Below are 42541 nucleotides of genomic sequence, written 5' to 3' on the forward strand. Positions count from 1 at the left end.
TGGGTTTTGTTTTGTTGTAACTGGGTGTGATATCCCATCCGCCGGCAAGCGCGGGGGGCGCCCCCTCCCGTCCGGGAGGCCGACCCCTGCCTGGTCGAGCGGGGGCGCTCAGCCCAGCGTGGCCAGCTCGGTGACCAGCACGTTCGACAGCACCTGGCCGTCGAGCTGGACCTCGCGCAGGTACCACTTCTGCTGCGGCGTGCGCGGCTGGTTGAACTGCCACACCCCGCGCGGGCTGTCGATCTGGCCGATCTTGCCGAGCGCCAGGTTGACCTGCTGCGGGTTGGGCGTGCCGCCGGCGACCCGGATCGCCTGGTCGAGCACCTGCGCGGCGTCGTACGAGGCCATCGCGTAGGTGGTGGGCGAGGTGCCGTGCTTCTTGCGGTACGCGGAGGCGAACCGCCGGTTGGCCGTGTTGTTCAGGTCGGCCGAGTAGTTGAGGGCGGTCTCGATGCCCGTCGCGTCCTCGGCCTTGACATCTTCGAGCACCGTGCCCTCGGTGAGGAAGCCCGGGGCGTAGACCTTGCCCTTGAACCCCTCGGCGCGCAGCTGCTTGATGAACTCGACGGCCGCCGGCCCGGCGAAGTGGCAGAACACGGCGTCGGGGTTGCGGTCCAGCGCCTTGCGGATGTCGGCCCGGTACGCGGACTTCGACGGGTTGGTGAAGACGCCCGTCCAGGTGACCGGGTCCTTGATGCGCTGGTCGGTCTCGCCGAACTCCTGCCTGAAGCCGCGCACCACGTCCTGGCTGCCGACGTTCTCCGGCACGATGATCGCCAGCCGTGCCGACGGGGCGAGCTGCTCCCGCAGGTAGCGGCCCAGCGCCCGGCCCGCCTCGTCCAGCACGTACGACGTCCGCCAGATGTAGACGACGCTCTGGAGGCTGGTCGGCGAGGCGTTGGAGCCGATCAGCGGCACCCGGGCCTGCTCGACGGTGTCCCGGATGGCGAGCATGACGTTCGAGTCGACCACGCCGGTGAGGGCGTGCACGCCCTGCTTCAGCAGCCCCTCGACGGCGGCCTTTCCGGTCTTGACGCTCTCGCCCTCGTCGGCGGTGAGCAGGGTGACGGGGTGCCCGCCCAGGCTGTTGGCGTTGAGGTCGAGGAAGAGCTGGAAGCCCTGGGTGATCTCGGCGCCGATCGCCTTGAGGCCGCCGCTGGTGGGCGCGACGAGGCCGATCTTGATCGGGCTCCGCCTGCTCGTCGGTTCACCCTCGGCGGCGTCGGTGCCGCAGCCCGCGGCGAACCCCGCCGTCCCGAGCGCGGCCAGCATCTGGAGTGCCCGCCTGCGGTTCATCTGCGACACCGAGTTCCTTCCGGGGGAGCGTTGCAGGGCGGATCACGCCCCCCCGGCGTTCTACCGGCTTCGCGACGCTGCGTCAATGCTTAGCGATCTTCCAGCAGAGATCGAAAAGCAGCCGTGACCTGGGGCCATGCCGCCGACTCCGGATCGATGAGCCCGAAATGCTCGCATTCCGGCAGCTCGACGAGGCGGACTTCGCCGCCCGCCGCCCGGTCGGCCGCGACGAACGCCCGACTCATCGCCACCGGCACCTGCTCGTCCCGCTCACCATGAACGACTACTGTCCGTATCGAAATGGGAACCGATGATCGTGGATCGGCGGCGGCGTACCGGTCGGGGACCTCCGCCGGGCCGCCACCCAGCAGCGCCGCCACCGCCCCCGCGTCCAGGTCCCGCCGGTACGCCTCGGCGAGGTCCGCCACCGGCGCCAGCGCCAGCACGCCCCCGACGGCTCCCGGTGCGGTCGCCGCCACGTACAACGCCAGGTGCCCGCCGGCCGAGTGGCCCACCAGCAGCGGCGGCCCCGCGGCGACGTCCCCGGGCAGCGCCTCGGCCGCCAGCCGGGGCAGCTCCGTCACGCCGGTCAGCACGTCGGTCAGCGTCCCCGGCCAGCCGCCGCCCGGCTGCCCCGTCCTGCGGTACTCCACCTGCGCCACGGGGTGGCCCAGGGCGGCCAGCGCGGCGGCCAGCGGGCCGGTGTGCCGCCGGTCGTACTCGGCCCGCCAGAAGCCGCCGTGCACCACCACGACCAGCCGCCGGGCCGGGCCCGACCCGCCGGGCCGGCGCAGGTCGGCGACCTGGTCCGGGTGGTCGCCGTAGGCGACGGTCACGTCGGGCGGCGGGGCGGGACGGCTGAGCACGGCGCGCGGGTCGGCGGGCACGGCGCGCGGGTCGGCGGGCATGGCGCGACCGTAGCGCGGATCACCCGCCGATCCGGCGTCGGGGATCGGTCCCGGGGCGCACGGTCGCCTGCGGCTGGGTAAAGATGGATCCCATGACCGAAGCGCACTCCACTGGACAGAACGACGAGGCGGGCCAGGAAGGCGCCGGCCGCTCCGGCACTGTGGTGGTGGTCGGCCCGGACGGCCGGCCGGTCGGCACCGTGCAGACCGACGAGGCCGCCGGCGAGGACCCCACCCGCCTGGTCGAGCAGCCGGCCAAGGTGATGCGGATCGGCAGCATGATCAAGCAGCTGCTGGAGGAGGTCAAGGCCGCCCCGCTCGACGACGCGAGCCGGCACCGGATGCGCGAGATCCACGAGCGGTCGATCGTCGAGCTCAAGGAGGGCCTCGCCCCCGAGCTGCGGGACGAGCTGGAACGGATCTCGCTGCCCTTCACCGAGGAGAAGGCACCCAGCGAGGGCGAGCTGCGCATCGCGCACGCCCAGCTCGTCGGCTGGCTGGAGGGCCTCTTCCACGGCATCCAGGCGGCCCTGGTCGCCCAGCAGATGGCCGCCCGGGTCCAGCTGGAGCAGATGCGCTCCGGCCGGCCCGCGCTGCCCAGCGGCCCCGGCGGCATGATGCCGGGCATGCCCGGCATGGGCCAGCCGCAGGGCAACGAGGGGCACAGCACCGGCCAGTACCTCTGACCCGCGCCGGCCGGGACCCCGGCCGGCCGCTCAGTCCACCCCGAAGACCTTCTCCAGGTACGCGGCCACGCCGTCCGTCGAGTTCGCCGAGGTCACCTCGTCGGCGATCGCCAGGACGGCGTGGTGCGCGTTGGCCACCGCCACGCCCCGCCCGGCCCAGGTCAGCATCGGCACGTCGTTGGGCATGTCGCCGAAGGCCAGCACGTCCCGGGCGTCGATCCCCAGCCGCGCGCAGTACCACGCCAGCCCCGCCGCCTTGGTCACGCCAGCCGCGGAGATCTCCACCAGCCCCGAGTACGACGAGTGGGTCGCCTCGGCCAGCCCCTCCAACGCCCCCGCGACCAGCGCGACGAAGGCGTCCGGATCCTGGTCGGCCGCCCGGGCCAGGAGCTTCACCGCCGGCGCCGACAGCAGCTCCTCGGGGGTCTCGACCGCCCGGATCGCGTCGTGGTCGGCGTCCCAGCGCAGCGGGTAGTGCGCCTCGTGCCGCATCTGCCGGCTGTCGACGATCTCCACCGCGAAGCTGACGTCGGGCACCTCGGCGCGCAGCCGCCGGGCCACCTCCGCGAGCAGCTCCGGGGCGAGCGGGTCGGCCCGCAGCACCTCGTCGGCGACCGGGTCGTAGACCACCGCGCCGTTGGCGCAGATCGCCGGCAGGGGCTCGGCGAGCTGGTCGTACACGAGCTTCAGCCAGCGGATCGGACGGCCGGTGACCAGCACGACCGGCGTGCCCCGCGCGGAGATCCGCGCCAGCACGTCGGCGGTGTGCGGGCTGAGCGAGCGGTCGTCCCGTAGCAGGGTGCCGTCGATGTCGGTGGCGATCAGCCGAGGTGCCTCTCCCATCAGCGGGACAGTAGCCGATCGAGATACACCGCCACCCCGTCGTCGTCGTTGCGCAGCGTCACCTCGTCCGCGGCGGCCCGGACGGTCGGGTGCGCGTTGGAGACGGCCACCCGGGCCCAGCCGGCCCACGCGAACATCGGCAGGTCGTTGGGCATGTCGCCGAAGACCAGCACCTCGGCCGGGTCGACGCCGAGCCGCTGCGCCACGACGGTGAGCCCGGTCGACTTGTCCACCCCCGGCGGGCAGATCTCGACGAAGCCCAGCCCGGCCTGGGTGAGCGTGGCGACCTCCGGCGGGACGATCTGGCGGGCGACGGCGAGCAGTTCGTCGACGTGGTGGTCGGCGGTCCGGACGAACGCCTTGATCACGTCGCAGGAGAGGCACTCGGCGCGGCTGCGCGCCTCGAACGCGTCCTGGTAGGGCCAGCTCGGGTGGTAGTCGCCCCAGAGCGGCGCGTCGTGCTCGTCCGACGCCTCGACCATCACCGTCAGCGGCCCGACCGCCGCCTCCAGGTCGGCCAGCAGCGCGGCCAGCACGTCGGCGGGAAGGCGCTCGTCGCGCAGCACCACCGGCCCGGCGGGGTCGCTCTGGTCGACCACGCGTCCGCCGCCGGCCATCACCAGGAAGTCCGCCGCACGGATGTCGTTGCGGGTCAGCTCGGCGAGCCGGGGCCCGCGGCCGGTCGCGCCGACCACCGGGATCCCGGCGGCCCGCACCCGGTCGAGCACCCCGTGGGTGTACGCGGAGACGGTCTCGTCGCTGCGGACGAGCGTCCCGTCGAGGTCGGTGGCGATCAGCTTGGGCAGGCCCGGGCGGGTCATCGTTCCTCCTTCGCCCGCCGCCGCCGCGACCAGCCGTTTCGGTCGTCGGTGCCTCGACACTGAGTGACGGCGGGCAGCAACCGTACCTCGCGCGGCAGGCCGCAACCATTGCCTTTCGGCGAATGCGGTGCCAACGGACGACGGCCCGGCGGTGTCCCCGCCCGGGGCCGTCGCGGCGGGCCGTACGGTGGGCGGATGGAAAAGCGGGACTGGCCGGCGGCGGAGATCATCGGCACCGAGCGGCTGGTGCTCGAACCCCTCCGCGTCGACCACGCCGAGGAGCTCGCCCCGCTCCTGGACGACCCGGCCCTGCACGAGTACATCGGCGGCAGCCCGGCCGGCCTCGACGAGCTGCGGGAGCGCTACCGCCGGCAGTCGACCGGACGGTCCCCGGACGGCCGGGACGGCTGGCTCAACTGGGTCGTCCGGCACCGGGACACCGGCGACGCGATCGGCACCGTGCAGGCCACCGTACGGCTCGACGGCGACCGGCCGGTCGCCGAGCTGGCCTGGGTGGTCGTGGCGCCCCACCAGGGCCGCGGCTACGCGGGCGAGGCCGCCGCCGGCATGGTCGGCTGGCTGGCGGAGCAGGGCGTCGGCGCGCTGGTCGCGCACGTGCACCCCGACCACCGGGCCTCCGCCCGGGTGGCCGAGCGGCTCGGTCTGCGGGCCACCGACGAGCTGGTGGACGGCGAGGTCCGCTGGGCGGCCCCCTGACCGGCGGCGAGCGCTGGCGGGCATCCCCGCTCCGTGCGCCGTGGCCTCTGGCGGCCGGTCAGTCCCGGGGCTCGGGGCGGGCGAACGGGATGGCCGGCCCGACGGTCAGGTCGGCCGGTGCGGGCAGCGCACCGTCCTCCTCGACCCGCGCCGCCCGGCCGCGCAGGCGCCAGCCGCCCGGCTCCGCCTCGTCGCCCTCGTCCCCCTCGTCGGCCGCCTCCCCGTCCGTGGCCTCCCCGGCCGCCGGGGTCGCGCCGGCCGGGGCCAGCTTCAGCGCCGCCGCGAGGAGCGCGCAGGCGACGAACGCCGCCACCAGGCCCCGGCCGTACTCGACCCGGAAGCCGTCGTCGGTGGAGTAGAAGAAGACGCGCTGGCCCGCCTCGTCCATGGAGGCGGCGGTCGCGGCCAGCAGCGCCAGCAGCGCCACGGCGAGGGCGAGGCCGGCGACCCGGGCGTTGCGCCGCACCGCCGCGGTGCCGCGCAGCGCCAGCGCCGCCGCGCAGACCAGTGCCATCAGCCCGACCAGGTAGCCGACCCCGAAGCCGCCGATGTCGGACACCCCGCCGGGCACCCGGACCGGCGTGTTCCCCTGCGGGCCGGCGTTGGGGATGGTCATCACCTGCCACTCGCCGAGCAGCGAGGCCAGGGCGGCCACCGCGCCCAGCGCCGCGAGCAGCAGCGGGAGCCGACGGTCTCGGCGCAGGCCGGCGAGCATACGCCCGAACCGCCCCGGCGGAGCCGCCTCCGCCCCGCCCCACTCCACGACGGCGGTGCCGTCGGACCGGTTGTCCTGGCGAGGAATGGGGAGATCCTGGGACATCGGCCACCCTTCCGCGTTTCGCGGGCCTGGGTCGAATCATGACACAGCACGCACCCGGGGACGCGGAGCGTGAACGGTCGCCGGGCGGTGCCCTTTCGGATAGCGTCGGGTAATGCCTATCCGTACCGCTTCCGCACGTTGGCAGGGCAACCTCACCGAGGGGTCCGGCACGGTCCGCACCGGCAAGGGCGGGCTGGAGGGGAACTACTCCTTCAAGTCGCGTTTCGAGGAGGGTGAGGGCACCAACCCCGAGGAGCTGATCGGCGCCGCGCACGCCGGCTGCTTCTCGATGGCGTTCTCCAAGGCCCTCGCCGAGGCCGGCTCGCCGCCCACCTCGGTGGAGACCACCGCCAAGGTCCACCTCGACAAGACCGACGCCGGGATGACCGTCACCCGGATCGAGCTCGACACGGTCGGCGACGTGCCGGGCATCGACGAGGCGCAGTTCACCAAGCTCGCCGAGACCGCCAAGGAGAACTGCCCGATCTCCCGGCTGCTCTCCCCGGGCGCGCAGATCACCCTGACCGCCCGCCTCGCCTCCTGACCCGCCCGCGCACGCCTCCACGGGGAGCGACGCTCCCGGTGGAGGCGCGCCGATCTTGACCGGGCCGCGCGGGCCGCGCCCGCGGGGCAGAATGGGCGGGTGCCGGTGGAGATGAGCCGCGAGCGCTTCGAGGAGCTGGTCGGCGAAGCGCTCGACGAGGTGCCCGAGGAACTGCTCGCCCTGATGAGCAACGTGGTGATCCTGGTCGAGGACGACCCGCCCCCCGGCGAGGACCTGCTCGGTCTCTACGAGGGCCACGCGCTGACCGACCGGGGCTGGGACTACTCCGGCGTGCTGCCGGACCGCATCCTCATCTACCGCAACCCGATCCTGCGCATCTGCGACGACGACGAGGACGTGGTGGACGAGGTCGCGGTGACGGTGGTGCACGAGATCGCCCACCACTTCGGCATCGACGACGAGCGGCTGCACGAGCTGGGCTGGGGTTAGGCGGCCGTACGCCGGCCGGGTCCCGCGTCGGCCTCCGGGATCCGGCGCCCGGGGGGCGCGACGACCGGCGTACGGACCGGGCCGGTCGGCCGGTGGCCGGCGGTTGCGGCGGTCGCCTACGGTCGGTCCAGGCATCGCAATTTCAGGAGGCACTTCCATGCGTAGCGAGCTCTTCTCCGCGGAGAACCTGGAGAAGGAGTCCGCGCAGCCCGGCATGCGGCTGCAGAACTCCAAGATGTTGAAGATCGAACTCAACGGCGAGGCGATGGCCCGGGTGGGGTCGATGGTCGCCTACCAGGGGCAGGTGCAGTTCCAGGCGCTCGGCTCGGGCGGGCTCGGCAAGTTCCTCAAGCAGAAGCTGACCGGCGAGGGCGTCCCGCTGATGAAGGTCACCGGCCGGGGTGACGTCTTCCTCGCCGACTTCGCCAAGGACGTGCACATCATCGACCTGGAGCCGGGCGACGCGCTCTCCATCAACGGCTCCAGCGTGCTGGCCTTCGACTCCACCCTCCAGTACGACATCCGCATGGTCGGCGGGGCCGGCATGGCCTCCTCGTCGGGCCTGTTCAACTGTGTCTTCAGCGGCCACGGCCGGATCGCCATCACCACCAAGGGCGCGCCCGTGGTGCTCAACGTGGACGCCCCCACCTACGTCGACCCGCAGGCGGCGGTCTGCTGGTCGGCCAACCTCCAGACCGGCTACCACCGCGCGGAGCAGCTCGGCCTCGGCACGCTGCTCGGCCGGCGCACCGGCGAGGCGTTCACGATGAGCTTCGCCGGCCAGGGCTTCGTCGTCGTCCAGCCCTCCGAGGAGCCGCCGATCATGGGCAGCGGCACCCAGGAGCAGCAGGGCGGCCTCCTCGGCGGCCTGCTCAGCTGACGCGCGCCCGGCTCGGCCTGACGCGCGCCCGGCTCGGCCTGACGCGCGCCCGGCTCAGCCCGACGTGCGTCCGGCACAAGCCGACGCGCGTCCGGCCCGGCTGACCCGCGCCCCGCGCGTTCCGCCCCCGCCCGCGCCGGCCCGGTCCCGCCGGATCCGCCGCGACGCGGGGGCGTCGTCGTCAGCCGAGGTCGCCGGCGCGCAGGCGGGCCAGCCAGGCGGCGGCGTCGGCGTAGTCGGCGTCCGACAGGCCGGGCGGGGCGGGGACCGGCCGGTCGCCCGCCGCCGGGGTCCAGCGGTGCCGGGGGTACGAGCCCAGGAACCGCACGTCGGCGCAGACCCGGCGCAGCCCCTGCAACGCCTCCCCGAGCCGTACGTCCGCCACGTGCCCGGCGCAGTCGAGGAAGAAGACGTACCGGCCGAGCGCCTCCCCGGTGGGCCGCGACTCGATCCGGCTCATGTTGACGCCCCGGACGGCCAGCTCCATCAGCACCGCCAGCAGGGCGCCCACCCGGTCGTGGGCGATGTAGACCGCCAGCGAGGTCACGTCGTCGCCGGTCGGCGGCGGGGGCGGGCCGGGGCGGGACACCAGCGCGAAGCGGGTCACCGCGTCCGGATGGTCGGCGATCTTGTCCGCGAGGAGGGTGAGCCGGTGCCGGGCCGCCCCGATCGGGGCGCAGATCGCCGCGTCGTGCTCGCCCGACGCGGCGCCGGCCGCGGCCGCCCCGTTGGAGAGCACGTCGACCACCACCGCGTCGGGCAGGTGCGCGCGCAGCCAGCCCCGGCACTGGGTGGACGCCTGCGGATGGGCGGCGACGCTGCGCACCTCGGCCAGCGCCGTGCCGGGACGGGCGGCGAGCACGAACTCGACGGGCAGGATCACCTCGCGGGTGATGACCAGGGGTTCCCCCTCGGCCAGCTCGTCCAGGGTCACCCCGACCGCCCCGCCGATCGAGTTCTCCAGCGGCACCAGGGCGGCGTCGGCCTCCCCGGCCCGTACGGCGTCCAACGCCTCGGGCACGCTGCGCGCCGGGGCGCGGCTGCCCCGCTCGGCGGCGGGGATGGTGTTCAGCGCCTGCTCGGCGAAGGTGCCCTCGGGACCGAGGTAGACGAAGCGCGTCGGCGGTGTTCCCGGCATGGCGACAGCCTACGCACCCGGTACGCCGACCGACCCGCCGTCGCAGACCAGCGTCCGGATGCCGGGCGGCCCGGCGGCGCGGACCTCGGCGGTGCAGACGTCCGTGCCGGCGGTGACCAGTCGCGGGGCGCCCGGCCGGCCCTCCGTGACCACGTGGAGATCCTCGTGCCCGGTCACGTCCAGCACGGTGTAGTGCCAGTCGCCGGCGCAGAGCGGGCCCGTCCGCACCCGGACCCGCGCGTCCCGGGGGAGCACGCCGCCCCGGCCGCGGACGAGGTCGATCACCCGCCTGCCCGAGGGGCCGTCCGGGCAGCGCACGGCGACGAGACCGGGGTCGGCGGTCGGGGCGCCCGCGCCGGGCAGGCCGGTGGCGGGCGGCGGGGTCGGTGCCAGGGTGGGCGTGCCGGTCGGGGCAGGCGCCGCGGTGCGGGTCGGCGGGGCCGTCGGAGCGGCCCGCAGCTCGGGCGGGGTGCCGCAGCCGGCCAGCGGCAACGCGGCCAGCAGCGCGGCGGCCACCAGCCGGCCGCGCCGGGCGGGGATGCCGGCCGGGCGGTCGGGGGCGGCGTGGCGCGAGGGGGTGGGCGGCACGGGCCGATCCTCGGGACATCGGGAAGCGTCACTGCGGCCGGGAGGCCGAGCCCATCCTAGGAGGAACCGGCGACCGGGTGAAGGTCAGGCGAGCACCCGGTGCCCGGCCCGCTCCAGCGCGGTGGTCGCCTCGCCGAGGCGCACCGCCGGGACCAGCAGGTAGTCGGTGTCGTACGTGGAGAAGACGACCACGCTGACACGCGCCGCGGCGAGCGGGTCCACCAGCGTGGCGAGGGTGCCGCTCACGGCCAGGTCGAGCGGCCCGGCGACCCGCAGGCAGCGCCAGGCCGTCTCGACGGCGACCCGTTCGGGCACCCGGTCGGCGGGGCAGATCAGCGAGATCCCGTCGGCGGTCCAGCTCACCGTGACGACGTCACCGTCGCTCAGCCCGCCCGCCAGGTCGGGCGGCAGGGCGGAGCCGGCGGCCATCCGGCACACGGCGTACTCCCCCGGCAGCAGAGCGATATCGAGCATGAGGGCACCTTACGGCCTCGGCGACGACCCGCCCCAGATTCGCCGGGTGCGGCGAACGCCACATCCCGCCGCAGGTCAGACCTCGGAGAAGAACGTGAGGGAACCGGCGACCGAACCGTGGGTGAGCACCGGCGTGGAGATGGCGTCCACGGTCGCGTCCGCCGCGCCGGCCGACGCGGCCTGGACCCGGAGCAGCCCGCGGGCGAGGCGCCCGCTGGAGAGGGCCAGCAGCGGCGGGATCTTGTCGAGCTCCTGCTCGGTCAGCTCGCGCGGGTTGGCGGTGAAGTCGAGCAGCCGAAGCCCGCCACCGAGCAGCGGCAGCCCGATGACGTCCTCGGGCGCGCCGAGGCAGAGCAGCTCGCAGCCGGCGGCGGAGACGGCGACGACCCTCGTCCCGGCGTCGATCAGCAGGCACGGCTCGTCGGCGTGGGAGACGGTCGACGACCACTGCCCGAAGTTGTCGGACCCCTGCTCTGTCGATGTCCCCGCCGCTGGCACGAACACTTCAGAGAGCGAGAGTTCGACGTGGGCCACCGCGCCTCCTATGTACACCGACGGTCTGTCCACGCTAGCCGTTCGTCGCGGAAGTCGCCTAGCGCGCTGCGGTCACCCGGGCCGCCGGTGGTGACGGGGCCCTGGCCGGGCGGCCGGCGACGGCGCGACCGACAGGCACCCGACCGGCGCCCGGTCCGCGTGGCGTCGCCGGTGACGTTACCGCCGGCCGGCCGGCTTGTCAGCGGCCGTTCGGCCGTCCTCGTACCACCGGTAGTCGGCGGCCGGCCGGTAGGCCCCGTTCATCCAGGTGCCCGGGTGCTGCGCGACCCGGGACAGCTTCTCGGCCGTGGCCGGGCTGATCCGGCTGCCCCCGGCGACGAGCAGGCGGTCCAGCTCGCGGTGGGTGGCCATGAGGCAGTCCTTCGGCAGGCCGTAGACGCTGATGACGCCGGAGCCGACGAACGTCAGCACCGGCGTCACCGGGATCGGCAGACCCACCGCGTCGGAGAGCGCCTTGCTGGCGCGCTTGGCGTCGCGGCGGGCCTCCGCCACGTAGGGCGGTCGCTTGCCGTTGATCTGAACCACGTCGCCGGCGACCAGCACCCGGGCCCGGCCGTGGTCGGCGACGGTCACGGCGAAGAGGCCGCTCGGCCCGATGGCGAGGAAGCCCGCGCGTTCGTCGCGCTCGTGGTCGAGCAGGAGGTCGGAGACGTCCGTGCGGGGCCACTCGATGACGTGCCAGGCGGGCCCGAGGTGGTCGAGCTGGCCGAGCGCCCGTGCGCCGGCCGCCTCCAGTCGGCGTGCGCCCCGTTCCGCCCGCCGGCGGCGGGCCCATTCCAACGGGGACGGACGAACCGGCGCGAGCACCCCCGGCGACTCCACCCGGGGGTGTGGCACCGCCGCGGGCGGCAGTGCCCGGGCGGACGGTACGGCTCGACGAGCGGGAAAGACAGTCATCGCGACCTCCGGCAAAAGGTCCCTCGAAGTTATGTCCTCACTACCCTACGTTGCCAGTCCCCCGTGTCGGCAAGTTGGAACGCCGGAGTGAGTGCGGATGAATGCCATATTCATCCACCCCTGTTTTATCGGATGCCGCCAAACCCTGCCCTACGCTGCGATGGTGACCCACTACGTGGACAGCGAGGTCGGTCGGCTCGGCACGGTGCTGCTGCACCGGCCCGGCCCGGAGCTGGCCCGGCTCACCCCGCGCAACAACGACTCGTTGCTCTTCGACGCCATCCCCTGGGTCGGCCGCGCGCAGGAGGAACACGACGCCTTCGCCGCCGCCCTGCGCGAGCGCGGGGTCGAGGTGCTCTACCTCGCCACCATGCTGGCCGAGACGCTCGCCGTGGCCGACGCGCGGGCCGAGCTGACCGAGGAGGTGCTGCGCTCGCCCCGCCTCGGCGACTCGCTGCGCGCCCGGGTCGCGGACCACCTCGCGTACCTCGACCCGGTCGCGCTCGCCGACGTGCTGATCGCCGGGCTGGCCCACGAGGAGCTGCGGGTCAGCCGGGAACGGCCGGGCGGCCTGGTCTACACGCTCATGGACCGGCACGACTTCGTCATCGACCCGCTGCCCAACCTGCTCTTCACCCGCGACTCGTCCTTGTGGATCGGCGACCGGGTCGGGGTGACCAGCCTGGCGATGCCGGCCCGGCGGCGGGAGACCACGCTCACCGACGCGATCTACCGGCACCACCCGCGCTTCGCCGGCACCGAGTTCGTCTACCACCCCGGGCTGGAGCACCTGGAGGGCGGCGACGTGCTGCTGCTCGCGCCGGGGGTGCTGGCCGTCGGGGTCGGCGAGCGGACCACCCCGGCCGGTGCGGAGCGCCTCGCCCGCCAGGTCTTCGCCGCCGGGCTCGCGCACACCATCCTCGTCGTGCCGATCGCCCAGGAACGCGCGACCATGCACCTGGACACCGTCTGCACGATGGTCGACGTCGACGCCGTGCTGATGTACCCGAACATCGCCCACAGCCTGTCGGCGTACACGGTCATCGCCGGGGCGGACGGCGAGGACCCGCGGGTCGACGGGCCGGCGCCGTTCCTGCGGGCCGCCGCCGACGCGATGGACCTGGCCCAGCTCCGGGTGATCGACACCGGCCTGGACCCGGTCACGGCCGAGCGCGAGCAGTGGGACGACGGCAACAACACCCTCGCCCTCGCGCCCCGGCTCTGCGTGGGCTACGAGCGCAACACCGAGACCAACGCGCAGCTCGAACGGGCCGGCATCGAGGTCATCCCGATCGCCGGCTCCGAGCTGGGCTCGGGCCGGGGCGGGCCGCGCTGCATGTCCTGCCCCCTGGTCCGCGAACCGCTCGCCGGGCGGGACGGGCCGCCTTCCTGACGCCACCGGTGCTGCCTCGGGCGTCGCCCGGGCCGCGCCCCACCCCCGCCGGGTGGGCGGGGGTGGGGCGGCGTGGCTCAGCGCAGGGTGAGCTGGCGGCCGAGCAGGCCGTGGCGGGCGCGCCGGCCGGCGGCGTCCAGCGGGGCGGTGTCGGCGAGCGCCTCGGCGTACCGCTTCGCGAAGTCGGCGACGGGCTGCTCCCAGTCGGCGGCGGGGACGTCCTCCGGCAGGTCCCAGACCGGCACCAGCCGGCCGTGCGCCCGGAACATGCCGGCGAACCGGGTGGCCTCGCCGAGGGTCAGCGTGCCCGCCAGGCTCAGCCGGGCCAGCGCGTCCAGCGCGGCGTCCTCGTCGTCGGGCAGCACCCAGCGCACGTGCGCCTTCTCCGGCACCTGGCACCAGTACGCGGCCCGGGCGGCGGCGAGCCGGACGGTCGGGTAGATCGCGGCGTTCGCCCGCTCCAGGGACGCCTGCACGTTGGGGTCGTCACCCGCCCCCGGGTCGAGCCAGAACTCGAACCCGTCGTGCATGCTGATCTCCAGCGGGCCGTCGACCAGGACGTCCTGGAGGCGGGGGCCCGGCCCCGGCAGCGGCGGGACGGACACCGGGGCGCCCGGCTCGGTCCGCAACGCGCAGAGCAGCGCCTCGGCCAGGTCCCGGGAGACGTCGCCGGACTGCTGGTGGCGCTGGAGCCCGATCAGGACCCGCCCGTCCGGCTTCGCCACCGCCGGGGCCGCCATCGGCAGCACGGTGGCCAGGACGACCTCGCGCTCGCCGAACTCCTCGGCCAGGGCGGGGGCGAGCCGCAGCGGCGCGGAGGCCGCCGGCACCAGCTCGCGCAGGGCGATCCACTCCGGCTCGTCGGTCAGCCCCTCGAACGGTCGGGGCACGAAGATGTCGCGCACCTTCTCCCGCTTCGGGGTGGCTTCGGCGGCCCGCTGGCTCTTTCGACGCTTGCTCACGGCGAGACAGCCTAGAGGCCCGGGCCGCCCGGTGGGGGCGGGACCCGCCTGTCGCGGCCGGTCAGCCGGCCACGGCCAGGTCCGACCGGGTGACGTCGGCCGGGTCGAACTCGGCCCAGACGCTCTGGCCGAGGCCGTCGCGCTCGACGCCCCAGCGGTCGGCCAGCCCGGCGACGATGTGCAGGCCCCGGCCGTCGGCGGCGTCCGTGCCGGCCGTCCGCATCCGCGGGTCGCCGGCCGCGGCCCCGCCGTCGGTGACCCGGAGCTGCACCTGCTGGCCCTCGGCCGAGGTGCGCAGCCGCCAGGCCACCCGGACCACTCCGCCGGGCAGCGGGTCGGCGTGCCGGACCGCGTTGCCGACCAGTTCGGCCAGGACCGCGACGAGGTCGGCCAACAGCGGCGGGGGTACGACGCCGGTCAGCTCGTCGGCGAGCCGGTGCCGCGCCAGCCGCGCTCCCGTGGCGTGGTGGGGAACCACCACGCACCATGCCCGTTCGGCAGCTCCCGTCGACACCCTCGCCCCTTCGCGCCCCGCTACCCGTCGCCGGTCACCCGCGGGGCAGCCGCACCTCTGCGACCGTACCGCCACCGGCCCTCGGCCGGAGGAATACCCAGCCATTCTGCTGTTCAACGATCCGGCGGACGAGATAGAGGCCGAGGCCGGCCCCCGGGTAGCGCCGGCGGTCGCCCGACTCCCCCTGCCAGAACCGGTCGAACGCCCGCTCCACGTGCTCCGGCCGGATGCCGATGCCCCGGTCGCTGACCCGCAGGCAGACGGTCGCCCCGTCCGCCTCCGCGCTGATCTCGATGGGGGAGTCGGGCGCGGAGTACTTGCCGGCGTTCGTGCACAGCTCCGTCAGCACGGTGGCCAGGCTCGGCCGGTGGCCGAGCGCCCTGGGCAGGCCGGGCGGGAGGTCGAGGACGAGCCGGTGCCGCAGCTCCGCCGGCAGGTCGACCACCGTCGCGCGCAGCGCGCCCGCGAGGTCGTACGGGGCGGGTGGCTCGTCGCCCGGCCCCGCCTCGGCGGCCGAGGAGAGCAGCCGGTCGACCAGCCGGGCCAGCTCGTTGGCGCGCTGCCCGATGACCCGTGCGGCCTGCCTCCGGTCGGTCTCGGTCAGCGACTCCCAGTGGTCGGTCAGCGTGTCGGCGTAGCCCTTGATCACGGTCACCGGCGTACGCAGCTCGTGGCTGGTCACCGCGACGAAGAGGTCCCGGTCGTGGTCGCGCCGCTGCTGGTCGGTGACGTCGCGGAACGTGACCACGTGCTGGGTGCCGGGCCCGGGCAGCTCCCCCGAGGTGATCCTGAGCCAGCGGCCGTCCGGCAGCCGGTGGTCGAGCACCTGCCCGGACGGTGGCAGGGGGAAGGGCAGCGGCCGGTTGAGCGCCTCGGCCGGGGAACGGCCGGTGACCTGTGCGGCGGCCGGGTTCCAGAGCCGCACGTTGCCGTCCCGGTCGACCACGGCCAGCCCGTCGGCCAGGGCCGCCACGACCGGGCCGTCGCCGTGCACGGGCAGGCCGCTCTGGTCGCCGTAGAGGTGCGCGATGCAGGAGGCGGTGTAGCTCATCACGTCCTGCGAGGTGGTGCCCGGCGCGTCGGTCCCGCCCGGGTCGAACGCGTGCAGGCTGCCGACGGTCAGGCCGCCGATCTCCGCGCGGGAGACCAGCATCCGCAGCAGGCCGCGGCCGGCCAGCTCACCGGCGAGCTTGCCGGCGAGCTGGTCCGTGCGGACCTGGCGCGCCCGGGGGCCGGAGAGGAGGCAGCCGACCGTCGGGTCGTCGGGCGGGACGGGCCGGCCGATGGTCCACTCGGCGGCGCCGGTGGCGGCGATCACCCGCCCTCCGGCCGGCGCGAACTCGACGAACGCCATGCCGGCCGCGTCGAGCGCCGACTGGACCACCCGGAGCAACCGGGTGAGGACGGGGACGCCGGCGTCGCCGGAGTTGACGGACTCGATCACCGCGGTGTGGCCGGCGATGAAGGCGGAGAGATCGGTGCGCTCCGGCATGCCCCGAGTGTGCCCCGGCGACCGCCTTCCGGACACCCCGGCCCGACGGGATCCCGCCCACCGGTCGTCCGCGCCGCCATGCTCACCCGCCGGTCGCCCGCGCCGCGATGCCCGCCCACTCGGCGCGCGGCGCCGCGCGGAACGGTCGTCCGGCAGCCCGCCGTCAGCGGCCCAGCCGGGCCAGCGTCTGCGCCGGCCGGTCGGTGATGACGCCGTCCACCCCGGCGGCCAGGACGAGGTCCAGGTCGTCAGGCTTGTTCACGGTCCACACGTAGACCTGGTTGCCCGCCGCCCGCAGCGCGGGAACGAGTTGCGGGCGGGCCCGCACCAGGGCGACGCCGGGGCCGGCGATCCGCGCGCCGAACGGCAGCCGCCCCAGCCGCAGCCAGCGCGGCAGCACCTCCAGCAGCAGCACCGTGGGCAGCGCCGGAGCCAGCTCCCGCGCCCGGCGTACGGCCAGTGGCGAGAACGACATGACGGTGACCTGGACGGGGTCGTCCGGTTTCGGCTCGGTCAGGCCGTACCGGCGCAGCAGCGCGACGAGCTTGCGCTCGACGTCCCCGCCGTACCGGGAGGGGTGCTTCGTCTCGATCAGGAGCCGGACGGGCCGCCCGGCGGCGAGCACCGCGTCGAGCAGCCGTTCCAGGGTGAGCAGCCGGGTACGCGAGTCGTCCAGCACCTCGTCGCCGTCGGCCGGCACGCAGCCGGGGTGCCAGGAGCCGAAGTCCAGCGCCTCCAGCTCGGCGAGGGTACGCGTGCTGACCAGGCCGTGACCGTTGCTGGTGCGGTCGAGCCGGCGGTCGTGCACGCAGACCAGGTGCCCGTCCCGGGTCAGCCGGACGTCGCACTCCAGCCCGTCGGCGCCCTCGTCGAGGGCGCGCAGGTAGGCGGCCAGGGTGTGCTCGGGCAGGTCGTACGAGGAGCCGCGGTGCGCGAAGACCAGGGGGTCGCCCATGTCGCCCGCCCTACAGGACCCGGCCCGGCTGCCCGTTCTCGCCGACGACGGGTCGCCCGACGGCGATCCACTCGCCCATCCCGCCCTCGACGTTGCGCACCTGGTCCCAGCCGTTGCGCATCAGGTAGGCGACGACCTGGGCGGAGCGCCCGCCGGAGCGGCAGATGACGGCGACGTCCCGGTCGGCGGGCACCTCGGCGATCCGGGCCGGCAGCTCCATCATCGGCAGGTGATGGGCGCCGGGGGCGTGGCCGGCCGCCCACTCGTCGTCCTCCCGGACGTCGAGCAGGTAGGTGTCGTCGGCGATCTCGGTCACGGTCACGGTGGGAACCTGGGGTCCGAACACGGGCCAAGCGTAGATCCTCGTGCGGCCGGCCGCCGGAGGGCCGTCCGGGACGTCACAGTGGCGTGACCCACCGGGGGTTGGCGCGGGCCCACTCGGGCACGCGGGTGCCGCGTACCGCCTCGAACAGCCCGTTCCCGCCGTCGTCGAGGACGACGTACGACACCTGGTCGATCAGCTGCGGGTGCGACGGGACCTGCACGCCGCGCAGCGCGTCGGCCGGCAGGTCGCGCAGGGCGAGGACGAGGTCCTCCAGCGGTACGCCGTTGGTGTCCACCGTCAGCGAGCCGCCCACCGCCCGGATCACCTGGTCGAGCTTCACGGGATTGCTGCGCAGCGACGTCTCGCTCGTGCGCTCCAGCACGGCGCGGAGCAACTGCTGCTGGTGCCGCTGCCGGTCGTAGTCGCCGCCCGGCAGGTCGTAGCGCTGGCGGACGTAGTCCAGCGCCTCGCCGCCGTCCATCTGCTGGCAGCCGGGCTGGAAGACCCGGTCGGTGTGGATCGAGCGGACCTCGGTGTCCACGCACATCCGTACGCCGCCGAGCAGGTCGATGACCTTGCGGAAGCCGGAGAAGTCGATCAGGGCCGCGCCGTCGAAGCGGATCCCGGTCAGCCGGGCCAGGGTGGCCGAGAGCAGCCGGGTGCCCGGCTGGCCGCCCCCGCCGTGCTCGTACGCCGCATTGATCTTGTCCTGGCCGCCGCCGAAGCCGTTGCCGGGCGGGATGGTGACCAGCAGGTCGCGGGGGACGGAGACGAGGTACGCCTCCCGGCCGCCGGCCGGCACGTGCACGATGAGGATGGTGTCCGACCGCCGGTCCGCCGCGCTGCCGCTCTGCCACCGGTCGGTCCCCACCAGCAGGTAGTTGAGCGGCCCGTCGGGGTCGGTCCGGGCGCGGCGGGCGGTGGGGTCGAGCAGTTGCTCCCGGGCGACGCTGCGGTCGTACCGGTCGGTCAGCGCCCGCAGGCCGACCACGGCGAGCCCGGTCAGCAGCACCAGGGCCAGGCCGAGGCCGAGTAGGACGCGGGGCCAGCGGGCACGGCGCGGCCGGGCGGCCCGGGCGTCGGCCCCGGTCCGTGCCCGACCGTCGCGTGCCGATCTGGACGTGGCTCCTCCCCGCGGGCCCGTACGTGAATCCTTCTCACGTCAGGCTAGGGGCGGATCGGCCGGCCCGGGCCGGTTCGCGGGGATTGCCGCGGGCCGGGTGCGCTCGCGTCCACCACCGGTGCGGCGTGTCCGCTACTCGCGGCTGGAGATCACCGTGGGGTTGGCGAAGACGAACTCGGCGAGTTTGTCCTGCTTGACCGCCTGGAACATCTCCATCGTCTGCGGGCTCAGCGTCTCCCGGACGCCGTCGCCGTGGAAGGTGCCGCCGTTGGTCTTGAGCATGACCAGGTCGTTGCCGGTGACGCCGCGCATCGTGAAGATGAAGTCGGCGATCGGCACGCCGCCGGTGTCGAGGATGAACGCCTTGCCGGCCGCCTTGATCAACTGGTTGAGCTTGAGCGGGTTGGTCAGCGTGCCGTCCTGGGTGGCCTTCTTGGCCATCGCCTTGATGAGCTGCTGCTGGTTCTGCTGCCGGTCGTAGTCGCCGTTCTTGAGGGACTTGCGCTGCCGGGAGTAGTCCAGCGCCGCCCAGCCCTCCATCTCCCGGCAGCCCTTCTTGTGCAGCACGGGCGTCATCTTCTTGCCGGTCTTCTTGGCGTCCGCGTTCCACATCGGCTTGCCGTCGACGTACGACATGTGGATCGACTTGACCTCCTGCTTGACGCAGATGCGCACCGTGCCGAGGGTGTCGATGACGTTCTTGAAGCCGCCGAAGTTGATGATCGCGGCGCCGTCGAAGCTGACGCCGGTCATCTTCTTGATCGTCTTGGCCATCAGCTGGGCGCCGCCCTCCCAGCCGCCCCCGTTGCGGGCGCCGAACTGGAACGCGGCGTTGATCTTGTCGGTCCCGTGGCCCGGGATCTCCGCCTCGGTGTCCCGGGGGATCGAGATCAGGTAGGCCTGGTCGTGCGTGGCCGGGATGTGCAGCACGATGATGCTGTCCGCCCGGACGTCGTCGGCCGCCCACCGCTCCCGGGCGTCCACGCCGAGCAGCAGCATGTCGATCGGACCGTCCAGCGTGGCGCCGCCCTCGGCGTCCGACTTGCCCGCGTCGCCGAGCAGGTTGCGCTGGGCGATGTTGCCGGTGGCCTCGCTGATCAACGCCTTGCTGCCGACGATGGCGACGCCCGCGAGCATCATCAGCACGGCGCCGAAGACCAGGACGAGTCGGGCCCAGAGCGGGTCCTTGCGGCGCGACCGCTTCTTCGCGGGCCCGCCGCCCGTCTTTCCGCCCTTCCCCGGCTGGGTCGGGATGGTCGGTGCGACCCGTGCGGGACCGCGGGTGGACTCCAGCGCCGGAGGGCGACGGCTGGTCTGAACCGGCATGCGTGCTCCAGCTCGCGTGGTGAGGGGGCGGGATCACTTTACGGACGCTTTTTCGTCCTGGATAGTTCGTCCGGCCGCCAATTGCCGTTGTCCCGGCCGTCATCCAGGGAAACTGACCGAACGTACAAATCGATACGACCAGTCGGCGGTTGGCTCACAGGAAACCAAAAGCCGGCCCCCGACCCGGGGCGACGACTGTCGATCGGGGCGGGGGCCGGCGTGCGCTGCCGGTGCTCAGTTTCCCTTGTTGTCGTCGGCCTTCTGGTTGGCCTTGACCCACGCGGTCATGGTGTCGGCGGACATCGCCTTGTACATGGCCAGCGCCTTCTCCTTGTCGGAGACCACCACCGACTCCCCGTTGATGGTCTGGCTGCCGACGTGCGGGCTGGTGACGAAGGTGAGGTTCTCGCCCCGCAGGTTGCGGAACTGCACCGCCATGTCCATCAGCGAGAAGCCCTGGTCGACGGTGACCGCGGCGGTGACCGACTTGAGGAAGTCGTTGAGCTTCTTCGGGTTGGTCAGCGTGCCGGTGCTCGCCGCCTTGTCCATCAACGCGCGCAGGAACTCCTGCTGGTGGCGCATCCGGGCGAAGTCGCCGTCCGGGAACTGCTTGCGCTGCCGGATCCAGTCCAGGGCCTCGGCGCCGTTCATGTGGTTGGTGCCCTTGGTGAACGTCCGGTACGGCTTGTGGATCGAGGTGATCGTCCGCTCGACCTTCAGGTCGACGCCGCCGAGGGCGTCCGTGACCTGCTTGAATCCGGCGAAGTCGATCGCCATCACGTGGTCGAGCCGCACGTCGGTGAAGCACTCCACCGTCCGGACGGCCAGCGGCAGCCCGCCGAACGCGAACGCGGCGTTGATCTTGCCCCGCTGGCCGGACCCGCACTCGGCGTTGGCGCTCTCGGGGATCGGCACGTAGAGGTCGCGGGGAATGGAGACCAGGTAGGCCTGCTGGTGGTCGGACGGGATGTGCATCACGATGATCGTGTCGGCCCGCCACTTGCTGGACTTGTCCACCGGGGCGTCCGGGTCCCGGGAGTCGCTGCCGACCAGCAGGATGTTCAGCGCGCCGTCCACCGCCTTGGCGGGCCGCCCCCCGGTGATCTCGGAGAACGGGTCGGTGCGGGCCAGGTCGTCGTTGAGGCTCCGGGCGTAGAACCAGGCGCCCGCGCCGCCGAGCAGCGCGAGCACCAGCACGGCCACGCCCGCCACCAGGGCGATCCGGCCCCACCTGGGCCGCGCGCCGCGCCGCCCCGGACGGTCGGGACCGCCGGGGCCGCCGAACCGACCGGGACCGTCCGGACCCGACGGGCCACCCGGCCCGCCGGCCCGGGGCTCGTCGGCCGGGGGGTACCAGCGGGCCTCGTCCGACCGGGCGCGGCCGGCGGCGTCCCGGCCGGAGCCGGGCACCGACGCGCGCCCGGCGCTGCGGTGCAGGTACGGGAGCGGAACACCGGCGGGCATGGTCGCTGACATGTAACTCAGGGTACGTACGTCAGGCCACTGTCGCCTCCAGGCGGAGCCGGCGTTTGCCGGCGCCGCCCGGGCGGGCGGCTACCCTAGCCGCTCGCGGAAGTACTCGATCGTGCGTCGGAGACCGTCTTCGGGCGCGACTGTCGGCTCGTAGCCGAGCAGTTCGCGGGCCAGGGTCAGGTCGGGGCGGCGCATCTCCGGGTCGTCGGCGCTGCGGGTGATGTAGGTCACCTCGGAGCTGCTGCCGCAGAGCGACACGATCGTCTCGGCAAGCTCCCGCATGCTCATCTCGTGCTCGGTGCCGCAGTTGATCGGCCCCGTCTCCCGGGAGTCGAGCAGCAGCAGGATGCCCCGCACCAGGTCGGCCACGTAGCAGATCGAGCGGGTCTGGTTGCCGGTGCCGTGCACGGTGATCGGCTCGCCGCGCAGCGCCTGGGAGACGAACGTCGGGATGGCGCGGCCGTCGTCCGGCCGCATCCGCGGGCCGTACGTGTTGAAGATCCGCACGATCGCGGCGTCCAGCCCCCGGCTGCGGTGGTAGGCCATCGTGGCGGCCTCGGAGAAGCGCTTGGCCTCGTCGTAGACGCTGCGGATGCCGATCGGGTTGACGTTGCCCCAGTACGTCTCGCGCTGCGGGTGCTCCTTCGGGTCCCCGTACGCCTCAGAGGTCGACGCCATCAGGAACCGGGCGCCGTCGGCGACCGCGCGGTCCAGCAGGTGCAGGGTGCCCACCGAGCCGACCCGGAGGATCTCCACCGGCAGCTTCTCGAAGTCGGTCGGGCTGGCCGGGGAGGCCATGTGCAGGATGGCGTCGAACCGCTCGGCCAGGGCCGGGTGGTGGGTCGGCAGCCCGTCGGAGATGTCGGCCTCGACCAGCGTGAACCTCGGCTCGTCAGCCAGGTGGGCGACGTTCTCCTTCGACCCGGTCACGAAGTTGTCCAGCGCGACCACCGTGCAGCCGCGGGCGATCAGCGCGTCCACCAGGTGTGACGGTACGAAACCGGCGCCGCCGGTGACGAGGATGCGGTGACCGGGGCCGAAGCGCGCAGCAACGTTCATGCCGGTCAGCCTACCCATCGCCCCGGCCCCGCACCGGGCGTGGCGGGAGGGGCCCCCGGGGTGTCGGGAGCCCCTCCGCCGGACGGGGTCAGTGGGCGCCGGCGCCGGTGAGCGCGCGCACCTCCAGCTCGGCGTACTTCTCCTCGTCCCGCTCCTTCGACAGGACGGTCCCGAGCCAGCCGCAGAGGAAGCCGAACGGGATGGAGAGGATGCCCGGGTTGGACAGCGGGAACCACTGCCAGTCGTGGTCGGGGAACATCGACGTCGCGGCCCCGGAGACCACCGGCGAGAAGAACACCAGCAGTACGGCGGAGAGCAGGCCGCCGTAGATGGCCCAGACCGCGCCCGAGGTGTTGAACCGCTTCCAGAACAGGCTGTAGAGGATCGCCGGCAGGTTGCCCGAGGCGGCCACCGCGAAGGCGAGCGCCACCAGGAAGGCCACGTTCAGGTTCTGCGCGAAGATCGACAGTACGATCGAGATCGCGCCGATCACCAGGGCGGAGACCCGGGCGACCCGCACCTCCTGCCGCTCGGACGCCTGCCCGTTCTTGACGACGTTGGCATAGAAGTCGTGCGCCAGGCTGGACGACGACGCCAGCGTCAGGCCGGCCACCACCGCCAGGATCGTGGCGAACGCGACCGCCGCGATGATCGCCAGGAGGGTCGCCCCGCCCAGGTCGCCGCCGAGGAAGTCGACGCCCAGCGCCTCGGCGAGCTGCGGGGCCGCCGTGTTGCCCGCCTTGTCCTGGGCGGTGATCGCCTCGCCGCCCACCAGCGCCGCCGCGCCGAAGCCGAGGGCCAGGGTCAGCAGGTAGAAGGTGCCGATGATGCCGATCGCCCAGAGCACGCTCTTGCGGGCCGCCTTGGCCGTCGGGACGGTGTAGAAGCGGATCAGGATGTGCGGCAGGCCGGCCGTGCCGAGCACCAGCGCGATGCCGAGCGAGAGCAGGTCCATCTTGTTGTAGAACGTCTGCGTCGGGTTGCCCGCGACCTCGACGCCGTAGCGCAACCCGGGTTCCAGGAACGCGCTGCCCTTGCCGGAGGCCGAGGCGGCGTCGCCGAGCAGCGACGACAGGTTGAACTTGTACTTCGCCAGCACCAGCAGGGTCATCACCAGCGCGCCGCCCATCAGCAGGAACGCCTTGACGATCTGCACGTAGGTGGTGCCCTTCATGCCGCCCACCGTGACGTAGATGATCATCAGGGCGCCGACCATGATGATGGTGGCGACCTTGGCGGTGTCCGCGTCCATGCCGAGGAAGGTGGTGCCCGGCTTGATGCCGAGCAGCAGCGCCACCAGCGCGCCGGCACCCACCATCTGGGCCAGCAGGTAGAACACCGACACGGTGATGGTGGAGACCGCCGCGGCGGTCCGGACCGGGCGCTGGCGCATCCGGAAGGCCAGCACGTCGGCCATCGTGTAGCGGCCCGAGTTCCGCAGCAGCTCCGCGACCAGCAGCAGGGCCACCAGCCAGGCGACCAGGAAGCCGATGGAGTAGAGGAAGCCGTCGTAGCCGTAGAGGGCGATGATGCCGGCGATGCCGAGGAACGAGGCGGCCGACATGTAGTCGCCGCCGATCGCCATGCCGTTCTGGAAGCCGGAGAAGGACCGGCCGCCGGCGTAGAAGTCGGTGGCGGTCTTGGTCTGCCGGCTGGCCCAGATGGTGATGGCCAGGGTCACCGCCACGAAGACCAGGAACAGCGTGATGGTGAGGTTGCGCGCGGTGGTGTCGCCCGCCTCAGCCGCGAGGACCATGCTCATGGTTCACCTCCCCGATCTCGGCGCGGATCCGGTCGGCGACCGGGTCGATCTTCCGGTCGGCGTACCGGGCGTAGAGCCAGGCGATGACGAAGGTGGAGACGAACTGGAGCAGGCCGAAGACGAGGGCGACGTTGACGTTGCTGCCGAAGAGCTTCGTGCCCATGAAGTCCCGCGCGTACGCGGACAGGATCACGTAGAGCGCGTACCACAGGAAGAACGCGACGGTCATCGGGAAGACGAAGCCGCGCAGCGCGCGACGCAACCCGGCGAACTCGTCCGACCGTTGTACGGCGAGGTACCGGTCCGCCGCCGAGGCGGAGGGCGTGGACGCGGGTGTGTCCGTGGACATTTGTGGATCACCACCTTCACAGGCGTGGGGAGTTTCGCGCACGGTAGAAAGCGCGCTCCCCGCCACGGAAGGGCGAGATCGACGCCGGTCGGCGGCTGCGCCGAACGGCACGGTGGCTGCGCCGAGTGACGCAGCTCACTCCGTTTAACGGTCCACCGGCCGCGACGTGCGGCCGGCCGGCCCGGCACGAGGGCCGGCCGGGGCGGGCGCGAGGGCCTGTCGACCGGGCACGACGGCCGGTCGAGCGGGCGGGTGGGCCGGTCGAGCGGTCGCCGGTCGTCAGGTCAACTCGCGGTAGCGGCCCCGGTAGTGCAGCAGCGGGTCCGTCTCCTCCGCCAGCTCGACGGCCTCGATGGTGGCCTCCACCAGCAGGCCCCAGCCGTACTCGCGGGCCGCGTCGAGCCGGCACCCCGCCCAGCCGCCCGCGTCGGCCGGCACCGGGCCGTAGGGCGTGTCGGTCCACGCGCCGGTGGCGAAGAGGCCGCCGGGCGACGGGAAGAGGCCGGCGAACCGGTCCGCGAGCTGCCGGTGCGACGGGTTCAGCGGGGTCACCGCGAAGCGGCCGGCCGACTCCACCGCCGCCCACAGGTCCGACTCCGGGTCGACCAGGCCGAGCAGCCGGTCCGGCTCGCCCTCCGCGACCAGCGTCGACGACACGGTCAGGCCCGCCGGCCCGGGCGCCGTCCAGAGCGTCACCGGCGACGCCAGCCGACCCCGCAGCCGGCGTACGGGGGAGCGCTGCCCGGCGGGCACGGCGAACGGATCGGTGTGGTGGATCTCGGCGCCCGGCTCATGATTCACGTGAAACATTGTGCCGCCCGGCCCATCCCGGCGGGCCTGGACCGCAGCCCGGCGGGTCTCCTTTCCGGCCTGCCCGTCTCCGGTCCGCCCGTCCCCGGTCCGCCTGTCCCCGCTCTGCCTTTCCCCGGTCTGCCCGTCCCCGGTCTGCCTTTCCCCGGTCTGCCTGTCCCCGGTTCGCCCGTCTCCGGTCCGCCCGTCCCCGGTCCGCCCGTCCCCGGTCCGCCCGTCTCCGGTCTGCCCGTCTCCGGTCTGCCCGTCTCCGGTCTGCCCGTGCCTGGGCACCTGGGCGCGCGCCCAGCCGAGGAAGCGGTGGTGCAGGTCGGCCGGCGGGGCGTGCCCGTTGAGCTGGGCGAGCTGCCCCGCCGCCTCGGTCAGCAACGTGCCGAGGTAGATCATCAGCGCCGGGCGGTCCGACCTGTACTGCGCGAGTAGCGCGAGCCGGGCCGGCTGGCACGGCCAGAGCGCGCCACACGCTCGGCACCGCCAGAGCGGTCGCATGGGCACGTGCGGAACGAACCGGCTCACCGGCGCCTCTCCCCGCACCGGACGGGACCGCCGCTTGAGATCTTGGCTGTTTCCGGCCCCCCTGGGGGCCCTTCCCTACCAAGATCTCGAACGGTGACGGAGGCGGCGACGGAAACGGGGGCGGAGGCGGCGGAAACGGAGGCGAGGGTGCCGGCGGACACGAGGGCGGCGGCGGAAACGGGGGTAAGGGCGGGGGCAGGGGTCAAAGTGGGAACTCCGGTCGCCAGCGACCGCCGTTCGCCCACCATGCCTGCGCCTGCTGTCCGCCTTCGGAACGGATTGGACACGACCGCCTCCTCCACGTCAGGGGGCCGCCCCGGCCAGGGGGATTGACCGGGGCGGCCCGACGCAGGACCGGCCGCCGGGTCGTGCCTCCACCAGCCGGGCCGCGTGTCCTCCACCCTGGACTCGCCGGCCCGAAGACGGGAGGATGCCAGCGGTTACTACGGACCGCGTTCGCATACTTACCGAGTGGGTGGGCGATGAACTTCGACATGTGGATCAAGGCGCTCAAGGCGGCCCGCGCCGGTGCCGACGTCTCCCAGGAGGGCCTGGCGGCGCTGGTCAAGTGGAGCCCGTCGCTGATCGCCGCCATCGAGACCGGCCGCCGCCGGCCCACGATGGAGTTCGCCGTCGCCGCCGACGAGGCGCTCAACACCGGGGGTCTCCTCGCCGAGCTGCTCAAGGAGGCCGACCGCGAGCGCGGCCCCTCCTGGTTCGCGCCCTGGCGGGGCTACGAGCAGGAGGCGACCCGGCTACGGGCCTTCGAGCCCTGCCTGGTGCCGGGGCTGCTCCAGACCGAGGAGTACGCGCGGGCGGTCATCTCGGCCGGTGGCCTGCACCCGCCCGCGACCGTGGACGAGCTGGTCGCGATCCGACTGGAACGCCAGGATCTGCTGCGCCAGGCGACTCCACCGCAGACCGTCTTCCTGCTGGACGAGCCGGCGGTGCGCCGCCCGGTCGGCGGGCCGGCCGTGCTCGACGCGCAGCTCGGGCGGCTCCTGGAGGCCGCCGAGCTGCCGCACGTACGGCTGCACGTCGTGCCGCTCGGCGTCGGCCAGCACGTCGGCCTCGGCGGCGGCTTCGTGCTGGCCGAGTTGGCGGACGGCGAGCGGGCCGTCTACCTGGAGAACGCCGCCCGGGGACACGTCGTGAACGACCCCGAGACGGTCGGCCTCATCGACCGGAAGTGGGATAGCCTCCTCGGGGAGGCGCTGTCCACGACCGCCTCGCTGGATCTGATCCGAAAGCTGAAGGTGACGCCATGACCGCTGCCGAGCCCCACTGGCGCACGTCGACCCGCTCGACCGACTCCGGCGGCAACTGCGTGGAGGTGGCCGACAACCTGCCCGGTGCCGTGCTTGTGCGCGACAGCAAGGACCGCTCCGGCCCGACCCTCGCCTTCCGCCCCGACGCCTGGCGGTCGTTCGTCGGGGCGCTCCGGTCGACCCGGGCCGGCTGAGCGCCCCGAGGGGCGATCACAGGCCCCGCGCCGGTTGAGCGCCCCCGAGGGCGATCCGCAAGCCACCGGCGCCGGTTGAGCGCCCGGGGGCGATCACAGGCCGCCCGCACCGGTTGAGCGCCCCGAGGGTGATCACCGCCGTCCGCACCGGCGACGGGTCCCCGCCCGCTTCCGGTCCGCCACGTGTCGCGACACCACCTGCGGGCGTACCCTCCGCGCTCAGTCGTCGTCGGCGGTCAGTGACCGGCGGGCGGCGGCCAGCACCTCCGGGTCGGCGCAGCCGGCGGCGTAGCCGGCGATGCGGCGGCGGATGTCGCGGCGGAGCAGCCAGACCCCGATCCGCTCCGCCACCGGGCGGAGGACCGCCGGCCGGCAGCGGAAGCTGTATCGCCAGGTGGCGACGGTGGAGCCGGGCTCCGGGGCGGGCGCGAACCGCCAGCCGCCCGCGAACATCTCGAAGAACCACGGCCCGCGCACCATCTTCATGCCGACGTGGCTCGGCGGCGACCACGACACGTATTCGCTGACCATGACCAGCCCGTGCCGCGACCGGGTGAAGGTGCGCACCCCCTTGCCGGGCCGGGTCGCCCCGTCGGCGAAGTGCTGCTCCCGGACGAAGGGATCCCAGCGGTAGCGCACCGGCGCGGTGGTCTGGGAGACCGCGAAGGCCAGCTCGGGTGGCACGGGGACGGTCGCCACCGCCTCGACGACGGGCATCACGCCATTGTGCCGCCGCCCGGCAACCCGTACGGCACGGGTCGCCGGGCGGTCGGTCGTGGCGGGGCTACTCGCTCACCACCACCCCGTGCCTGATCGAGCTGTTCTTGTGCCCGCCCGGCGGCTCCGGATAGGCCACCCCGTCGCTGTCGGTCCAGGCCACCGTCGCCGAGTATTCGCCGACCCTGCCAACGCCCACCGCGGACCGTCGGACCGAGACGGACAGCTCGACGACCACGGTGCCGTCCACCGCCAGTGCCTTCAGCTCGCAGGTGTGGCTGGTGCCCGAGCTGGTGCATCCCGAGGGCGGCGAGGTGACGGTGAACCCTGCGGGGAGGACCACCCTGACCTGCGGATCGGTCGCCCGCTGCGGTCCCCGGTTGCCGACCGTCAGGCGCAGGGTGCCCGTCGCCCGGTCGGCGTCCACCGGCGTGAGTCGCAGGTCGCCCCCGCTGACCGACAGGTCGGTGATCCGGGGGTTGGCGGGAAAGGCGGTGGGCCCTCCCGACTGGGCGAAGCCGCGGCCCGACCAGGAGTACGCCCGCCACTGGTGCTGGGCGAGGCTCGTGGGGACGCCGTTCTGCCCGAGGTCGGCCACCTCCGCCTCGATCGCCGAGCCGGCCGCGCGGATCCGGCGGATGCCGGCGATGGTGTCCGGCGCCGGCGGCCAGGGGTCGCCGGTCTGCGCGACCACCAGGCCCATCGTCTCGATCACCCCCGACCTGTCCCGGTCGAAGGCCAGCACCCGGGACTCACTCATCTCCTGGCCGCTGCAGTTGAGCAGCGCCGCCGTCTCCCGCGCGCCGTCGCGGTCGAGGTCGGCGTGGACGACCTGGAGGATGCGGACGTCGAGTGCGGCGTCAGCCGACCGCCGCGCGCGGCCGTCGGTGAACCTGACGCGACCGGACGGGCACTTGTCCGCCACATCCGCGGGCCAGGCCGGCAGGTCGAGGGTGGCGTTCCCGAGTTCCTTCGCTCCGATCCGGCCGTCCGGCGGCGCGGCGGAGGTCGCCGCCGTCGACGGCGCCGGCGGGGAGGGACTGGTCGTCGGGGGTGGGGTGGGCGTCGGGGAGCCGGTCTGCGCCGGCGGCGCCGGCGCGTCCGGGTCGGCCCACGCGTTGGCCAGCACCGGCGTGGCGGCCAACACGGCGGCGACCACGCCGGTCGCCACCACCCGGTTCGTACGGCGGCGCCGGGCGACCGCGCGGGCGGCTCCGGCGCCGGGCGGCACCACCAGCGGCCCGCCGGCCCGGAAGGTGGTGAAGACGTCGTCCAGCTCGGGCGTGTTCTCGTGGTCAGACATGGGGATCCTCCGTCCTCGGCTCGGAGAGTTCGGCGGCGAGCGCGGTCCGGCCCCGGTGCAGCCAGGACTTCACGGTCCCCGGGGCGACGCCCTCCTGTTCGGCGATGTCGGCGATGCTGAGGTCCGCCACGTGGAACAGCACGACCGCGCGGCGCTGGGTCTCGGGCAGGCCGGCCAGGGCGCGGGCCAGCGCGACGCGGTCCGGCCCGGGCCCCTCGACGGTCTGGTCCTGGTGGTAGCGCGCATGGGCGCGGGCGGCCCGGAGCCGGCGCCAGCGGTTGCGAACGACGTTCATGGCGACGGTGCGCACCCACGCCGCCGGCCGCTCGTAACGGACCAGCCGGTCCCAGCGGGCCCAGGCGCGGCTGAACGCCTCCTGCACCGCGTCCTGCGCCTGGCCCACGTCGGCCGTGTACGCGTACAACTGGAGCGTCAGCGCCTGGAAGTTGGCGGCGTAGAACTCCTCGAAGCTGTCTCCCACGGCCCCCGTGGCCGTGGGAGACAGCCCTTCCCGGATGTCGCCGGGGTCGTGCTGTCGCACCATCACGATGGCGCCTCCCCTGCTGGTCCACCGTGCCGGACGGCGCGGTGTCTGACCAGCACACCCCGTGGGGGCGCCGGGGGTTGCGGCCCGGCGGAGTCGGGTATCAGCGGCGCGGGGTCACCGTGGCGAGCAGCTCCGGCATGCGGCGGTCCAGCACGTCGCCGGCCAGGTACGCGCCGAGCAGCGCCGCGCCCAGCCCGTACGCCGCGCCGAGCGGCAGGGCCAGCCACAGCCAGGCGTCGTCGAGCAGCGCGGCGGCCACCACCATCGGCACCGCCGCCACCGCCGTGGCGAGCATCGCCAGCAGGGTGAGGAAGCTCTTCGCGATCCCGGCGCCGCTGTTCAGGGCGAACGGGTTGCTGGTCTCCGGCAGTGAGTACGCCCCGAGCACCGAGACGAAGCAGTTCACCGCCAGCCCCGCGCCGTAGGTGGCGAACAGCGTGCCCGCCATCAGCCCGATCCAGCCGGGCTCGCCGATGACCACCGCGACGACCACGGAGATCACCGCCAGCATCGGCAGTACGTAGATGGAGAACGCGGCCATCCGGGCGCGCAGCTCCTGCTGGCCGGGGACGCCCGCCACCACGTTCGCCGCGTACGCGCTGCCGTCGAAGCCGAACTGGTTGGCGAGGGTGACGGCGGCGAGCAGCCCGACGAAGAGCATCGACACGCTGGACAGCAGCGGCGACGAGTCGGGGCTGACCGTGAACCCCTCGGCGCTGTCGACGGTGAAGCCCGAGCCGCCCAGGTTGACCATGACCGGCACGAAGAGACCGACGACCGCGACGGTGATCAGGTTGGCCCGGCGGCGGGCGTCCCGCCACCAGTAGCGGGCCTCCCTGGCGACGAGGGCGCCGAACCGGGTGCGCGGGGCCCAGCCGACCGCCCTCGGGAAGAGCTGGGCGACCGCCCCGCCGGTCGCGGCGCGCTGGGCGCGGGCCGGCCCGGAGCTGGCCGCGCCCACCATCGCCGACTCCAGCGAGCGGGACCACCAGGCCAGCAACGCGACGATCGCCGCCACCGTGATCAACAGCTTGACCGGCGCCGCCCAGGGGCGGCCCTCGGCCACGTCGATGCCGGCGGTCCAGGGCGCCCCGAACGGGGTCCAGCCGACCACCTCGGCCACGCCGTCGAGCCGGTCCCAGTCGGTGTCGGAGAGGGCGGCGACGCCCAGCAGTTGCAGCGGCCCGATCAGGGCGGCGAGCACGGCGAGCAGCACGGCGGCGAGATCGCGGACCCGGCGCGACCGCAGCGCGGTGGCGAAGGCGCTGGTGACCGCCCGGGCCGCGGCGACGCAGAGCAGCAGCCCGGCGGCCACGCCGAGCGCGGCGACCGTGGCGGCGGCCCAGCCGCCCAGCGCCCCGGCGGTGACCACCAGACCGCACAGGGCCAGCAGCACCGAGATCGTGGGGACGCTGACGAAGGCCGCGGCGAAGAGCCCGGTGACGAGCGTGCGGCGGGGCAGCGGCAGCAGCGCGAACCGGGCCGGGTCCAGCGTCTCGTCCACCCCGAAGAAGACCAGCGGCAGCAGCAGCCAGCCGAGCACCGTCAGGCCCCCGCCGAACGCGGCGACCATCAGCGCGTAGCGGCCCCCGTCGGCCAGGCCCGGCGCGGCGAAGAGGAAGAAGCCGGTGCCGGCGAACCAGAGCCCGCCCACCACGCCGGCCACGAAGAGGGCGACCCGCCAGCCCTGGCCCCGGAAGTTGTTGCCCATCACCCGCAGCTTGAGGCGGACGAAGTGCCAGGGGGTGACCCGCCGGACGGCGCCGGCCGGGTCGCTCACCGCTACAGCCACGCCAGCTCCTCGCCCGTCGCCGTACGGCCGCCGACCACCTCGACGAAGACCTGCTCCAGCGAGCGGCCGCCGCGTACCTCCTCGATGGGGCCGACGCGCTTGATCGTGCCCGCCGCCAGGATCGCCACGTGCGAGCAGAGCCGCTCGACGACCTCCATCACGTGACTGGAGAAGACGACGGTGCCGCCGCCGGTGACGTACCGGTGCAGGATGTCCCGGATCAGCGCGGCCGAGACCGGGTCGACCGCCTCGAAGGGCTCGTCCAGCACCAGCAGCCGGGGCCCGTGCAGCAGCGCGCAGGCCAGGCCGATCTTCTTCTTCATGCCCGCCGAGTAGTCGACCACGAGCGTCCGGCCGGCGTCGCCGAGCGCGAGCACGTCCAGCAGCTCCGCCGCCCGCTGGTCGACCACCGCCGGGTCCATCCCCCGCAGCAGACCGTGGTACGCGAGCAGTTCCGCGCCGCTGAGCCGGTCGAAGAGCCGTACGCCGTCCGGCATCACGCCGAGCAGCTGCTTCGCCCGCACCGGGTCGGCCCAGACGTCGTGCCCGAGCACCCACGCCCCGCCGGCGTCGGGCCGGAGCAGCCCCACCGCCATCGACAGGGTGGTCGTCTTCCCCGCCCCGTTCGGGCCGAGCAGGCCGTAGAACGAGCCGGCCGGGACGTCGAGGTCGACACCGGCCACCGCGACCTTGCCGTCGAACTGTTTGGCCAGGCCACGAAGGGAGAGCGCGGGGTGCTCGGCAGTCATGCGTCCGACCGTATCCGGGACGGGCCGGCCGCCGGTCCGGCCGCAGGATGATCCCCGGTCATCCCGCAGGTGGACATCGTGGGGGCTACAGCCGCAGGGCCTCCGGGGCGTGCAGGCGCAGCATGGTGGCCCCGATGTCGGCCGGCGCCCGGCGGCGGGTCGCCACCGAGACCGCCACCATCACGGTGAAGGCCAGCGGCACCGTCCAGGCGGCCGGCTGCGCGGTGAGCGTGGCCGGCCAGCCGGACAGCTGCGGGCCGAGCACCGTGACCAGCACCGCGCCGACCGCCGCGCCGCCGCCGACCAGGATCCCGGCGGCGGCGCCGAGGTCGGTCAGGCCCCGCCACCAGATGCCGAGCACCAGCAGCGGGCAGAAGCTGGACGCGGCCACCGCGAAGGCCAGCCCCACGACCTGCGACACGTCCAGCCCGGCGAGGTTGAGCGCGAGCACCGCCGGGACGCCGCCGGCGATCACCGTGGCGAGCCGGAAGCCACGTACGGAGCCGCGCCCCAGCACGTCCGTCGAGATCACCCCGGCGACGCTGGTGAGCAGCCCCGACGAGGTGGAGAGGAAGGCCGCGAACGCGCCGGCGGCGACCAGCGCGGCGAGCAGCCGGCCGGTGGCGCCGTCGCCGAGCGCTGCGCCGGGCAGCAGCACCACCACGGCGTCGGTCTGCCCGGTGACCAGCAGTTGCGGGGTGTAGATCCGGCCGAGCACGCCGTAGATGGTGGGCAGCAGGTAGAAGGCGCCGACCAGGGCGAGCACCACGAGCGTGGTGCGCCGGGCGGCCGCGCCGTCGGGGTTGGTGTAGAAGCGCACCAGCACGTGCGGCAGCCCCATGGTGCCGAGGAAGGTGGCCAGGATCAGCGAGTACGTGGCGAACAGGCCCCGGTCGTCGTCCCCGGCGGTGCTGGGCAGGAGCCAGTCGGCCGCGTCCGTGGCCGCCCCGGAGACCTCCGGCACCGGTTCGCCGGCGGCGAACGAGAGCTCGTCGCCGGGGCGTACCTCGACGATCCGGCCGTCGGAGAGGGTGAGGGTCGCTCGGTGCTCGACCACGACGGTGGTCGCGGTCCGGAACGCCGGCCCGTCGGGCGGGGTCACCGCCGGGCGGGCGTCGGCCTGCCACTGCAACGCCAGGAAGATCGCCGGTACGGCGAGCGCGGTCAGCTTCAGCCAGTACTGGAAGGCCTGCACGAATGTGATCGCGCGCATGCCGCCGAGGGCCACGTTCGCGGTGACCACCACGGCCACCAGCAGGGCGCCCAGGGGGTACGGCGAGCCGGTCACCGTGGCCAGCGTCAGCCCCGCCCCCTGGAGCTGCGGCACGAGGTAGAGCCACCCGATGAAGATCACGAAGACGGTGGCGAGGGTGCGCAGCCGGCGCGAGCCGAGCCGCAGCTCGCAGAAGTCCGGCAGGGTGAACGCGCCGGAGCGGCGCAGCGGCGCGGCCACGAACAGCAGCAGCGCGAGGTAGCCGGCGGCGAAACCCACCGGGTACCAGAGCACGTCGACGCCGTACTTGAGGATCAGCCCGGCGACGCCGAGGAAGCTCGCCGCCGACAGGTACTCCCCGCCGATCGCCGCCGCGTTCCAGGTCGGGCTGATCGCCCGCGAGGCGACCAGGAAGTCGGAGGTGGTACGCGCCAGCCGCAGCCCGTAGAAACCGATGCCGACGGTGACCAGGGTGACCGCCACGATCGCCGGGACGACGAGATCGTTGCCCACCTCAGCGCTCCGGCCGCTGGACCAGGTCGGTGAAGTCCTGCTCGTTGCGCTCGGCGAGCCGCACGTACGCCCAGCCGACCGCGATCAGGAACGGGAAGGAGACCACGCCGAGCAGCAGCCAGGGCAGGTTGACGCCGAGCACGGTGATCCGGCCGACGTCCGGCGCGATGGCGAACAGCCACGGCAGCCCGCCCAGCCCGATCGCCACCACCAGGGACAGCCGCAGGGCCAGCGCGAGCTGCGCCCGGACCAGGCCCCGGACGAGCGCGTCGCCGACCCGGGTCTGCTGGGCCAGCTCGGCGCGGGTACGTTCCGCCCGGTCCTCCCGGCGGGATACCTCGGCCAGCACGATCCGCGCCCGGGGCTGTGGAGCGGGTCCCGGTCCCGGTACGCCCGGCCGGGGCTGACCGGGCGTCCCCGGGCGCGACCCTGGCTGCGGCTGTCCCGGCGGCCCGGGCCGGTCCGCGGTCCGGGCCGCCCGGGGGCGATCGTCGGCGGCGGCCACCCCGGAAGTCTCGCCTGATCAGTGGGAATGTCAAGGGGCGCGGGTCGGGGTCGCGCCGCCGCCGGGCGGGCGGGTGGGGTGTGTCGTGGCCGGCAGCGGGCGGTCCACACCGGGGTTGTGCACAACCTGTGGAAAACGCCTCACCCCTGTGGATAACCCGGTGGAGCCGGCCCGGAGCCCTCCCGGCCGACGAGGGGTGGGGTGGGCGCGACGGGCGTCACGGCCACCCCGCGACGATCAGCCCAGCCCCATCCGTTCCGGGCGGGCGGAGGCGGAGCCGAGCCAGGTGTGCGGGTTGCCCCACCAGCACCAGCCGAGCTTCGGCGCGTTCTGGCTGATCCAGATGGCCGGCACCCGCTTGTCGCCGCAGCGGGAGCCGACCAGCGAGAAGCACTTGTTCTTGGCCAGGGCCTGCGGGTGCAGGGTGACGAAGGCGATCCCCTCGTCGATGGTGAGCGGCAGCCGGCCCTGGCCGGTGATCACCTCCATCGCGGCGGCCGGGGGCTGGTTCAGCGTCTCCTCGCCCCGGTCGACGTCGAAGAGCAGGTACGCCGGCCCGGCCGGCACCTCCAGCTCCTTGATCGGATGGAACTTCGGCAGGTCGTCCTCGGCGTAGTGCCGGTCGATCACGCCCGGCTTCCGCTTCCCGGCCAGGGTGGTCAGCGCCACCCGTTCCGCCACCGGCACGAGGTCTCGGGTGGTCACCAGCAGGAACGGCACCCGGCCCTCGGTGGGCCCGGGCAGGCCCGCGGCGCCGGTGACGGCCGCCGCGCGCAGCGGCGCGACGAGGCCCCGGAAGTCGTCCTCGGCCAGGCCGGCGAGCGCCGGGTAGCCCAGTTCCACCAGGCGGTCGACCTGCCGGTCGAATTCGGTCGCGGCGTCGAACATGAGCGGCCTCCATTCTCGTACGGAGTACCGTACAGCGTACGGGAAGCGCGGTCCATTCCCGTTTCTCCGCGACCGGCGAACAAAAAATCGGATGCAGCGATCCGCGCCCGCCCGACGTGACAGTGGCGAACATCCGCCGACCACCGAGGACCGCCATGGAAACCGCCGACCGTCAGCCCGACCCGTCCTCGGCCCCGGCGCCGTGCAACCTTTCCGCGGAAACCTCCGTCATGAGGGGCGTGAGGATCGAGAGGGTCGACAGGCGGTTCGCCGTCGCGCTGGTGTTGCTGGGGCTCGTCGGGCTCGGCGCGGTCGCCGCGCCCGGCCGGGGAGAGCGTGGCGACCGCGTCGTCCCGATGGCCGTGTCCACGCCGGCCACCGGCACCCGGCCGGCCGCCGTGGCGCTCGCCGGCGACCTCCGCGTCGAACCGGCCCGCATCCGGACGGAGCCGGCGAAGGCCACGGCGGAGCGGCTGGTCGCGGCGGTCGACCAGGCGTTGGCCGAGAGCGCCCCCGGCGCGACCCGGACCGGGCCACGGGACAGTCGGCTCCCCGGTCACCCCCACCGGGCGGGGCGGGACGGCCGCCAGCCCTCCGCCACGGTCGGTACGCGGCTGGTGCACCAGGGGCGCGACGGCGTGCTCCGCCTGACGATCAGCCTCGACCCGGCCGGCACGCCCGCCCCGTTCGACTGGACCTGCCGGGACGCGGACCGGCGCCGGGGCGCGATGTGCGAGGCGTCGCGGGAGCCGGACGGCGTGCGCACGAGGCTCCAGACGAGCGTCGACCCCGGCGGGATCGTCCGCCACCGGGTCGACGTCGAGTTGCCCGACGTCGGCCGGCTCCGCCTCGACGTCTCGAACGACTCCGGGACCGACCCGGTGCGGCCCGCCCAGCCCGACGCCCCGCTGGTGATGGAGGAGGTCAGGGCGGTGGCGCTCAACGTCTCCGGCAGGATCACCGGCTGACCCCGGCCGGGAGCTGCCTGACGGCCCGGGGCGGTCTGGCGGCCCGGAGCGGGCCGACGGCCGCGCGGCGGGCGGGACCGGCGCCGGGTCAGCGGTTCCAGTCCTGCTTCGCCGCGCGCACCAGCTTGTCCTTCAGCTCCCGGGTGTGCCGGCGGCTCACCGGCAGCTCCGCCGAGTCGATCACCACGACGTAGCCGGAGTTGACCAGCCGCAGCTCGGCGATCAGTTTGAGCTGCACCAGGTAGGACCGGTGGATCCGGACGAACCCGGCGTCCGCCCACCGCTCGGCGAGGGTCGCCAGCGACACCCGGACCAGGTGCGAGCCGTCGGCGGTGTGCAGCCGGGCGTAGTCGCCCTGCGCCTCCACCCAGCGCACCGCCGAGCGGGGCAGCATCCGGGTGGTGCCGGCCAGCTCGATCGGGATGGTTGGGTCCTCCTCCGCGCGGGCCAGCGCCGCCGGGTGCGACGGCACCACCCGGGAGCCGATCACCCGGCGCAGCGACTCGGCGAGCCGCTCCGCGCGTACGGGCTTGCGGACGTAGTCGGTGGCGCCCAGGTCGAACGCGTCCACCGCCCCGTCGTCGTACGCGGTGACGAAGACGATCGCCGGCGGCCGGGCGAACCGGCGCAGCACCCGGGCCAGCTCCATGCCGTCCAGCCCCGGCATCCGGATGTCGAGGAAGACCACGTCCACGTCGCCGTCGCGGAGCACCCGCAGCGCCTCGGTGGCGTCCCCCGCCGTGTGCAGCCGCGCCACCCGGGGGTCGGCCCGCAGGTGGTACGCCAGCTCGTCCAGCGCCGGCGGCTCGTCGTCGACCGCCAGCACCCGCAGGAACCCGGACGGGCTCACCTCCGAGGCCCGCTCGATCACGCGCCCGCCCGTACGCCGGGGTGGAACTTCGGCACCCGCATGCTCACCTTCGTACCGGAGCCGAGGCCCGTCTCGACGACGAGGCCGAAGCCGTCCCCGAAGACCGACCGCAGCCGCTCGTCGACGTTGGAGAGGCCGACGTGCTGGCCCGAGTCGTCTCCGACGCCGACCCGCCCAGCGTCGCCCGGGTCCCCGGTGGCGCCGGCCAGCTCGGCGATGCCGGCGGTCAACGCGGTCGGATCCATCCCCACTCCGTCGTCCTCCACCGTGATGTGGCACTCCGTGCCCGCGTCCCGGGCCTCGATGCTCACCATGCCCGTGCCCGGCTTGCGGGACAACCCGTGCCGGACGGCGTTCTCGACCAGCGGTTGCAGGCAGAGGAAGGGCAGCGTCACGGGCAGCACCTCCGGGGCGATCTGGAGGCGCACCTGGAGCCGGTCGCCGAACCGGGCCCGCTCGATGGTCAGGTAGCGGTCGATCGAGCGCAGCTCCTCGGCCAGCGTGGTGAACTCGCCGTGCGCTCGGAACGAGTAGCGGGTGAACTCGGCGAACTCCAGGATCAGCTCCCGGGCCCGGTCCGGGTCGGTGCGGACGAAGGAGCCGATCGCGGTCAGCGCGTTGTAGATGAAGTGCGGGCTGATCTGGGCGCGCAGGGCGCGCACCTCGGCGCGGGCCAGCCGCTCCCGGGAGGAGTCCAGCTCGGCCAGGGCGAGCTGGTTGCCGGCCCAGTGCGCCGTCTCCAGGGTGGCCTGCACCAGGCCCGGCGCCGGCTGGCCGTCGGCCACGGCGACCAGCGCGCCCACGGTGTGCCCGTCGGGCCCGGTCAGCGGGGCGACGACCGCGCCGCGCACCGGGCAGTCCACCCGGTCGCACTGCAGCTCCGAGTCGCCGAGGACGGTCGAGCGGCCCGTCGCCACGGCCCGCCGGGCCGCCGCGACCAGCTGGGCGTCGTGGTGCCCGCCCCGCCCGTCGAGGGCGAGCAGCGTGTCCCGGTCCGTCAGCGCCAGCCCGGCCGCCCCCACCAGGGCCCGCAGGTGGCGTACGGCCTTCGCCGCGTTGGCCGCGCCCAGGCCGGCGCGCAGCGGCTCGGCGGCCAGCCCGGCGGTGTGCAGCACCTCGTAGGTGGCCCGCTGGGTGGCCGTGGCGATGCCCCGTCGCCCGCGCAGCCGCAGCACCGCGAAGAGGGCCGCGGCCAGCGCGGTGACCAGCGAGACGACGCCGAATACGGCCGACAGGTTGCCACCCACGCAGCGATCCTGACCCCTGCCGGCCGCCACGCCAAGGGGTCAGTACGCGCCCTTGCGGGCGAGCACCACCCCGACCGTGCGCCACAGGATGCTCAGGTCGTACGCGAGCGACCAGTTGTCGACGTAGTAGAGGTCGAGCCGGACCGCCTCGTCCCAGGACAGGTCGGAGCGGCCGGAGACCTGCCACAGCCCGGTCATGCCCGGGCGGACCAGCAGCCGCCGGCGCACGTCGCCGAGGAAGTCGCCGTCGTCGGCGGGCAGCGGGCGCGGCCCGACCAGCGACATCTCGCCCTTCAGCACGTTGATCAACTGCGGCAGCTCGTCCAGCGACGAGGCCCGCAGGAAGCGGCCCACCGGGAAGACCCGGGGATCCTGCTTCATCTTGAACAGCATGCCGTCGGTCTCGTTCTGGTCGACCAGGCTGGCCAGCCGGTCCTCCGCGTCCACGTACATGGTGCGGAACTTCCACACCCGGAAGGTGCGGCCCTCGTGGCCGACCCGGGGCTGGCGGAAGAAGACCGGGCCGGGGTCGGAGACGCGGATGGCGATGCCGATGACCAGGAAGACGGGGACCAGCAGCAGCAGGCCGAGCCCGGCGGCCACCCGGTCCATCAGGTTCTTGGCCAGCAGCGCCGGCCCGGACAGGGTCGGCTCCTCGACGTGCAGCAGCGGCAGGCCCTCGATCGGCCGGATGTGCACCCGGGGCCCGGCGATGTCGGTGAGCTGCGGGGCGACGACCAGGTCGACGCCGGAGCCCTCCAGCTGCCAGGCCAGCCGGCGCAGCTCGCCCGGCTCCGCGCTGGCCGAGCCGCAGACGGCGATGGTGTCGCCGCCGACCTCCCGGACGAGGGCGAGGACGTCGCGGCCCGCGTACACCGGGACCGGGGTCTCCATGCCCTTGGCGGCCGCGTAGCCGTCGGTGACGTGGATGGCGACGGGCATCAGCCCGGCGGCCGGGTTGCGGGTGACCGCCGTGTAGACCTCCAGGCACTCCGGCAGGGTGCCGACCAGCACCATCCGGTGCCCGGCCTGGCCGATGTTGCGCCGGACCACGTGCAGCACGAAGCGGGAGAGCATCCGGTTCAGCAGGATCAGCAGCAGCGCCGCGAGCAGGGCGGTGCCGACCGTGTAACGGGACAGGTCGGTCTTTGTGGCGAAGGCGAGGAAGGAGACCGTCGCGGCGACGGCGACGCCGCCCCGGATCACCCGCTTGTACTCGTCCGGCCCGAGGCCGAGGTAGCGCCGGTCGTAGGCCCGGTTGCCCCAGAGGATCACCAGCCAGCCGAGCGGCAGCAGCACGAACGCCACCGTGTGGAACCACGTCGGGTCCTCTTCGGCGTTGTAGAAGCCCGCCCGCGACTGGTCGAACGTCTCGATGGCGATCAGGCTGGCGGCCGCGGCGGCCGCGAAGTCGAGCAGCAGCAGGAGTGTGATGTAGGGGCGGTGCCAGCGGGACACCCGGCGGCGGGCCCGGGCCCACGCGGACCGGGGCACGCCGTTGTGGGACGGCGACGCCGGCGGCTGGATCTCGAAGCTGTCGACGTGCCGCACGAGTTTGCTCCGGCCTGTGTTGGTTACCGGGCGCTGGAGGCTTGTCGTCACCTCACCCATGTCCTCCCGCATGACACGGGCCGCTCACTCGCCGTGAGGGCCCGGGTCGCCCACCGTCCCAGTCTCCCACGCGGTGTCGACCCGTACGCGGACCCGAAGGACATTGCGCGGGGTGTGCTGCCGCGAGGCGTCTGGCCGGCTCCGCGCCATTTCAGAAGCCGGGGACCGAGCCACTATACCGATGGATGACGGCCCCGGTAGAGCTGCGACTCAGACCTTCGGCACCTGATGGTCGATTCCGCTCCGTAGTGGGCGAGTGTCGTCACTCACCGTACGAGCCGGGACAACCGTCGGTCAGCGAGCGGCTTGCCGCCGGTCTGGCAGGTGGCGCAGTACTGGAGGCTGGAGTCGGCGAACGAGACCTCCCGGACCGGGTCGCCGCAGACCGGACAGGGCTGCCCCGTCCGGGCGTGCACCCGCAGGCCGGAGCGCTTCTCGCCCTTCAACTCGGCCGCCCGCTGCCCGAGCGAGCGGCGCACCGCGTCGCCGAGCACCTCCCGCGTCGCCGCGTGCAGGGTCGCCAGCTGCTCGTCGGTCAGCCGGTTGGTCAGCGCGAACGGCGACAGCCGCGCCGCGTGCAGGATCTCGTCGGAGTACGCGTTGCCGACGCCGGCCAGCACCGTCTGGTCGGTGAGCACCCCCTTGACCTGCCCCTTGCGGCTGCGCATCCGCTCGGCGAAGGTGGCCGCGTCGGCGGCGAGGGCGTCGGGGCCGAGCCGGGCCACCCCGGGCACCGCCGCCGGGTCGGTGACCAGGTAGACGGCGAGGCTCTTCTGGGTGCCGGCCTCGGTCAGGTCGAAGCCGGAGCCGTCGTCGAGGCGTACCCGCAGCGCGATCGGGCCCTTGCCGGGGCGCAGCGGGGCCGCGGACGGAAACGCCTCCCGGTAGTGCAGCCAGCCCGCCCGGGCCAGGTGGACCACCAGGTGCAGGTCGCCGTCGAGCACCACGTCGAGGAACTTGCCGTGCCGGCGGGCGTCCGTCACGGCCCGCCCGGCGGCGGCGGTCGGCGCCGGGTCGTACGTCTTCAGGGCGCTGATCGCGGCGACCTCCAGCCGGTCGACACGCCGGCCCACCGCGCGCTCGCGCAGGTAGCCCGCGAGCGCCTCAACCTCCGGTAGTTCGGGCACCAGCCAACGGTAGCCTTCTTTCCCGTGAGCGTGAGGAATGAGCTTGCGAGTCCCGCAATCGCGAACGAAAGGCAAGCTCAGTGAGAATCGTGGTGGCGCACAACCGGTACCGGGAGGCCCAGCCGTCCGGTGAGAACACGATCGTCGACGCGGAGATCGCCCAGCTCACCGCCGCCGGCGTCGAGGTGCTGCCGTTCATCCGCAGCTCGGACGAGATCCCGACGATGCCGAAGACGGCCAAGGCGCTGCTGCCGATCTCCCCGATCTGGGCGCCCCGCGCGCAGGAGGACCTGAGCCGGCTGATCACCGAGCGCCGGCCGGACGTGCTGCACCTGCACAACCCGTACCCGTTGATCTCGCCCTGGATCGTGCGGACCGCGCACCGGCACGGCGTGCCGGTGGTGCAGACGGTGCACAACTACCGCCAGGTCTGCTCCTCCGGGCTCTACTTCCGGGACGGGATCATCTGCCAGGACTGCCGGGGCCGGGCCCTGGGCGTGCCGGCGATCGTGCACCGCTGCTACCGGGGCTCCCGGGCGCAGAGCGCCCTGATGGCGACCACGCTGGCCGTGCACCGGGGCACCTGGCGCTCGGTGGACCGGTTCGTCGCGCTCACCTCGGCGGTCGCCGACCACCTGCGCGACTACGGCATCCCGGCCGAGCGGATCGTGGTCAAGCCCAACGGCATTCCCGACCCGGGGGCGCCCGCGCCGCTCGGCGACGGCTTCCTCTACATGGCCCGGCTCTCCCCGGAGAAGGGGCTGGGCCTGCTGCTGGACGCCTGGCGGCGACACCCGGACGGGGCGCTCGGCCCGCTGCGCATCGCCGGCGACGGCGAGCTGCGCCCACTGGCCGAGGCCGCCGCCGCCGAGCGCGCCGACGTGACCTACCTCGGGCCGCTGGACCGCGCCGGCGTACGGGCCGCCATCGAGGCCAGCGCGGTCATCATCGCCGCCTCGACCTGGCACGACGTGCTCCCCACCGTGATCATCGAGGCGCTGGCGGCCGGCCGGCCGGTGCTCGGCACCGCGCTCGGCGGCATCCCGTACCTGCTCGGCGCGGACACCCCCCGCGAGCCCGCCGGCACCGGCCCGGCCGCCGTCGCCACGGCCGCGCCCGGGGAGGGCCACGTCGCGCTGCCCACCGGCGTGGTGGCGGGCGAGGCGGGCTGGGCGGTGCCCCCGGAGCCGGCCGCCATGGCCGCCGCCCTGCCGGTCGCCCGGGCCGGCGCGGCGCGGCTGGCCCCGGCGGCGCGCGCCCGCTACGAGCGCACCTTCCACCCGGACGTGGTGACCCGCCGGTTGATCGACGTGTACGCGGGCGTCGTGGCGGCCGCCGCGCCCCCTAGCGGG

General features: G+C 74.1%; 43 protein-coding genes and 1 pseudogene. 10 read left to right on the plus strand and 34 right to left on the minus strand.

Going from position 1 to position 42541, the window contains the following annotated elements; genetic code table 11:
• Window positions 1-108: 108 nt before the first annotated feature.
• Together ACWENR_RS11710 and ACWENR_RS11715 are read right to left on the minus strand one after the other, a co-directional pair.
• A complete protein-coding gene (locus ACWENR_RS11710) occupies window positions 109-1305 on the minus strand; it encodes an ABC transporter substrate-binding protein (protein ID WP_452276959.1) in 1197 nt (398 codons plus the stop codon).
• A gap of 80 nt (window positions 1306-1385) precedes the next feature.
• On the minus strand, window positions 1386-2183 hold the full coding sequence (locus ACWENR_RS11715) for an alpha/beta hydrolase family protein (protein ID WP_452276993.1): 798 nt from the start codon (window positions 2181-2183) through the stop codon (window positions 1386-1388).
• A gap of 104 nt (window positions 2184-2287) precedes the next feature.
• Between ACWENR_RS11715 and ACWENR_RS11720 the strand changes: the two genes are divergently transcribed.
• Entirely contained in the window at window positions 2288-2890 is a 603-nt protein-coding gene (locus ACWENR_RS11720) for a bacterial proteasome activator family protein (RefSeq protein ID WP_452276960.1), read from the plus strand.
• Window positions 2891-2920: 30 nt separating this feature from the next.
• Here ACWENR_RS11720 and ACWENR_RS11725 read toward each other — a convergent pair whose 3' ends face one another.
• Together ACWENR_RS11725 and ACWENR_RS11730 are read right to left on the minus strand one after the other, a co-directional pair.
• On the minus strand, window positions 2921-3733 hold the full coding sequence (locus ACWENR_RS11725) for an HAD family hydrolase (RefSeq protein WP_452276961.1): 813 nt from the start codon (window positions 3731-3733) through the stop codon (window positions 2921-2923).
• Entirely contained in the window at window positions 3733-4554 is an 822-nt protein-coding gene (locus ACWENR_RS11730; protein WP_452276962.1) for an HAD family hydrolase, read from the minus strand. Before ACWENR_RS11730 ends, ACWENR_RS11725 begins: the two co-directional genes overlap by 1 nt.
• 195 nt (window positions 4555-4749) lie before the next feature.
• On the opposite strand from ACWENR_RS11730, the gene ACWENR_RS11735 reads away from it, so the two are divergent.
• Window positions 4750-5271 (plus strand): GNAT family N-acetyltransferase, encoded by a 522-nt coding sequence (locus tag ACWENR_RS11735; RefSeq protein WP_452276963.1) that lies wholly within the window; start codon window positions 4750-4752, stop codon window positions 5269-5271.
• Between the two features lie 58 nt (window positions 5272-5329).
• Here the strand turns inward: ACWENR_RS11735 and ACWENR_RS11740 are convergent, their stop codons facing one another.
• Complete coding sequence (locus ACWENR_RS11740; protein ID WP_452276964.1) at window positions 5330-6091, minus strand: hypothetical protein; 762 nt, start codon at window positions 6089-6091, stop codon at window positions 5330-5332.
• Between the two features lie 112 nt (window positions 6092-6203).
• Between ACWENR_RS11740 and ACWENR_RS11745 the strand changes: the two genes are divergently transcribed.
• From ACWENR_RS11745 to ACWENR_RS11755, 3 genes are all read left to right on the plus strand, one after another.
• Window positions 6204-6635 (plus strand): OsmC family protein, encoded by a 432-nt coding sequence (locus ACWENR_RS11745; RefSeq protein ID WP_091100754.1) that lies wholly within the window; start codon window positions 6204-6206, stop codon window positions 6633-6635.
• A gap of 105 nt (window positions 6636-6740) precedes the next feature.
• Window positions 6741-7085, plus strand: a complete 345-nt coding sequence (locus tag ACWENR_RS11750) for a metallopeptidase family protein (RefSeq protein WP_176737547.1) — start codon at window positions 6741-6743, stop codon at window positions 7083-7085.
• Window positions 7086-7242: 157 nt separating this feature from the next.
• Entirely contained in the window at window positions 7243-7965 is a 723-nt protein-coding gene (locus ACWENR_RS11755; RefSeq protein WP_091100760.1) for an AIM24 family protein, read from the plus strand.
• A 181-nt stretch (window positions 7966-8146) separates the two neighbouring features.
• Here the strand turns inward: ACWENR_RS11755 and pheA are convergent, their stop codons facing one another.
• The 5 genes from pheA to ACWENR_RS11780 form a co-directional block, all read right to left on the minus strand.
• Entirely contained in the window at window positions 8147-9103 is a 957-nt protein-coding gene (gene pheA, locus ACWENR_RS11760; RefSeq protein WP_452276965.1) for a prephenate dehydratase, read from the minus strand.
• 9 nt (window positions 9104-9112) lie between these two features.
• A complete protein-coding gene (locus ACWENR_RS11765) occupies window positions 9113-9643 on the minus strand; it encodes a hypothetical protein (protein ID WP_452276994.1) in 531 nt (176 codons plus the stop codon).
• Between the two features lie 132 nt (window positions 9644-9775).
• On the minus strand, window positions 9776-10165 hold the full coding sequence (locus tag ACWENR_RS11770; RefSeq protein WP_452276966.1) for an ACT domain-containing protein: 390 nt from the start codon (window positions 10163-10165) through the stop codon (window positions 9776-9778).
• Between the two features lie 75 nt (window positions 10166-10240).
• Window positions 10241-10699, minus strand: coding sequence for a hypothetical protein (locus tag ACWENR_RS11775; protein ID WP_452276967.1), 459 nt, complete (start codon window positions 10697-10699; stop codon window positions 10241-10243).
• 177 nt (window positions 10700-10876) lie between these two features.
• Window positions 10877-11617, minus strand: a complete 741-nt coding sequence (locus ACWENR_RS11780; RefSeq protein ID WP_452276968.1) for a hypothetical protein — start codon at window positions 11615-11617, stop codon at window positions 10877-10879.
• A 160-nt stretch (window positions 11618-11777) separates the two neighbouring features.
• Between ACWENR_RS11780 and ACWENR_RS11785 the strand changes: the two genes are divergently transcribed.
• Window positions 11778-13010, plus strand: coding sequence for an arginine deiminase (locus ACWENR_RS11785; RefSeq protein WP_452276969.1), 1233 nt, complete (start codon window positions 11778-11780; stop codon window positions 13008-13010).
• A 77-nt stretch (window positions 13011-13087) separates the two neighbouring features.
• Here ACWENR_RS11785 and ACWENR_RS11790 read toward each other — a convergent pair whose 3' ends face one another.
• The 12 genes and pseudogenes from ACWENR_RS11790 to ACWENR_RS11845 all read right to left on the minus strand — a co-directional run.
• The gene (locus ACWENR_RS11790) at window positions 13088-13972 is read right to left on the minus strand and encodes a DUF5926 family protein (RefSeq protein WP_452276970.1); all 885 of its coding nucleotides are present in this window, start codon (window positions 13970-13972) and stop codon (window positions 13088-13090) included.
• Window positions 13973-14033: 61 nt separating this feature from the next.
• The gene (locus ACWENR_RS11795; protein WP_452276995.1) at window positions 14034-14453 is read right to left on the minus strand and encodes an ATP-binding protein; all 420 of its coding nucleotides are present in this window, start codon (window positions 14451-14453) and stop codon (window positions 14034-14036) included.
• Window positions 14454-14520: 67 nt separating this feature from the next.
• On the minus strand, window positions 14521-15978 hold the full coding sequence (locus ACWENR_RS11800) for a sensor histidine kinase (protein WP_452276971.1): 1458 nt from the start codon (window positions 15976-15978) through the stop codon (window positions 14521-14523).
• Between the two features lie 163 nt (window positions 15979-16141).
• Window positions 16142-16933, minus strand: a complete 792-nt coding sequence (locus ACWENR_RS11805) for a glycerophosphodiester phosphodiesterase (RefSeq protein WP_452276972.1) — start codon at window positions 16931-16933, stop codon at window positions 16142-16144.
• A gap of 10 nt (window positions 16934-16943) precedes the next feature.
• Window positions 16944-17279, minus strand: a complete 336-nt coding sequence (locus tag ACWENR_RS11810) for a rhodanese-like domain-containing protein (RefSeq protein WP_452276973.1) — start codon at window positions 17277-17279, stop codon at window positions 16944-16946.
• A 52-nt stretch (window positions 17280-17331) separates the two neighbouring features.
• Window positions 17332-18270, minus strand: coding sequence for an LCP family protein (locus ACWENR_RS11815; protein ID WP_452276974.1), 939 nt, complete (start codon window positions 18268-18270; stop codon window positions 17332-17334).
• Window positions 18271-18513: 243 nt separating this feature from the next.
• Window positions 18514-19707, minus strand: a complete 1194-nt coding sequence (locus ACWENR_RS11820; RefSeq protein ID WP_452276975.1) for an LCP family protein — start codon at window positions 19705-19707, stop codon at window positions 18514-18516.
• A gap of 234 nt (window positions 19708-19941) precedes the next feature.
• On the minus strand, window positions 19942-21183 hold the full coding sequence (locus ACWENR_RS11825) for an LCP family protein (protein WP_452276976.1): 1242 nt from the start codon (window positions 21181-21183) through the stop codon (window positions 19942-19944).
• Between the two features lie 78 nt (window positions 21184-21261).
• Entirely contained in the window at window positions 21262-22239 is a 978-nt protein-coding gene (locus tag ACWENR_RS11830) for a UDP-glucuronic acid decarboxylase family protein (RefSeq protein ID WP_452276977.1), read from the minus strand.
• 88 nt (window positions 22240-22327) lie between these two features.
• Window positions 22328-24001: a solute symporter family protein gene (locus ACWENR_RS11835; protein ID WP_452276978.1), complete on the minus strand. Its 1674-nt coding sequence runs from the start codon at window positions 23999-24001 to the stop codon at window positions 22328-22330.
• Complete coding sequence (locus ACWENR_RS11840) at window positions 23979-24350, minus strand: DUF485 domain-containing protein (RefSeq protein WP_452276979.1); 372 nt, start codon at window positions 24348-24350, stop codon at window positions 23979-23981. Before ACWENR_RS11840 ends, ACWENR_RS11835 begins: the two co-directional genes overlap by 23 nt.
• Before the next feature lie 279 nt (window positions 24351-24629).
• Window positions 24630-25166: pseudogene (locus ACWENR_RS11845) on the minus strand (flavin reductase family protein); the annotation flags it as partial.
• Between the two features lie 992 nt (window positions 25167-26158).
• Here ACWENR_RS11845 and ACWENR_RS11850 point away from each other — a divergent pair.
• Window positions 26159-26944 (plus strand): helix-turn-helix domain-containing protein, encoded by a 786-nt coding sequence (locus ACWENR_RS11850; protein ID WP_452276980.1) that lies wholly within the window; start codon window positions 26159-26161, stop codon window positions 26942-26944.
• Entirely contained in the window at window positions 26941-27138 is a 198-nt protein-coding gene (locus ACWENR_RS11855) for a DUF397 domain-containing protein (protein WP_452276981.1), read from the plus strand. Before ACWENR_RS11850 ends, ACWENR_RS11855 begins: the two co-directional genes overlap by 4 nt.
• A 219-nt stretch (window positions 27139-27357) precedes the next feature.
• Here ACWENR_RS11855 and ACWENR_RS11860 read toward each other — a convergent pair whose 3' ends face one another.
• The 8 genes from ACWENR_RS11860 to ACWENR_RS11895 all read right to left on the minus strand — a co-directional run bounded on the left by ACWENR_RS11860 (window position 27358) and on the right by ACWENR_RS11895 (window position 35365).
• The gene (locus ACWENR_RS11860; RefSeq protein WP_452276982.1) at window positions 27358-27855 is read right to left on the minus strand and encodes an SRPBCC family protein; all 498 of its coding nucleotides are present in this window, start codon (window positions 27853-27855) and stop codon (window positions 27358-27360) included.
• 67 nt (window positions 27856-27922) lie between these two features.
• Window positions 27923-29158 (minus strand): hypothetical protein, encoded by a 1236-nt coding sequence (locus tag ACWENR_RS11865; RefSeq protein ID WP_452276983.1) that lies wholly within the window; start codon window positions 29156-29158, stop codon window positions 27923-27925.
• Window positions 29151-29705 carry a SigE family RNA polymerase sigma factor gene (locus ACWENR_RS11870; protein ID WP_452276984.1) on the minus strand — a complete coding sequence of 185 codons (555 nt, stop codon included), beginning with the start codon at window positions 29703-29705 and terminating at the stop codon, window positions 29151-29153. Before ACWENR_RS11870 ends, ACWENR_RS11865 begins: the two co-directional genes overlap by 8 nt.
• Window positions 29706-29805: 100 nt before the next feature.
• Window positions 29806-31497, minus strand: a complete 1692-nt coding sequence (locus ACWENR_RS11875) for an ABC transporter permease (protein ID WP_452276985.1) — start codon at window positions 31495-31497, stop codon at window positions 29806-29808.
• Window positions 31488-32246: an ABC transporter ATP-binding protein gene (locus ACWENR_RS11880; RefSeq protein WP_452276986.1), complete on the minus strand. Its 759-nt coding sequence runs from the start codon at window positions 32244-32246 to the stop codon at window positions 31488-31490. Before ACWENR_RS11880 ends, ACWENR_RS11875 begins: the two co-directional genes overlap by 10 nt.
• 85 nt (window positions 32247-32331) lie before the next feature.
• Entirely contained in the window at window positions 32332-33972 is a 1641-nt protein-coding gene (locus ACWENR_RS11885) for a sodium/solute symporter (RefSeq protein ID WP_452276987.1), read from the minus strand.
• A gap of 1 nt (window position 33973) precedes the next feature.
• Window positions 33974-34324, minus strand: a complete 351-nt coding sequence (locus ACWENR_RS11890; RefSeq protein WP_393108660.1) for a DUF485 domain-containing protein — start codon at window positions 34322-34324, stop codon at window positions 33974-33976.
• 390 nt (window positions 34325-34714) lie between these two features.
• Entirely contained in the window at window positions 34715-35365 is a 651-nt protein-coding gene (locus tag ACWENR_RS11895; RefSeq protein ID WP_452276988.1) for a DUF5701 family protein, read from the minus strand.
• A 239-nt stretch (window positions 35366-35604) separates the two neighbouring features.
• On the opposite strand from ACWENR_RS11895, the gene ACWENR_RS11900 reads away from it, so the two are divergent.
• A complete protein-coding gene (locus ACWENR_RS11900) occupies window positions 35605-36333 on the plus strand; it encodes a hypothetical protein (protein ID WP_452276989.1) in 729 nt (242 codons plus the stop codon).
• Between the two features lie 88 nt (window positions 36334-36421).
• Here ACWENR_RS11900 and ACWENR_RS11905 read toward each other — a convergent pair whose 3' ends face one another.
• From ACWENR_RS11905 to ACWENR_RS11920, 4 genes are all read right to left on the minus strand, one after another.
• The gene (locus ACWENR_RS11905; protein WP_452276996.1) at window positions 36422-37183 is read right to left on the minus strand and encodes a LytR/AlgR family response regulator transcription factor; all 762 of its coding nucleotides are present in this window, start codon (window positions 37181-37183) and stop codon (window positions 36422-36424) included.
• A 17-nt stretch (window positions 37184-37200) separates the two neighbouring features.
• Window positions 37201-38451 carry a sensor histidine kinase gene (locus tag ACWENR_RS11910; protein WP_452276990.1) on the minus strand — a complete coding sequence of 417 codons (1251 nt, stop codon included), beginning with the start codon at window positions 38449-38451 and terminating at the stop codon, window positions 37201-37203.
• Between the two features lie 39 nt (window positions 38452-38490).
• Complete coding sequence (locus tag ACWENR_RS11915) at window positions 38491-40062, minus strand: sugar transferase (RefSeq protein ID WP_452276997.1); 1572 nt, start codon at window positions 40060-40062, stop codon at window positions 38491-38493.
• 266 nt (window positions 40063-40328) lie between these two features.
• Window positions 40329-41189, minus strand: coding sequence for an Fpg/Nei family DNA glycosylase (locus ACWENR_RS11920; protein WP_452276991.1), 861 nt, complete (start codon window positions 41187-41189; stop codon window positions 40329-40331).
• A gap of 80 nt (window positions 41190-41269) precedes the next feature.
• Here ACWENR_RS11920 and ACWENR_RS11925 point away from each other — a divergent pair.
• Window positions 41270-42541: glycosyltransferase family 4 protein (locus ACWENR_RS11925; protein WP_452276992.1), on the plus strand; the 1272-nt coding region annotated here is incomplete at its 3' end.

The sequence above is a fragment of the Micromonospora sp. NPDC004336 genome, assembly GCF_053602615.1.

Coding starts and splice junctions, on each gene's coding strand:
- ACWENR_RS11725 (WP_452276961.1), bottom strand. CDS start 3,733: ATGGGAGAGGCACCTCGGCTGATCGCCACCGACATCGACGGCACCCTG.
- ACWENR_RS11785 (WP_452276969.1), top strand. CDS start 11,778: ATGGTGACCCACTACGTGGACAGCGAGGTCGGTCGGCTCGGCACGGTG.
- ACWENR_RS11780 (WP_452276968.1), bottom strand. CDS start 11,617: ATGACTGTCTTTCCCGCTCGTCGAGCCGTACCGTCCGCCCGGGCACTG.
- ACWENR_RS11830 (WP_452276977.1), bottom strand. CDS start 22,239: ATGAACGTTGCTGCGCGCTTCGGCCCCGGTCACCGCATCCTCGTCACC.
- ACWENR_RS11880 (WP_452276986.1), bottom strand. CDS start 32,246: ATGACTGCCGAGCACCCCGCGCTCTCCCTTCGTGGCCTGGCCAAACAG.
- ACWENR_RS11865 (WP_452276983.1), bottom strand. CDS start 29,158: ATGTCTGACCACGAGAACACGCCCGAGCTGGACGACGTCTTCACCACC.
- ACWENR_RS11850 (WP_452276980.1), top strand. CDS start 26,159: ATGAACTTCGACATGTGGATCAAGGCGCTCAAGGCGGCCCGCGCCGGT.
- ACWENR_RS11730 (WP_452276962.1), bottom strand. CDS start 4,554: ATGACCCGCCCGGGCCTGCCCAAGCTGATCGCCACCGACCTCGACGGG.
- ACWENR_RS11745 (WP_091100754.1), top strand. CDS start 6,204: ATGCCTATCCGTACCGCTTCCGCACGTTGGCAGGGCAACCTCACCGAG.
- ACWENR_RS11755 (WP_091100760.1), top strand. CDS start 7,243: ATGCGTAGCGAGCTCTTCTCCGCGGAGAACCTGGAGAAGGAGTCCGCG.
- ACWENR_RS11895 (WP_452276988.1), bottom strand. CDS start 35,365: ATGTTCGACGCCGCGACCGAATTCGACCGGCAGGTCGACCGCCTGGTG.
- ACWENR_RS11840 (WP_452276979.1), bottom strand. CDS start 24,350: ATGTCCACGGACACACCCGCGTCCACGCCCTCCGCCTCGGCGGCGGAC.
- ACWENR_RS11740 (WP_452276964.1), bottom strand. CDS start 6,091: ATGTCCCAGGATCTCCCCATTCCTCGCCAGGACAACCGGTCCGACGGC.
- ACWENR_RS11860 (WP_452276982.1), bottom strand. CDS start 27,855: ATGCCCGTCGTCGAGGCGGTGGCGACCGTCCCCGTGCCACCCGAGCTG.
- ACWENR_RS11825 (WP_452276976.1), bottom strand. CDS start 21,183: ATGTCAGCGACCATGCCCGCCGGTGTTCCGCTCCCGTACCTGCACCGC.
- ACWENR_RS11800 (WP_452276971.1), bottom strand. CDS start 15,978: ATGCCGGAGCGCACCGATCTCTCCGCCTTCATCGCCGGCCACACCGCG.
- ACWENR_RS11835 (WP_452276978.1), bottom strand. CDS start 24,001: ATGAGCATGGTCCTCGCGGCTGAGGCGGGCGACACCACCGCGCGCAAC.
- ACWENR_RS11855 (WP_452276981.1), top strand. CDS start 26,941: ATGACCGCTGCCGAGCCCCACTGGCGCACGTCGACCCGCTCGACCGAC.
- ACWENR_RS11805 (WP_452276972.1), bottom strand. CDS start 16,933: ATGGGCGACCCCCTGGTCTTCGCGCACCGCGGCTCCTCGTACGACCTG.
- ACWENR_RS11820 (WP_452276975.1), bottom strand. CDS start 19,707: ATGCCGGTTCAGACCAGCCGTCGCCCTCCGGCGCTGGAGTCCACCCGC.
- ACWENR_RS11770 (WP_452276966.1), bottom strand. CDS start 10,165: ATGCTCGATATCGCTCTGCTGCCGGGGGAGTACGCCGTGTGCCGGATG.
- ACWENR_RS11915 (WP_452276997.1), bottom strand. CDS start 40,062: ATGGGTGAGGTGACGACAAGCCTCCAGCGCCCGGTAACCAACACAGGC.
- ACWENR_RS11720 (WP_452276960.1), top strand. CDS start 2,288: ATGGATCCCATGACCGAAGCGCACTCCACTGGACAGAACGACGAGGCG.
- pheA (WP_452276965.1), bottom strand. CDS start 9,103: ATGCCGGGAACACCGCCGACGCGCTTCGTCTACCTCGGTCCCGAGGGC.
- ACWENR_RS11735 (WP_452276963.1), top strand. CDS start 4,750: ATGGAAAAGCGGGACTGGCCGGCGGCGGAGATCATCGGCACCGAGCGG.